This window comes from Microbacterium flavum (assembly GCF_018717645.1).
Lineage (GTDB): Bacteria > Actinomycetota > Actinomycetes > Actinomycetales > Microbacteriaceae > Microbacterium > Microbacterium flavum.
In genome coordinates this window covers 167,535-223,738 of sequence record NZ_JAFLHG010000006.1, presented here as the reverse complement: position 1 = coordinate 223,738, position 56,204 = coordinate 167,535, and the positions used below count along the sequence as shown (strand labels likewise).

The window sequence follows — 56,204 nt, the reverse complement described above, 5'->3', positions numbered from 1 at the left end:
CGCGGCCTCGACGAAGCTGACACCGCGCTTCCAGCGCTCGCGGTTGACCGGGACGCCGGTGAGCTCGGTGCCGTAGAACGCGAAGTTCGCGTCGACGAAGTCGCTCGAGAGGAAGGCCGCCGACGCCCGGATCACGTGCAGCCGCAGCCACGCCTTCCAGTCCTCGAGGCGGTCCTCCGTGAGGAGGGACCCGAGCCCCGTGAGCGCACTCGGCTCGTTGACGTTGATCTCGGCGAACCCGTCCTGGAAGCCCGGGGCCACGGCATCCAGCCACGGATCGAGGTCGGCGCCGACGAGCTCCCGCACGTCGGCCCAGGTCATCAGGTTGTACGTCGCGACGGCGTCCCGGGTGCGGACGTTGTCCCAGTGGTGGCCGGCGATCTCGGTCTCGATCGCGAGGACGCGGTCGGCCTGGGCAGCGGCGTCCGGCACGCCGGCGAGCCCGAGCATGGTCGCCACGTACTCCCGGAACGCCGTGCGCGTTGAGGTGAAGTTCTCGAGGCGGTAGTAGCTCTCGTCGGGGAGCGAGAGACCCGACTGCGTGAAGAAGACGACGTAGCGCTGCGGGTTGCCGGGGTCGGGCTCGATGTAGACGCCGATGAGGCCGCCGACGCCCTCGCGCTCGAGTTCGCCGACCGTCCGCAGCAGGGACGGGATGGAGTCGATCTCATCGACGCGGGCGAGCTGACCCACGAGCGGCGACGCGCCGAGGCTCTCGATGCGCTCGGTGTCCATGAAGCTCGTGAACAGGTCGCCGATCTTGCGCGTCTCGGTGCCGGGCTCGGCTGAGGTCGACTCCTCGATGATGGCGCGGACGTCCTTCTCCGCCTGCTCGGCGATGAGGTGGAAGGACCCCCAGCGCGCCTTGTCCTCGGGGATCTCGGTGCGCTCGAGCCAGGCCCCGTTGACGTGACGGAACAGGTCGTCCTGCGGTCGGATGTCGGCGCTCAGCTCGGACAGCTCGATACCCGAGCGGGGGGTGTTCTCGGTCATTCCTCTACAGTAATCCGCGCTCCCGACAGCGCGAATCCGCGGGCCGAGTGTGGGGGCTTTCTCATCGAATCCATGGGGTGCCGCCCGGCGCGCTCACTGCGGGACGTCGAGCGTCGTGCAGGTCGGCGCACCCGCCGTGTACGTCCCGTCGAAGCGGTCGTGGGTCCACGCGATCGCGTCCGCGACCATCGGGGAGTAGGTCTCCATGACCTGCGCGTGCTCGTACCCCGCATATCGGCGGTAATCGACCCGCTGGCCCGTGGCGCACATGCTCTCGACGAAGGCGTCCTGCATCGCCGGCAGCACGATCGAGTCGTTGCCGCCCTGTCCGATGAACACCGGCGGGCCGATCTGCAGGGGGGCGATGCTCTCCCGCAGCCGCTCACCGAGCGCGCCGGAGGAGGGGTCGGCCGCGAAGAGCTCGGGGTCCAGGCTCGTGCCGAGCACCGCGGCGACCGACAGCGCCATCGACGGATCGGTGAGGCACCGCTGCGACATCGCGCGGAGCACGGGCTGGAGGCCGGGGCGGATGTAGCGCTCGTAGGTGATCTCCGGATACGTCTCCGAGTACGCGGCGAACGCATAGGAGGCGAAGATCAGGCCGCCGGTGACCTCCGACACGTGGCCGACGAGCGCGGGCGGATCGTCGGCGGGCGCGAAGGCGGCGACGCCGCGGATCCACACGTCCGGTGCGTACTCGCGAGCGACTCCGCCGGCCCACAGCGCCGCGCCGCCGCCCTGCGAGTGCCCCCAGACGACGGTCGCAGGGCTCAGGTTCGCCTCGTCCAGCTGCCGAGCGGCGCGGACGGCGTCGAGGGATGCCGTGGCGCTCGCCTCGCCGAACAGGTAGGGATGCACGCCCGCGGTGCCGAGACCGATGTAGTCGGGCGCGACGATCGCCCACCCCTCCTTGATGACCTTCTTCACGACGTAGAGCCCACCCGCCCAGAACGGACGCTGCTGCAGGCTCGGGGCGCAGTGCTGCGCGAACCCGGTGGTCGAATGGTTCCAGTCGATGACGGGCCAGGGGCGGGCGCGCTCGATCATGCTCGCATCGGCATCCTCACCGGCCGCGTCCCCGCCCGCGGCGTTGCGGGGGGACTCCGGAGACGGGGCGAGGGGGACGACCACGAGCCCGCTCGCGACCCGGATCCGCCCGTCGACGCCGGTCGTCGTGTAGAGGATGCGCCACGCCTCGGCGCCCTTCGGCACCTCGCGCGTGAACGGCTCGTAGCGGATGAGCTGCCCCGGCTGTTCGGGGATCGAGCGGGGGGCCGCGTAGAACTCGTCGACGACGGTGGATCCCTCGCGCAGCGGCGCGGTCGCGACCGCGAACGCCGCGGCCGCCGCGACGGAGACGATCGCGACGACGGCCCGCCCCCAGCGTCGCTTCGGCGGCGGCGTGCGCCCGTCGTTCGCGGCGTCGATCCTCTCGTCCCGGCGGCGCCGCAGCGCGAGCCACAGGTCGGAGATGCCCCGCATGATGAGCATCGCGCCGAACACCACCGCGACCACGAGGAGCGTGATGTCGGGCCAGCCGAGCGCCAGGATGCCGAAGATGAGGCCGGTCACTCCGAACGCGGCATCCGCGATGCGCGCGTCCCAGCCGCGGCCCCTGGCGAAGGCTCCGATGATGCCCGCTGCGCCCGCCGACAGCAGCAGGATGCCGGTGACGATCGCCATCGCGCGCACCGTGAGCCCCGGCCAGGCGAGGACGAAGACGCCGACGAGGATCCACACCGCCGCCAGCGCACCGCGCCACCGGCGCTCACCCTCGTCGACGCGCCCGGTCGCCTCGAGGATGCCGGTGAGCACCATGCCGCCGCCGAGGAGGAAGGCGAGCAGGTCGAGCGCCGTGGTCGGGCGGAGGACGATGACCCCGCCGAGGATGATCGACACGATCGAGAGCACGATCCGCACCCAGGCGGGGAGGCGCTCCACGAGCCTCACCAGGGTGAGGCGTCTCGTCCAGCTCTCGCGCGCCATCCGTCAAGGCTACGAGAGGGATCGCGGCGCGCCGACCAGCCTCGGACCGGGGGTATCCTCCGGCGCGGCGCGTGCGCGCCCATCCGGTGGCCTCGTGGGGCGGCGTGTCCGCACCTCACCGTAGGCTCGTGATCATGGCGACCGCGACCCTCAACCGGGAGATCCTGCGCCTCGCCGTCCCCGCGCTCGGCGCGCTCGTCGCCGAGCCGCTCTTCCTCATCGTCGACGCCGCCCTCATCGGGCATCTGGGCGTCGTCCCGCTCGCGGGGCTCGGCATCGCCTCGGCGGTGCTGCAGACCATCGTCGGCCTCATGGTGTTCCTCGCCTACTCCACGACCCCGGCCGTCGCGCGGCGCTTCGGCGCGGGCGAGCACACCGGCGCGGTCCGCGCGGGGATCGACGGCCTGTGGCTCGCCCTCGGCCTCGGCGCCGTGCTCGCGGTGGTCGGCTCGGCGCTCACCCCCTGGCTCACCGGCCTGTTCGGGGCGGCGCCCGAGGTGACCGCGCAGGCGGTCACCTACCTCCAGCTGTCGATGTGGGGGCTGCCGGCCATGCTCATCGTCTTCGCGGCGACCGGCCTCCTGCGCGGGATGCAGGACACCGTCACACCGCTGTGGATCGCCGGGATCGGCTTCGCTCTCAACGCGCTCCTCAACGGGCTGTTCATCTACGGTCTCGGGTGGGGCATCGCGGGGTCCGCAGCCGGGACCGTCGTCGCGCAGTGGGCCATGGTCGGCGCGTACGCCATCGTCATCGGACGCCTCGCCCGCAAGCACTCGGCATCCCTCCGCCCGGAACGCGCCGGGCTGCGCGGCTCGGCGCGGTCGGGGGGATGGCTGTTCCTGCGCACGGTGTCGCTGCGTGCGGCCCTGCTGCTCACGGTCTTCGTCGCGACCGGGCTCGGCACGGACGAGCTCGCCGGCTGGCAGGTCGCGTTCACGATCTTCTCGACCGCGGCGTTCGCGCTGGATGCGCTCGCGATCGCGGCGCAGGCGCTCATCGGGCGGGGGCTCGGGGCGCAGGACGAGCCGTTCGTCCGCCGGGTCCTCGGTCGCACGGTGGCGTGGGGAGCGTGGTTCGGCGTCGTGGTGGGGGCGCTCATCGCGGCCCTGTCGGGCGTGATCGGGGTCGTCTTCACGGGCTCCCGCGATCTCGCGGACCTCATCCAGCCGGCGCTCCTCGTCCTCGCGGTCGCACAGCCGGTCTGCGGCATCGTGTTCGTGCTCGACGGAGTGCTGATGGGAGCGGGGGATGTCCGCTACCTCGCCGTCGCTGGCGCGCTGAACCTCGTGCCGTACGCGCCCGCGCTCCTCGTCGTCGCGGTGCTGCACCCGACCGGGTCCGCGGGACTCGCCTGGCTCGCGGCGTGCTTCTTCGGGGTGTTCATGCTCGCCCGGCTGGGAACGCTGGGCTGGCGGATCCGCCGCCCGGAGTGGATCACCGCCGGGGCGTGACGGGCGGATGCCACCGCCGCGAGCCCCTCGTCTCTCGGGGGCTCACGGCAGCGGCGCACGACTTACGCGTCGCGCGTGCGCAGCACCGTCCACGCGGCCAGCAGGCCGCCGACGCTCCATCCTGCGAGCGCGAGCGCGGCCGGGAGCGCCGCGGGGGCATCGGGGCCCGATGACGTCGAGGCGAAGATCAGCTGGTTCGCCGCGGTCATCGGCAGGTAGTCGCCGGCGGTGACGATCCACTGCCAGCCGGGACCGGCCATCACGAAGAAGCTCGCGACGATCGGCAGCACGAACAGCACGCCGACGGTCACCGCGATCGCTCCGGCGCCCGAACGCAGCAGGAAGCCGAAGGACAGCCCGATGAGGGCGAAGACCGCCATCGAGGCGGAGGCCGCGAGCAGAGGCAGCCAGGTGCCGCGGGGCGAGCCCCAGTCGAACGACTGCTCCGCCGTCAGCAGGGGCGTGATCGCCAGCGCGGCGGCGAGGAAGATCACGAACGAGGCGATGAACATCGCCCCGGCGACGACGACGGCCTTCGCGAGCAGCGCCATGCCCCGGACGGGCACGGCCGCGAGCGTCGAGCGGATCATGCCGGTGCCGTACTCGCCGGTGATCGCGATCGCGCCGAGGATGCCCGCGAGCAGCATCGTGAACTGCACGGGCGAGGTGACCGCGGTGATCGCGGAGAAGCCGGCAGGACCTCCCGATCCGGCGATGGCCCCGGTGATCAGGAGAGCGATGCCGATCGTGAGCACGGCCGTGATCGCGATCGACCACCACGTCGATCGGAGCGTCGTGAACTTGATCCACTCCGATCGCACGACGCGGGGGAAGGTCAGGCGGTACGCGTCTGCGGCGCTCGATCCAGCGGCGGGGGCGACGGCGCCGGGTGAGGCGAGGGTGGGGGTGCTCATGCGATCTCCTTCGTCTTGTACTCGACCGACTCGCCGGTGAGCGCGAGGTAGGCCTCCTCGAGCGAACCCGTCGTAGGGGTCAGTTCGTGCAGCGGGATGCCGTGTGCCGCCGCGACGTCGCCGATGCGGTCGGCGGGCAGGCCGGCGACGTCGAGCAGGCCCGCTCCCGCGCTCGTCACCGTGACGCCGTCCCCCGCGATGCGATCAGCGAGCTCGGCCGCGCGCGGACTGCGCACGCGCACCTGCGAGGTCGTCCACGAGCGGACGAGCTCCGACAGCGGCGCGTCGGCGAGCACCTTCCCGCGCCCCAGCACGATGACCTGGTCGGCGGTCTGCGACATCTCGCTCATGAGGTGGCTCGACAGCAGGACGGTGCGGCCCTCGGCCGCGAGGTAGCGAACGAACTGACGCACCCAGCGCACGCCCTCGGGGTCGAGGCCGTTCACCGGCTCATCGAGGATGAGGGTGTGCGGGTCGCCCAGCAGCGCGGACGCGATCCCGAGCCGCTGGCCCATTCCGAGGGAGAACTTGCCCGCGCGCTTGCCTGCGACCGACGTGAGGCCGGTGAGCTCGATCACCTCGTCGACGCGGCGCGCGGGGATGCCGTGCGTCGCTGCCATGGCGCGCAGGTGGCTGCGGGCGCTCCGCCCGGTGTGCACGGCCTTGGCATCCAGCAGCACCCCGACTTCGCGAAGGGGAGCTTTCAGGTGCCGGTAATCGGTGCCGCCGACGGTCGTGTGCCCCGACGTGGGGCGGTCGAGGCCGACGATCATCCGCATGGTCGTCGACTTGCCCGCGCCGTTCGGCCCCAGGAAGCCCGTGACCTGACCCGGTCGGACGGTGAAGGAGACGTCGTCGACGGCCGTCTTCGCGCCGTAGCGCTTGGTGAGGTTCTCGGCTGTGATCATGCTTCGACGTTACGCACCCGAGTGGCGGCGGCGCATCCGCCGCACGGGCGATCTCGACCGGCCGGCGTGGTACTTCGGGATGACATCCGGGCGCGCCGGTCAGGCCCAGCGGCGGCACCACTCGTACATGACCACGGCGGCGGCGGCGCTCGCGTTGATCGAGCGGGTCGAGCCGTACTGCGTGATCTCGACGACGGCGGATGCCGCGGCCACCGCGTCGGGCGACAGCCCCGGACCCTCCTGACCGAACAGCAGCACGCAGCGCTCCGGCAGGTCGGCGCGGTCGACGGGCACCGAGCCCGGGACGTTGTCGACCGCGATCACGGGGATGCCGGCATCGTGCGCCCACGCGGCGAAGTCGGCCACGTCCTCGTGATGGCGGACGTGCTGATACCGGTCGGTGACCATCGCGCCGCGACGATTCCAGCGACGGCGTCCGATGATGTGCACCTCGGCGGCGCCGAACGCGTTCGCGCTGCGGACGATCGAGCCGATGTTCATGTCGTGCTGCCAGTTCTCGATCGCCACATGGAACGGGTGCCGGTGCTCGTCGAGGTCGGCGACGATGGCGTCCATCGTCCAGTACCGGTAGCGGTCGATCACATTTCGCCGGTCGCCGTCCGCCAGCAGGTCCCGGTCGTACCGCGCATCGTCGGGCCAGGAATCCTGGCTGCCCGGCCACGGCCCGACCCCCACCGCCAGCTCGGGTTCGGCGGGCTCGGCGGGCTCGGCGGGCTCGGACGGGTGCATCGCACCAGGCTAGCCGCCGCCGAAACTCCTCCGATCCGCGCCTCGGCCCGCCACCGACCGCCGTATCCCCCGGAATCCCGCGGCGTCCCCGTCCTCCCCCACCGGATCACCGGAGCCCGGAACCCAGGAGATTTTTCGGTGCGCCGAAAAATGCGCTGGTACAGTTTTCGGCATGCCGAAAACTGTGATGTCGGACCCGGAGCGGGCGACCCCCGATGCCGGCGCCGGCGCCGGCGCCGGTCGTACCCGGGTCGGCGCCCGCGCCGCAGACGGCCGCCGGCCTCGGGCCGCGTGGCTGCTGGGGCCCGCCCTGGTCGCCGGGGTCGCGTACCTCGACCCGGGCAACGTCGCCAGCAACATGACCGCCGGCGCGCGGTTCGGCTATCTCCTGGTGTGGGTCGTCGTTCTCGGCAACGTCATGGCGTGGCTGATCCAGTACCTCTCGGCAAAGCTCGGCGTCGTCACGGGACGCAGCCTCGCCGAGACCCTCGGCGCCCGTTTCCGCACGACGACCGGGAGGCGCGCGTACTGGCTGCAGGCCGAACTGGTCGCCATGGCGACCGACATCGCGGAGGTGATCGGCGGCGCCGTCGCCCTGTGGCTCCTGTTCGGCATCCCGCTCCCGCTCGGCGGGCTCCTCACCGGCGCGGTGTCGATCGCGCTCCTCCTCGTGCAGCAGCGACGCGGAGCCCGCGCGTTCGAGTTCGTCGTGATCGCCCTTCTCGCGATCATCGCGCTCGGCTTCCTCGCGGGGGTCTTCATCGCCCCGCCGGATGCCGGGGCCATCGCCGGGGGCCTCCTCCCCCGGTTCGAGGGCGCCGACTCGGTGCTCCTGGCCGCGTCGATCCTCGGCGCGACGATCATGCCGCACGCGATCTACGCCCACTCCGCGCTCGCGCGCGACCGGTTCGCCTCCGACGCCGCCCACCTCTCTGCACGCCCCGCGGAGCGCGCCGCCGGCATCCACCGCCTCCTCCGCGCCACGCGCTGGGACGTCAGCATCGCGCTCATCATCGCCGGGACCGTCAACCTGGCGATCCTGCTGCTCGCGGCGGCGAACCTCGACCAGGTCGCCGGCACCGACACCCTCGAGGGGGCCTATGCCGCCCTGCGCGACGGTCTCGGCGCCACCGTCGCGACCCTCTTCGCGGTGGGGCTCCTCGCGAGCGGGCTCGCGAGCACCGCCGTGGGAGCCTACGCCGGCGCCGAGATCATGCACGGGCTCCTGCGCGTGCGCGTGCCGCTCCTCGCGCGGCGACTCGTGACGCTCGTCCCCGCGATCGCACTCCTGGCGGTGGGCGTCGACCCGACCGCGGCGCTGGTGCTGAGCCAGGTGGTGCTGAGCTTCGGCATCCCGTTCGCCCTGATCCCGCTCGTGTGGCTGACGGCGCGCACCGACGTCCTCGGCGCGCATCGCAACCGCTGGTGGACGACGGCGGCGGGCGTTCTCGCGGCGGTCTTCCTGGTGGCGCTGAACGGCCTGCTCCTGTGGCTCGTCCTCAGCGGCGGTTAGCCTGGGAACGTGCCCGCCGCCCCGCCGTCGACCGCGATCGACGACTACCTGAAGACGATCTACCACCACACCGAGTGGCAGTCCGACCCGGTGACCCCGTCGCAGCTGGCGGCGACGCTGGGCCTGGCCCCTTCCACGGTCACCGAGATGGTGCAGAAGCTCGCCGCGGCGGGGTTCGTCACTCACCGCCCGTACGGCCCCGTGTCGCTGACGGATGCGGGGCGTGTGCGTGCGGCATCCATCATCCGCCGCCACCGCCTCATCGAGACCTGGCTGGTGCGCGAGTTCGGCTACGCGTGGGACGAGGTGCACGACGAGGCAGAGGTGCTCGAGCACGCGATCAGCGACCGTCTGCTGGAGGGGATCTCCGCCCGGCTCGGCCACCCCACGCGCGATCCGCACGGCGACCCGATCCCGGATGCCGCGGGCGCGGTCGAGCGCGATCCGTTCGTGCTCCTCGTGGCCGCGCCTCTCGGACACACCGGGCGGGTGCTGCGGGTGAGCGACCGCGATCCCGGGCTTCTCCGCGCGCTCGAGGGCGTGGGCATCGATGTCGGACACACCGTGACGGTCCTGGAGGGCGGCGCCGTGCGCGTCGATGACGGCGCGTCGATCCCGCTGCCGGATGCCGCGGCCTCGGCCGTGTGGCTCACGATCTGAGGCATCCCCCGCCGACGGGATGACCTCGACGGCTCGGGCGGTCGATGCGCGGAACGTCGCAGCTCAGAAAAAGGCGAGACCCGCGAGGTAGCTGACGAGCATCGTGCCGATGCCCACGACGAGACTCCGGACGAGCACGCGCCGCATGTCGAGGTGAGCAGCGCGCGCGGCGATGAACGACGTCAGGATCAGTGAGACGACGACCGCGGCGAAGATGAGGGTGTTCTCGGTCTGGACGGGGACGAGCCACGTGATGAGGAGCGGGACGAACGCCCCCAGCATGTACGCGAGGGCGCTCGAGATCCCTGACCAGACCGGGGCGGCCGCGGCCATGAGCTCGTCGATGCCGTATTCCGCCTCGAGCTGAGCCGCGACGGGATCGTGCGCGGTGAGCTCCTCGGCCACTTTCCGCGCCGTCTCCGGCGTGAGACCCTTCGCGCGCCAGTGCGCCGCGAGGTCCTCGATCTCGCCCTGCAGGTCGGCGGCGAGCTCCGCGCTCTCCTCGCGCGCTGCGCGCTGCTCTGCCTCGCGTTCGGCGGCGACCTCCGCCCACTCGGCACCGCCCGCGGACAGGCCGCCGGCGATGGTCGCCGCGGTCGCCGCGAACAGCAGGAGGCGGTCGCTCGCGCCGGCGCCGGCGAAACCCTGGAGGAGACCCGCGGTCGCGATGATGCCGTCGTTGGCGTTCACGACCCAGCCGCGGAAGCTCGCGGCATCCGACACCGCCGCCCGCAGCCGCTGCCAGGGGGTGCGTCCGCCCGGCGCGATGTCGATCATCGCCGACGGCGCTTCCGGCTGGCCTTGAGGTAGGGCCACTCGATCCCCGTCGCGTGCTCGCAGTAGTTCCAGAGGCCGCCCGCGATGTCCTCGTCGCGCGTGATCTTGGCGGGCGACGCGCGTCGCGGCTCCCCGCCGACGACGCGCGACGGCCCCCAGAACGAGCCGCTCTCGGCATCCGGATCCACCAGCGCCCGGACGAGCGGCCACGCGCCGTGCTCCTTGGACTGGGTGATCGGCGCCTGGAGGTTGCCGAAGAAGCGCTGGCGACGCGAGGGCGCGTTGATCCCCGCGATGCCGCGCGTGCGCCCGCCCACGGAGTATCCGGGGTGGGCGACGAGGCTCGCGATCGGCACGTTCGCCGCGCGGAGGCGCCGGTCGGCCTCGAAGCCGAGGGCGGTCGTGGCGACCTTGGACTGCACATACGCGCGCCAGGGCGTGTAGCCGCTCTCGAGCTCGGGGTCGACCGGGTCGTACGGCCACAGCGAGGTCGACATCGACCCGACCCAGACCATGCGGCCGCGCCCCGCGGCGAGGGGCAGGAGGAGCTCGCCGGCGAGGGCGTAGTGGCCGAGGGCGTTGGTCGCGAAGACGAGCTCGTGTCCGTCGGCGGTGGTCGTCCGATGGCGGGGCGGATGGACGACGCCGGCGTTCAGAAGCAGGCCGTGCAGGCCCGCGCGCCCGCGGACGGTCGCGGCCGCCGCGCGCACCGAGCCCAGGTTGCTCGTGTCGAGGAGCAGCGTGTCCACCTCGGCATCCGGAACCTGGCGGATCACGGCGGCCCGCGCCGTGGCGAGGCGTTTCGGGTGGCGTCCGGTCATGAGGACGTGAGCGCCGGCGCCCGCCAACTGCAACGAGGAGAAGAACCCGAGTCCGGCGGTCGATCCCGTGACGAGGTACCGCTTCCCACTGAGGTCGGGGAGCTGCATCGGGTCCCACCGGTCGCGCGCCACGTGTCCGACCCTAGGCGCTTTCGCCCCGCTAGTCTGGTCCCATGCGGACGCGCGCCGATATCGAATGCTGGTTGACGGACATGGACGGCGTGCTCGTCCACGAGAGCAAGCCGATTCCGGGCGCCGCGGAGCTGCTCGCCCAGTGGCGCGACGCGGGGACGCCGTTCCTCGTCCTCACGAACAATCCGTTCTACACGCCGCGGGATCTCAGCGCACGCCTGCGCATCTCGGGGCTCGAGGTGCCCGAGGACCGCATCTGGACGTCGGCGCTCGCGACGGCGGACTTCCTGCGGTCGCAGCACCCCGGCGGCACGGCCTTCGTCATCGGTGAGGCGGGGCTGACGACCGCGCTCCATGAGGCCGGCTACGTCATGACCGAGACGCAGCCCGACTACGTGGTGATCGGCGAGACGCGCAACTACTCGTTCGACCGCATCACCCAGGCGATCCGCTTCATCAACGCCGGCGCGCGGTTCATCATCACCAATCCGGATGCCACGGGCCCCACCCCCGCCGGAATCGTCCCGGCCACCGGGTCGTTCGCGGCGCTCATCACCCACGCGACGGGCAAGGCGCCCTACGTCGTCGGCAAGCCGAACCCGATGATGTTCCGCTCGGCGATGAACCGGATCGGGGCGCACTCGGAGAACACCGGAATGATCGGCGACCGCATGGACACGGACGTCGTCGCCGGCATCGAGGCGGGGCTGCACACGATCCTCGTCCGCACCGGGATCTCGGATGATGCGGAGATCGAGCGCTACCCGTTCCGCCCCGACGAGATCCTCGACTCGGTGGCGGATCTGCTCGACCCGGAGGACGCCGAATCCGAGCTTCCCGACATCACCGTGGGGCTGTGACCGCTGTGGTGACCGCAGGAGAGCAGACCGCCCTGTACGTGACCTCGATCATCATCCTGCTCGGGACTCTGACGGCGTTCGTCGTCCAGTATGTGCGCTCACGGCGGCGCGGTGGCGGCGGACGGGGTCCGGACGCGGGAGCAGGAGACAGCTGATGGCCCTCGTCCTGATCCTCACCGCGCTCGCGCTGCTGATCATCGCGCTGATCCTGTTCATCCAGGGGCGAAAGGATGCCCCGCAGGGCACGCCCCTCCCCAACGGGCGCGGCATCATGCTGCTGACGCTGGCCGGGCTGGTTCTGGCACTGGCCTCCCAACTGCCGATCTTCCGCTGAGGAAGACTGATTTTGACGATCTGAACAGGACTTTCCGTCGCGATCGATGTCGGAACCCCCTGTCAGAATCAGGGTATGGACCTCCTCACGGATCGGCTCGACGACCTGCACATGCGGGCCATCGGGCTGGTGCGCGACGCGGCATCCCAGAGGGCCCTGGAGCGCGCGACGGAGGCGGAGCTCGCCGCGCAGGTGGCCGCGATCGCGGGCTTCGCCCGGCTCGCCGAGGCGCTCGTCGTCGATGCGGTCGGCGAGATGGCGCGGCGCTCCGCGCGGGCGGTGCGCGACGAGCGGATGACGTCGCACTTCGGATGCCGCGACACGGTCGAGCTCGTCCAGTCCCTCACCCGTGTGCGGCCGCAGACGGCCGCGCGGCTGGTGCGGGCATCGACGGCGGTGCGCCCGGCCGTGTCCGACACGTCGGGCGAGGCCCTCGACGCGCCGTTCCCGAGTGTGCGCGAAGCGATGCTCGACGGCACGGTCGGCGTCGACGGCATCCTCGCGATCACCGATTCCCTGCAGGCGACAGCCCCGCGCGTATCGGCGCAGGCACGACGCGCGGCGGCCGACGTCGTCGTGGCCGAGGCGCGGGGCGAGGGGCCGGATGCCGCGCCGCCCGCGTGCGCCGCCCTGCTGAGAATCCACGCGCAGACGTGGGCGCTCGCCCTCGATCAGGACGGTGCCGAGCCGCGGGAGCGCGTCGCCGAGCGCAAGCGCGCGGTGGTGATGGGCGTCGCCTCGCCCGTCGGCGTGCCGATCCGGGGTGTGCTGCTCCCCGAGGTGGCGGCGCAGCTGCAGACGATCTTCGATGCGCAGCTGTCGCCGAAGGTCGCCTTCGACGACCCCTCGGCGGATGCCGAGGGGCCATTGCCCGCGCGCGACGATCGCACCCGGGCGCAGCGGCAGCACGATGCACTCGCGGCGGCGCTGCGCGTCGCGGCATCCTCGGGCCTCCTGCCGACGATCGGCGGGGCCGCGCCGACGCTCGTCGTGTCGGTCGATGCTGACGACCTCGCGCGCGGCGCGGGGTACGCGCACGTACAGGGGTGCGATCAGCCCGTGAGTGTGACGGTCGCCCGTCACATTGCGTGCGGCGGCGTGGTGCAGCGGGTCACGTTGCGGGCAGGACGGATCGTCGGCATCGGTACCGAGGAGCGGGTGTTCAACCGTCATCAGCGGCGCGCGATCGCGCTGCGCGACGGCGGATGCGTGATCCCGGGGTGCGGGACGCCCGCCGGTTGGTGCGAGATCCACCATGTGACCGAGCACGCGGCGGGCGGGCCGACACACACCGACAACGGCGTATTGCTGTGCTGGTACCACCATCGGTTCCTCGAGCGGATCGGGTGGCGCATCCGGATGAACCGCGGCATCCCCGAAGTGCTGCCTCCGCCGTGGCACGACGCCCGCCGCGAGTGGCGCGCGGTGACCACGTCACCCACGCGACTGCGAAAGCGGGTCGAAAAGCGCATTTTGACGACGTGAGTCGGCCCGGGGAGGCTGACCCGCCTCGAGTGGGCGCAGCGGACTGGTCACCGTGACCATCGCCCGGGTCGCGTCATCAGCTTCCGCTGAGGCCGGGCGGGTCGTAGCCTCTCCCCATGGCCACCTCCCTCCTGCCCTACCTGCAGTTCGACGGCGATGCCCGCGCCGCGATGACCTTCTATCAGGCGGTGTTCGGCGGTGACCTGACGATCTCGACCTTCGCCGAGTTCGGGGTCCCGAACGATGATCCCGACGGGGTGATGCACTCCGAGCTGAAGGGCCCGGGATTCTCGGTCATGGGCAGCGACGCCTTCGCCGGAAACGCGGGGACCTGGGGTGAGAACCGCCTCTACGCCGCGGTGATGACCGACGACGTCGCATCGGCCCAGAAATGGTTCGACGCGTTCGCGGCGGTCGGCGCCGTGACGCAGCCGATGGAGGCGCAGGTGTGGGGCGATCAGTACGGCGAGGTGATCGATCAGTTCGGCATCCACTGGATGTTCAACGTCTCGGGCGCCGGCGCATCCTCGGCCTGACGGCCCGGCCCCGCGGTCTACTGCGCGGCGAGACCGAGGTCGTCGAGGTCGATGATCGAGCGCCATTCGAACCCGGCGGCCTCGACGGCGGCCTGGGCGCCGGTCTTGCGATCGACGACGGTGACGACGGCGACGACCTCGGCCCCGGCATCCCGGACCACCTCCGCCGCCTTCAGGGGCGAGCCGCCCGTCGTCGAGGTGTCCTCGACGATCACGACCCGCATGCCCGCGACCTCGGCACCCTCGATCTGCCGGCCGCGACCGTGGTCTTTCGGCTCCTTGCGCACCACGAAGGCGTTGACAGGAGTGCCCGCAGCGACCGACGCGTGCATCACGGCGTTCGCGATCGGGTCGGCTCCGAGGGTCAGCCCGCCGACGGCGTCCACGTCGAGGTCGCGTACCGCGTCGAGGACGAGCCGGCCGATGGCGGGCGCGGCGCGGTGATCGAGCGTGAGCTTGCGCATGTCGACGTAGTAGGTGGCCTTCTTGCCGCTGGACAGCGTGAAGTCGCCGTGGAACACGGCCTCGGCGGCGATGAGGTCGATGAGGGCGCGGCGCTCGGCCTCGAGCTCGGGAGAGGATGCGGCGGTCATGACCCCGAGTCTACGGAGCCAAGAACCGGGATTTTTTCCGCGACATCTCCTCCCGTGGCATCCGCAGCGCGCTCTAGAGTCGGGAACGTCACCCGGCGCGGTGCCCGGGTGCGCCCGGATGCTCCGCCCGACCGGATCAAAGGAGCACCATGGCCCGCATCGGCATCGTCCGCGAGCGCCCGGGGGAGAATCGCGTTGCGGCCTCCCCGACCACCGTCGCGAAGATCATCGCCCTCGGGTACGACGTCGCCGTCGAGACCGGCGCGGGCGGACTCTCCTCTTTCCCCGACGACGCGTATCACGCGGCCGGTGCCGAGATCGTCGACACCACGGAGGCGTGGTCCACCGATGTGGTCGTGAAGATCGCCGCGCCGACGGATGCCGAGCTCGCCCGCCTCCGCGACGGCCAGACCCTCATCGGCCTGCTCGCGCCGGCCCTTCGTCCCGAGCTCCTCGCGGCCCTCGCGGAGCGCGGGGTGACCGCGCTCGCGATGGATGCCGTCCCGCGCATCTCCCGCGCGCAGTCGATGGACGTGCTCAGCTCCATGGCCAACATCGCGGGATACCGCGCCGTCGTCGAAGCCGCGAACGAATTCGGCCGGTTCTTCACCGGACAGGTCACCGCAGCCGGCAAGGTCCCGCCTGCCAAGGTGCTCGTCGCGGGCGCGGGCGTCGCAGGGCTCGCCGCGATCGGCGCGGCATCCAGCCTCGGCGCGATCGTCCGCGCGACCGACCCCCGGCCCGAAGTGGCCGACCAGGTGAAGTCGATCGGCGGCACTTACCTCGAGGTGGTCGTCCCCGACGAGGAGAAGCAGGTCTCGGCCGACGGGTACGCGAAAGCGACGAGCGCCGCCTACGACGCGGCCGCCGCACGGCTGTACTCCGACCAGGCGGCCGACGTCGACATCGTCATCACGACAGCCCTCATCCCGGGCCGCCCCGCGCCGCGCCTGATCACCGGGGCCGATGTCGCCGGGATGAGACCGGGCAGCGTCATCGTCGACATGGCCGCCGCCAGCGGCGGCAACGTCGAGGGTTCGGTCGCCGGCGAGCGCGTCGTCACGTCGAACGGCGTCACGATCCTCGGCTACACCGATCTCGCCGGGCGGCTGCCTCAGCAGGCCTCTCAGCTGTACGGCACGAACGTCCTCAACCTCCTGGCGCTGCTCACCCCGGCCAAGGACGGGACCCTCACCCTCGATGAGAACGACGTCGTGCAGCGCGGTGTGACGGTGACGCGCGGCGGCGGCGTCACGTGGCCACCGCCGCCCGTGCAGGTGTCGGCAGCTTCGAAGCCGGTCGCCGGCGCGGATGCCGGGGCTCCCCCCGCCGCGAAGCGAGCCCTCACGCGCGGCGCGAAGAGCGCGCTCATCACGGTGGGGATCGCGGCGCTGTTCCTCCTGTGCGCCGTCGCACCCGCGCCGCTGCCCCAGCACTTCCTCGTGCTGACCCTCTCGGTCGTGATCGGGTTCTACGTCATCGGCAAGGTCGCCCACGCCCTGCACACCCCGCTCATGAGCATCACGAACGCGATCAGCGGCATCATCGTCGTCGGCGCGATGAGTCAGATCGTCGTGCCGGACCCGCTCGTGCAGGTGCTCGCGGCGATCGCGGTGCTCCTGGCGTCCATCAACATCGTCGGCGGCTTCGCGGTGACGCGCCGCATGCTCGCCATGTTCCAGAAGGGCGCCCAGAAGTGAACACCGACGCGTACTTCGGAGATCTCGGCGGGCTGGCCCTCGCGCAGTCCATCGCCACCGCGGCATACATCGTCGCGGCTCTGCTGTTCATCCTCGCTCTCGCGGGTCTCAGCAAGCAGGAGTCCGCGCGCCGCGGCATCGTCTACGGCATCGCGGGCATGATGATCGCCCTCATCGCGACCGTCATCCTGGTCGTCGCCGAGGGCTCACTCACGGGTGGCGCGACGCTCGGCATCGTTCTCCTCGTCGGCGCCGTGGTGATCGGCGGCGCCATCGGCCTCTGGCGCGCCCGCGTCGTCGAGATGACGGGCATGCCCGAGCTCATCGCACTGCTGCATTCGTTCGTCGGCCTCGCGGCCGTGCTCGTCGGGTGGAACGGCGCGCTCTACGCCGAGGGGATCGCCCCCGAGCTGGTGGGCATCCACCACGCCGAGGTGTTCATCGGGGTCTTCATCGGCGCGGTGACCTTCACCGGCTCGATCGTCGCGTTCCTCAAGCTCTCGGCGCGGATGTCGTCCACGCCGCTGATGCTCCCCGGCAAGAATGCGATCAACATCGGCGCGCTCGGCCTGTTCATCGTCCTCACCGTCTGGTACGTCCTCACCCCGTCGATCTGGCTGCTCGTGGCGGTGACCGCGCTCGCGCTCGCGCTCGGGTGGCACCTGGTGGCATCCATCGGCGGCGGCGACATGCCCGTCGTGGTCTCGATGCTCAACAGCTACTCGGGATGGGCGGCGGCGGCGGCCGGATTCCTCCTGAACAACGATCTGCTCATCGTGACGGGGGCCCTCGTCGGCTCGTCGGGCGCGTACCTCTCGTACATCATGTGCAAGGCGATGAACCGGTCGTTCCTGTCCGTCATCGCTGGAGGCTTCGGCATCGCCCCGCCGCGCGGCGATGCCGAGGAGGAGGGCGAGGCGCACGAGACGGATGCCGGCTCGGTCGCCGATCTTCTCCGGGATGCCTCCTCCGTGATCATCACCCCCGGGTACGGGATGGCGGTCGCGCAGGCGCAGTACCCCGTCGCGGACCTGACGAGCAGGCTGCGCGAGCGCGGCGTGGAGGTGCGCTTCGGCATCCACCCCGTCGCCGGGCGCCTGCCCGGACACATGAACGTGCTGCTCGCCGAGGCGAAGGTGCCGTACGACATCGTGCTCGAGCTCGACGAGATCAACGATGACTTCGCGGGCACCGACGTCGTCCTCGTCATCGGCGCGAACGACACCGTCAACCCCGCCGCCGCAGAGGATCCGGGATCGCCCATCGCCGGGATGCCCGTGCTGCATGTGTGGGACGCACGCAACGTCGTCGTGTTCAAGCGGTCGATGGCCTCCGGCTACGCGGGCGTGCAGAACCCGCTCTTCTTCCGCGACAACACGCAGATGCTCTTCGGCGATGCCAAGCAGCGCGTCGAGGACATCATCTCGGCGCTCTGATTCGCGCGCGCGGCGCCGCGCGGTCAGGACGGGTCGCGCGCGAGGAACGGCCGCGGCCACGCGCCGAGCGCGAGCACCGCGAGGGTGACCTGAGCGAGCCCCGTGGCGAAGTAGAGGCCCTGGAGCGGCGACCACACCAGGAGGACGGCGATCTCGACGAAGATCCAGGTCATCATGACGAGACCCGCCGCGGCGTGCACCCCTCGCGCCACGCGCAACCGCGCGGATGTGGCCGCGAGGGCGAGCGCCTGCGCGCCGCCGACGACGATGCCCAGGATCAGGCCCGGCACGACGAACGAGCCGAACGGCGTCCCCTCCAGCCACTCGTGCGGCACGCCCGCGCCGTCGAGGAACACACCCATGACGGCGCCGATCAGGCACGAGGCCAGCTGAAACCAGCCGAGGACGATCAGACCGACGCGGATGCCACGCGGAGCCTTGTCCATGCCGGCGAATCTACGCCGACGGCAGTGCCCGACCTCGGCGTCCGACCGGGACAAACCGCTCGCGCGAGGACGATCGTGTCCGCATCGGCGAATACGCTGGATGCCATGCGCATCGCCACGTGGAACGTCAACTCGATCCGTGCCCGGGTCGTCCGCACCGTCGAGTTCTGCGTGCGGGAAGACGTCGACGTCCTCCTCATGCAGGAGATCAAGTGCAAGCCGGAGCAGTTCCCCTACGCCGAGTTCGAGGCCGCCGGGTACACCGTCGAGGCCCACGGACTCAACCAGTGGAACGGCGTTGCGATCGCGAGCCGCGAGCCCATCGAGGACCTGCAGGTCGGGTTCCCCGGGATGCCGGGCTTCGCGAAAGGACACGAGGGCCCCGACGCGCCGCTCGAGGCCCGCGCGATCGGAGCCACGATCGGCGGGCTCGAGCTGTGGAGCCTGTACGTCCCGAACGGGCGCGGACTCGACGACCCGCACTACCGCTACAAGCTCGACTGGCTCGAGGCGCTGCGCGGCTACGCCGCGGACGCCCTCGCCGCCGACCCCGACCGTGCCCTCGCCTTCACGGGCGACTTCAACATCGCCCCGACCGACGCGGACAACGGCGACCCGACCGTCGTCGAGGGCGCGACGACCCACGTCTCGCCCCCCGAGCGCGAGGCGTTCCGGGCGCTGCTGGATGCCGGGCTCACCGACACCGTCCGCCCGCTCATCCCCACCGGCTACACCTACTGGGACTACAAGCAGCTGCGCTTCCCTCGCAATGAGGGCATGCGCATCGACTTCATCCTCGGGTCACACGCGTTCGCCGACGCCGTCGTCGCGGCATCCATCCACCGCGACGAGCGGAAGGGCGAGATCCCGAGCGACCACGTCCCGGTCGCCGTGGACCTCGACCTCGCCGCTCCGGACGATGACGACCGCCCGATGATCTGGTAGCCCCGAGTCTGGCGTCCTCAGCCTGGGGGCCTGCGGGCTGGGGGCCTTCGGCCCGGGACGCCGGGCGCCGGCATTCGGAAGGAGTTCGGCACTCGGGAGGACGCGGAAGCGCTGCGGCATCCTCCCGAATGCCGATCTCCTCCGGAACGCCGCTCGCGACGAAAGCACTCCGCCGCGCCGCGAGCAGCCGCGCGCCTCAGCCGCGAGCGACGGCGACGACCGGGGCGGCGACCAGGACGCTCCCCCGTTCGCGGACCGTCTCGCTGCCCGCCCGCCACAGAGCGACGACCGACCACACGAACAGTCCCACGACCATGGCGTTGCGCGCCAGGAGAACGAACGCGGCGATCGGGTTCCCGTCGATCAGCGGCATGTACAGGATCGGGAAGACGAGCGTGGTCAGGAAGCACGCGGCAGCCATCCACTGGGCGGCACGCTTCCAGGCGGCGGGGGCGACGATGAGGCCCACCGCGACGATCGGCGTCAGCCACAGCATGTACTGCGGCGAGCCGACCTTGTTGAAGACGATGAGCGCCGCGGTGAGGGCGAAGCTGCCCGAGAGGATGAGCTTCTGCTGCAGCTGGTCGGTGAGCCGGTTCTGCGCGGCGGCGAGGCGGCGCGCACGCCACAGCAGCACGACGATCACGGCGAACGAGATCGGCATGAGCAACCCGACGATCTCGCCCGCGAGGTGCGCACCGGGGCCGGCGACCTCGCGCGTGGCGAGCACGTAGTTCTGCTGGATCTCCGAACCGGGGATGCCCAGGACGGTCGCCCACACCCACGGCGTCGCGACCGGCGCCTCGAGCTGCAGCGCGCGGTCGCCCTGGATCGTCGCGAAGCTGATCAGGTTGGCCCCGCCCCCGTAGAGCACGACCGTCACCGCGATGATGGCGCTGACGACGACGCCTCCGAGGACGATCCGCAGGCGCGTGGATGCCACGGTCACCGCGGCGGCGGCGATCGCCGCGGGCCAGACCTTGATCCAGGTCGCGGCGGCGATGAGCGCTCCGGCGACGGCCGGTCGGCGCATCAGCACGACGAGACCGGCGATGGCGAGCGGCGCCGCGAAGCCCTCGAGGCGGAGCATCGAGACGGGCGCCAGGAGGACCACGGTGGCGAGCCAGTACCACGCGGCCGGGTAGCCGGAGCGGCGGCGGAGGTTGCCGGTGAGGGCCAACACGGCGAGGAGGTTCGCCGCGACCATGAGGACGAACCAGCCGAGCTGGTAGTTGTACGCGCCCGCGGCGATCGCGCCCATGATGGGGGCGAGCGCGCCGGCCGGGTACACCCACGGCATGTCGAGCACGGGCCAGTAGCCGAGCTTGGCCTGCTCCGCCCACAGGCGGTACAGAGGCAGGTCACCCTGGGTCTGACCGGCGATCATCGTGGGCAGGAGCGCCAGGAAGAAGAGGGCGTGCACGACGGCGAAGCCGATCATGAGGCCGCGCGGCGTGAGGGCCTGGCGGCGGAATGGGCCGCGAAGGGCGAAGAGCCGGGCGGCCGGGCCCTGCCAGCTCTCCGGCAGCCACCCCACGGATCGCGGAACGACAGGGAGGGGATGCTGGGGGGCGCTCGTCACTCGCTTGAGTGTAGAGATGCCACCCGAGCGGTTGGTGCACGGGACATGTCCATCACCTGTCAGTTTCCTGAGCGTGGATGCCGGATCCGACCGCTGACGGGCCCTTCTCCGTCCTGCGGGGGAGGTCGAGGCATCCGTTTCGCCGTAGTTTTGAGACATGAGCGAGCCTTCTCCGGTGCGCACCGTGACCGCCACTCAGCTCCGCCACGACGCCTGGTTGGCGGGCGGGCTGCTCGTGGGCGCCATCCTCAGCGCCTGGCTCGGGAGTACGGCCACCGTCTACGGCGATCAGACGGCGCCGTTCGCCTGGGCGCTGCCGTGGGCGGTCGCCCTGACGGCGCCGCTGGCGCTGCGGCGCCGCTTCCCGGTGACGGTCCTCGTCCTCGTGGCGCTCGCCCTGTTCGTCGGCGTCTCTCTGCATCTGCCGGATGTCTACGTCAGCAACGTGAGCTTGTTCATCGCGATGTACACGGTCGGCGCGTGGGTGGCGGACCGCCGTCGCGCGACGCTCGCGCGCGTGCTGGTCATCGTCGCGATGTTCGTCTGGCTCGTGATCACGACCTTCCAGGCGGCGACGGGGGATGACGGCACGCTGTCGCGCGCCGGACTGTTCTCCCCGTTCGCCGCGTTCATGGTCCTGCAGTTCCTCGTGAACGCCGCGTTCTTCGGCGGCGCCTACCTCTTCGGCGAGCGCGCGTGGGCGCAGGCGAAGGCGCTCGCCGCCCTGGAGTCTCGGACGCGCGAACTCGAGCGAGAGCGCGAGCTGACCGCCGCGCAGGCCGTGGCGCTGGATCGGGTGCGTATCGCGCGCGAACTGCACGACGTCGTGGCGCACCACGTCTCGGCGATGGGGGTGCAGGCCGGCGCGACCCGGGTGGTGCTCGACCGCGATCCTCAGGCCGCACGCGCGGGCCTGGAAGCGGTCGAGCAGTCGGCGCGCGACGCCCTGCTCGAGCTCCGCCAGCTGCTGGACACGCTGCGCACGCCCGGCGTGGAGACGCCGGAGGATTCGACCCTTCACCTGAGTGCGCTGCCCGGGCTCGTGGCGCATGCCGAGGCGAATGGACTGCCGACCACCTACACGCTGGTCGGAGAGCCGCGCGATCTTCCCGAGCTCGTGGAGGTGAACCTGTACCGCATCACGCAGGAGGCGCTCACCAATGCACGGCGGCACGGCGGGCCGGGCGCCTCGGCCGACGTGCGTCTGCGCTTCGACGCCGACGCGGTCGAGGTCGAGGTGACGAACACGGGGCGGACCGCCGTCGCAGGGCGGCCGGGCCTCGGGTTGGTCGGGATGCGCGAGCGCGCGGCCGCATCGGGCGGCGCGCTCGAGGCGGGGCCCCGTCCGCGCGGCGGCTTCCGGGTGCGGCTGCGCGTGCCGACGGATGACGCCCGCCTGCACGAGCGGGTCCGCGCATGAGCGCCCCGGTGCGGGTGCTCCTCGTCGACGACCACGCGGTGATGCGGGCCGGCTTCCGGATGATCCTCGAGTCGGCTCCCGACCTCGTCGTCGTGGGCGAGGCCGCCACCGGGACCCAGGCGCTGAGCGCGGCATCCGAACTCCGACCCGACGTCATCTGCATGGATGTCCAGATGCCGGACATGGACGGCCTCGAGGCGACCCGTCGGCTGATCGCCGACCCCGCGGTGCGCGCGGCGATCGTGATCGTGACGACCTTCGACCGCGATGACTACCTCTTCCAGTCCCTCGAGGCGGGCGCGAGCGGCTTTCTGCTGAAGAACGCGGGCCCGGAGCAGCTCGTCGAGGCGGTGCGGGTCGCCGCGGCCGGCGACGCGCTGCTCTCCCCGACGGTGACCCGCCGCGTGATCGAGCGGTTCGCGGCATCCGGTGGCGCCGATGCGGCGCCTGCGGACGCACCCCGCACCGGCACGGGCACGAGCACGCCTGCGCGCCTCGACCCGGCGCTCCTCACCACCCTGACCGAGCGCGAGCGCGACGTGCTGCGCCTGCTCGCCGACGCGCGCAGCAACGCGGAGATCGCCGCGGAGCTGTACATCGGCGAGGCGACCGTGAAGACCCACGTCTCCAACGTGCTGCAGAAGCTCGGTGCCCGCGACCGCGTCGCCGCGGTCGTCTACGCCCATCGCCACGGCCTCGCCTGACCCCGACCCCGCGCCCGCCCGCCGCCCCGCCCGTCGCCCCGTCGCCCCGCGCCCCGTCGCCCCGCCGAGTGTCCAGGACACGCGGACCCCGGGGCCTCGGACTCCGCGTGTCGTGGACACTCGGCGGCAGGGGTCCTCCCCCGGGGAGGGGAGGAGGGGACGCGCGCGGAGCGCGAAGTTCCGCCTCACGGGGGAGGTCCCCCGCGACGGCGGCCCGTAGCGTCGCTCGTATGTTGGAACTGAGCGGAATCACCAAGAGCTATGGCACCCACCGCGTGCTCGACGACGTGTCGTTCACCGTCCGCCCCGGGCGCATGACCGGCTTCGTCGGCGGCAACGGCGCGGGCAAGACGACGACGATGCGCATCATCCTCGGCCTCCTGTCGCGCGATGCCGGATCGGTCACCCTCGCCGGGACGCCCCTGAAAGCGGCCGACCGGCGCCTGTTCGGGTACATGCCCGAGGAGCGCGGCCTCTACCCGAAGATGAAGGTGCTGGAGCACATCGTCTACCTCGCGCGTCTGCACGGGTTCTCCTCGGCGGATGCCGGAACCCGCGCCCACGCGATCCTCGAGCGGCTGGGGCTCGGCGAACGCCTCGGCGACAACGTGGAGACGCTCTCGCTCGGCAACCAGCAGCGCGCCCAGATCGCGGCGGCCCTCGTGCACGACCCGGAGGTGCTCATCCTCGACGAGCCGTTCTCGGGCCTGGATCCCCTCGCTGTCGAGGTCGTCGCCGGCGTGCTGGCCGAACGCGCCGCCGCCGGGGGCGCCGTCCTGTTCTCCTCGCACCAGCTCGACGTCGTCGAGCGGCTCTGCGACGAGCTCGTCATCATCTCGGGCGGTCGGATCCGCGCCGCCGGCACGCGTGACGAGCTGCGCGCCCAGCACGCCCACCGCCGGTTCGAGCTCGTCTCGGACGCCGACCTCGGGTGGCTGCGCGACGAGCCCGGTGTCGAGATCGCCGACTTCGACGGCGGCTACGCGATGTTCGGGACCGACACCGACGAGACCGCGCAGCGCGTCCTCCAGCGGGCCCTCGCGGCCGGAGCCGTCCGCGGCTTCACCCCCCAGCATCCCTCGCTCGCCGAGATCTTCAAGGAGGTCATCCAGTGACCACGACAGCCCCCGCCTCTCCCACCCCGCGCACCGCGGCATCCGCGGCCCCCGCCGCGCCGAGCTTCGCGCAGAGCACCTGGCTCGTCGCCGAGCGCGAACTCGCCTCGAAGCTGCGGAGCAAGGCGTTCCTCATCTCCTTCGCGATCCTCTTCATCGGGGCGCTCGCCCTCGTCGTCTGGGCGGGCTTCCAGGCCAAGACGGTCTCGACGACGAGCATCGCGGTGACGGCGGATGCCCAGCAGTACGTGCAGGGCATCCCCAACCTCGACGTGACCGAGGCCGCCGACCGGACCGCCGCGGATGCGCTCGTGGCCTCGGGCGACGTGAAAGCCGCCGTCGTCGCCGACCCGTCCTCACCGACCGGCTTCGCGCTCGTCGGGAACGACAGCGTGTCGAGCTCGCTGCTCATGACCTTCGCCCAGACGCCGTCGGTCGAGCTGCTGAACCCCTCGTCCACCGACCCGGCTCTGCGCTACTTCGTCGCCATCGGACTCGGCATCATCTTCCTGCTGTCGGCGCAGCTGTTCGGCACGACGATCGCTCAGAGCGTCGTGGAGGAGAAGCAGACCCGCGTCGTGGAGCTGCTGATCTCCGCGATCCCGGTGCGCGCGCTCCTGGCCGGAAAGGTGCTCGGCAACACGATCCTCGCGATGGGCCAGATCCTCGTGCTGGCGGCGATCGCCGTGGTGGGACTCACCGTCACCGGTCAGGGCGAGGTGCTGCAGGTCATCGGCGCACCACTGGCGTGGTTCGCCGTCTTCTTCCTGTTCGGCTTCGTGCTCCTGGCATCCCTTTTCGCCGCGGCGGCCGCGATGGTCTCGCGTCAGGAGGACATCGGCGCCACCACCGCGCCGCTGATCTACCTGATCATGATCCCGTACTTCCTCGTCATCTTCTTCAACGACAACCCCCTGGTGCTCGGCATCATGTCCTACGTGCCGTTCTCCGCGCCGGTGGGGATGCCGATGCGGATGTTCATCGGGGAGGCTCAGTGGTGGGAGCCGCTGCTGTCCCTCGGCATCCTCGCCGTCACCTGCGTCGCTGCGATCTGGCTGGGCGCGAAGATCTACGAGAACTCGCTGCTGCGGATGGGAGCACGGGTGAAGCTGCGGGAGGCGCTGCGCGGCTGAGCGGCCCGCGCGCCAGCAGCTGCGGCGTGATCACGCCGTGGATCAGGATGCTTCCGACCACCGTGAACACCATGACCGCCAGCACGTCGAACGCCTCGGTGCCGGGGAGCTTGTTGAACGCGAGCAGCCCGAACACGATCGTCGCGGTGCCGCGGGGCCCGATGAGCCCGATGAGGGCCCGATCGCCCCACGGCACCGGCGATCCGAGCATCGAGAGGAGCACCGGAACGACGCGGAACACCGTCAGGGCGAGTGCCGCGAGCAGAAGCAGACGCGGGTCGAAGCCCTCCATCACCACGACGACGGTCATCGCCCCGAGGACGAACCACACGACGTTCGCGGCGAGGGTCCCCGCCTCCTCGACCAGCAGGACCTCGCTGTGCGGGATGGTGTGTTCGGCTTCGCCGCGGGTGCGCATGAGGCGGTAGAGGATGCCCGCGACGAACGCGGCGACGAATCCGTTGGCCGCGAGCGAGCTGATCGTGGCGACGCCGTAGGCGAGCAGCGGCACGATCAGCATGACGTAGCGGATGCCCTCCGGCGCGGCCCATCCCCGGCGGACGGCGATCCGGACGAGGAAGCCGAACGCTCCGCCGCAGACGACGCCCACGATGATCGCGACGAGGGTCGCGGGCACCGCGCCGAAGAACGCGGCGAGGAACTCGGTCGCGTTCTCCTCCAGCTGCGCCTCGGTCTCGGCGCTGATCGTGTCGGCGTCCGCCGCCGCGAGGAGGGCCGGCAGCGCGACGGCGGCGGCGAGAGCCATCCCGAAGATGGGCGAGACCAGGCCGTCGTTGTAGCCGCTCTCGATGTTGAGGATCTGCCGCAGCCGTGGCGGGATCCGCGGCGAGCGCAGCAGTGTGGCCGCCGGCGAGAAGTCGGTGGGCATGACCACGCACGCGACGACGAGGAGGATCACGACGTTCAGCTGCGGCAGGAGCCACACCCCGCCGAGGACGACCGCGATGAGGGAGAGCGGCAGCGCGATGAGCACGAGGCGGGCGATGGTGCGCCCCTCGCCGCCGAAGACGCCGCCTCGGACCTCGCACGCATCCACGAAGAGGAGGACGGCGAGGATGAGTTCGACGACGTGCTCGGAGCCGTCCGCGGCGAGAGCGTCCGAGAACCCCGTCACATCGATGAACACCAGGGCGGCGCCGGCGAGGGTCAGCGCCGCCGGCCCCGCGACGCCGTAGCGCGCGAACCGGTGCTCGACGAGCGACCACAGTGCGATCGCGACGAACCCGCAGAGGAAGATCAGCGGCATCCGCCCTCCCCCGTCAGCCCGCGTCGGCGACGATGACCGACAGCACGTTGCCGGCCGGGTCGCGGAACCACGCGATATCGGGCCCGCGGCCGCGGGAGACCCCCCGCGCGTCGGTGCCGAAGTCGGGATCGTCGTAGATCTTCGTGACGACCCCCGCCGCGTTCAGCTCGTCGACGGCGGCGTCGATGTCGGACACGGCGAGGTTCAGGATCGTGAACGACGCGGGGACGTGGTCGCGCTTCGGGTACGCGATCGCATGCCCGCCGCCCGGGAGCGTGATCTCCAGGATCCCCATGGCGTTCACCTGCACGTCGAGCCCGAGCGCGTCGCGGTAGAACTGCTCCGCCGCCGGGACGTCATCGACGGAGAAACCGGAGAAGGCGCTGTCGATCGTGATCATGGTGCGCTCCTTTCGTGGAAGTCGGCCGGTGCCAGATTCGCCCAGTGCGCGCCGGGGCGCAAGAGGCGGGGGCAGGCGCGGGTCACCGCTCGACGAGGATGCCGTCGCCATCCGCCCAGACGTGGGCACCCGGCCGGAAGGCGACGCCGGCGATCTCGAGGGTGACATCCTGTTCCCCCCGGCCCTCCTTCGCGCTCTTGCGCGGGTTCGAGCCGAGCGCCTTGACGCCGAGCGGCAGGGCGCCGATGGCCTCGCGGTCGCGGATCGCGCCGTGGACGATGATCCCCGCCCAGCCGTTCTCGACGGCCGACGCGGCGATGAGATCGCCGACGAGAGCCGACTCGAGCGATCCGCCGCCGTCCACGACGAGCACGGCGCCGCCCCCGGGGGTGGCGAGGGTCGCTTTGACGAGTGCGTTGTCGCGGTGGCAGCGGATCGTCCGGATCGGCCCGTGGAAGGCCACCCGGCCGCCGATGTCGTGCAGCTGCAGCGCGAGGGAGTCGAGCTCGTCGCCGCGCTCGTCGTAGAGGTCGGCGGTCGCGATCGCCTCCGAGGCCGGGATCGAGGTCGGATTCGAGGTCATGATGCCAACGTATTCCACGCCGGCATCCGCGCTGGGAACAAACGAGAACCGCATACCGTTGCATGGATCGGGCCGATGGCGTCCCGACCGATCCACGACCACCCTCAGAGGAGACGCCATGAGCCCCGCCATGACAGATGCCCCCATTCTCGATGTGCTCGCCGAGCGCTGGAGCACGCGCATCTTCGACCCGTCCACCCCCATCGACGAGGCGGCGCTCGCCAGTGCCCTCGAAGCGGCCCGTTGGGCGCCCTCGGCGAACAACACCCAGCCGTGGCGCTTCGCCGTGGCGCGACGCGGCACCGCCCAGCACGCGCAGATCGTCGACGCGCTCATGGGCTTCAACCAGTCCTGGGCCGCGGATGCCGGGGCGCTCATCGTCTTCGCCGCGTCTGCCAGCCTCGACGGCAAGCCGCTCCCCTGGGCCGCGTACGACACCGGCCAGGCCGCCGCGCACTTCACGGTGCAGGCGCACGCCTCGGGCCTGTACACCCATCAGATGGGCGGCTTCGACCGCTCCGCCATCGGCACCGCGTTCGGCTTCGGCGAGAACCTCGCCGCGGTGACGGTCATGGCCGTGGGCGCCCTCGGCGACACCGCCGCCGCCCCGGAGGCGCTGCGTGAGCGCGAGCTCGCTCCCCGCACCCGCCGCCCGATCGCGGAGTCGCTGGTCGTCGACGCCTGAGGCACCGTCGAGGGATGTGCAGCGGCGCCCCGTTCACGGCGCCACTGCATATCCCGGCGCCCCTGACAACCGGCTGACGCCGAGGCGGGGCGCCGGGTAGCCTGCGCAGATGAGCGGATTCTCCCCCTCGCCGGCATCCATCATCGGAATCGGCACGGCAGTGCCGACCACCCGCCTGCCGCAGGACGCGGTGCGCGACCTCTTCGCGGGCCAGCCGGGCGCGGACCGCCTGACGCGGCGCCTCGTCGCGGCCGCCTTCGACCAGTCTGCGATCGACGAACGCCACAGCGTCCTCCCGGAGCTCGCCGCCCCCGCGGGCGATGCTCCGGTCGCCGCAGCCGGTCAGGCATCCGCTTTCATCGACCCGGACGGACGCCGCATCCTCTCACCGGGAACCGGCGTCCGCAACAGTGTCTACGTTCGCGAGGCGCCGGCGCTGTTCGCCGCGGCGGCGCGGGATGCACTCTCCCGCGCGCAGGTGGATGCCGCGGAGATCACCCACGTCGTCACCGCCTCCTGCACGGGCTTCTTCGCACCGGGACCGGAGTTCCGCCTCGTCCGCGATCTCGGCCTCGCGACCACGGTGTCCCGCGAGCACCTCGGATTCCTCGGCTGCGCGGCGGCCGTCCCCGCGCTCCGGTCCGCCGCGCGCATCTGCGCCGCGGACCCGAGCGCCGTCGTGCTCGTCGTGTGCGGTGAGATCTGCACGATCCACCTGCGCGCCTCGAGCGATCCCGACCAGATCGTCTCGTCCGCGGTGTTCGCCGACGGTGCGGCCGCGGCCGTCGTGACGGCGTCGGCCGGCGGGCGCCGACGGCTCGACCTCGACCGGTTCGCGACCGCCATCACGGAGGACGGCGAGGCGGCGATGGGGTGGACGATCGGCGACGAGGGCTTCGAGATGACGCTCACCGCGGAGGTCCCGCGGGTGGTCGGTCGCGAGGTACGGGCAGCGCTGGGGCCGGTCGCGGGCGATCTGCTCGGCGGCGGGGGCGACGAGGGCGACGCGGCGGGAACCGTCGGCGACGCGGCGGCGGGCACGCTCCGCGCGCGGTGGGCCGTGCACCCGGGCGGCCGCAGCATCCTCGACCGCGTCGAGGCCGCGTGCGGCCTCGACGCGCAGGCGCTCGCGCCCTCGCGCGACGTGCTGCGCCGGTACGGCAACATGTCGTCGGCGACGATCCTCTTCATCCTCCAGCGACTGCTCGACGACGCGGACGCCGCCGAGGGCGCCCCGCTCGTCGCCGTGGCCTTCGCCCCCGGGCTCACCGTCGAGTCCGCGCGGATGACCATCCGTGCCGGGACGTCGGATGCCACGCTCGCGCGGGAGCCGGTCGGCGCCGTCGCCGCGCGATGAGCGGACTGGACGCGCGCGACGACGAGCTGCGCGAACTGATGGACGACCCTGAGTGCGATCCCGTGCGCCTCCGCCGCACGCTCGAGCGCTTCGGGCTCGTGAACCGACTCGTGTCCGGGTGGGGCGCGGTCTACCGACGTCGGATCCGCCCGCTGGCCATCGCCCGCGGCGAGATCTCCGTGCTCGATATCGGGTGCGGCGGTGGCGATGTGCTGCGGCGACTCGTGGCGCTCGCACGGCGCGACGGCATCGCGGTGCGTGCGGTCGGCATCGACCCCGACGAGCGGTCGCTCGCCGTCGCCCGGCGCGGCATCCGGCACGACGACCAGGGCGGTGGCCGCGGTGCGACGCCGGCGATCGAGCTGCGCCGAGCCCACAGCAGCGACCTCGTCGCCGAGCAGGGCGCGGGCGGCGGCGCGTTCGACCTCGTGATCTCCAGCCACGTGCTCCACCACCTGACCGCCGCCGAGCTCCCCGCCTTTCTCGCCGACTCGGCCGCCCTCTCGCGGGGCCTCGTGCTCCACTCCGACATCTCTCGCTCGCGGGCGGCCTACGCGGCCTACGCGATCGGCATCACCCCGCTCGCCCCGGGGAGCTTCCTGCGCACCGACGGGCTCCGCTCGATCCGGCGCAGCTGGCGTCCGGATGAGCTCGCCGCCCGCCTGCCCCCCGGCTGGCGCGTCGAGCGGCCCGCGCCCTTCCGCCTGCTCGCGACCTTCGAGGTGTCACCGTGAGCCCTGTGAGCCGCGCAGGGGGCCGGATCGCCGACGTCCTCATCGTCGGCGCGGGCCCCGTGGGCGTCCTCCTGGGGGCAGAGCTCGCCCGGCTCGGCGTCCCGACGGTCATGCTCGAGCGGCGGGCCGAACCCGGCGGCGGCTCGCGCGCGGTGGGCGTGCACGGGGCGGCGCTCGCGGCCATGGAGGCATCCGGCGCGACGGACCGGCTCCTCGCGGGTGCGCGGCGGGTCCGCGTCGGTGAGGCACGGCGCCGCGGGAGCTCGCTCGGGCTCGTCCGGTTCGACCGGCTGCGCACGCGGCATCCGTACGTCGCGACGCTCCCCCAGTCCGCGACGGAGGCGGCGCTCGCGGCGACCGCGGCGGCGTGGGGCGCCCCCGCGGTGCAGCGCGGGGCGGCGGTGGAGGCGCTCCTCCCGCGCGAGGACCGCGTGGAGGTGCGCGGTCACGTCCGCGATGGGATGGACGGAGCGGCGCAGGCGTGGGAGGCGCGGATCGTCGTGGTCGCGGGCGGCCTGCGCTCGCGCACGCTGCTGCCGGGCGACCGGTTCCGCATCCGCACCCGGCGCTACTCCGACCGCTACCTCATGACCGACGCCGCTGACCTCGGCGACGACGGCGACCGCGCCGTCGTCCACCTCGACCCGGACGGGGTCCTCGAGTCCTTCCCGCTCCCCGGCTCCCGACGCCGGTACGTCGCCTGGATGCCTCCCGCCGATGACGACGACGGCCGTACCGCGCGTCTGCGACGCGCCGTCGCCGTGCGGACCGGATCGGATGCCGCCGCCTCCGCCGTGACGGATGCCACCGCATTCGGGGTCGCGCGCTCGCGGCTCTCCGCGCTGCGTGCGGACCGCGTCATCGCGATCGGCGACACGGCGCACGAGGTCAGCCCGATCGGAGGACAGGGGATGAACCTCGGTCTCATCGACGCCGTGACCCTCGCGCCCCTCCTCGCCCGATGGATCCGCACCGACGGCGATGCCGACGCGGCCGGGGCAGCGCTCGCGGCGCTCACGGTCTGGGAGCGCGTGCGGCTGCGGGCGGCCGACCGTGCGGGAGCGATCGCCGCCGTGAACACGGCGCTGGGGCGGCCGGCGCGCTCGGCCGGCGCGCTCGGGGTGCGGGCCGCGCTCGCGACGCCCGCCGGGGCCCTGCTCGCGCACGCGTACTCGATGGGGTTCGACCCGTCGACGCGGATGTTCGCGACGCCGCGCCCCCGCGTTCCGCAGGGCCCGGTGACCTGGTGACCCCGCGGGCGCTTCGGACGCTGTCCACGCTGCCGGCGCTGTGGCGCTCGAGTCATCCCGGTCCGACCGTGGTGGTGACGGTCCTCGCGGTGGTCCTCGGCGTGTCGGCGGGGCTCGACGCCGCACGCCTGGCGCTCCTCGGGGGCGCCGTCTTCGCGGGACAGCTGTCGGTCGGCTGGTCCAACGATGCGATCGATGCGCGCAGGGATGCCGCGGTCGGACGCGCCGACAAGCCGATCGCGCGCGGGGAGATCAGCGCACGCGCCGTGGGGGTGGCCGCCTCCGTCGCGCTCGTCGTCGCGCTCGGGATGTCCGCGGTGCTCGGTCCGGCGTTCCTCGGCGTCCACGTCGTGGCGCTCGCCTCCGCGTGGAGCTACAACGCGTGGCTCAAGCGGACCGCGGCATCCGCCCTGCCCTTCGCGATCAGCTTCGGCCTGTTCCCGTCGCTGGCGACGCTGGCGCGCGCCGATCCGCTGCCCGCCACCCTGTGGGCGTCCGCCGCCGGGGCGATGCTCGGCGTGGCCGTCCACTTCTCCAACGTGCTCCCCGACCTCGACGACGATGCCGCGACGGGGATCCGCGGACTGCCGCACCGCCTCGGACCGCGGACGAGCGCCGTCGTCGCCTTCGTCGCCGTCGCGGCCGGAGCGATCGCGGTGGCCGTCGGTTCCGTCGTGCCCGGATCTGCGGGCGCGGGACCGGCGGGGATCGCGCCGGTCGTCACGGCCGGGCTCGTCATCGTGCTGGCGATCGCGACCGCGGGTCTCGTGCGCGCCGTCCGGCGACCCGACCGCACGGTCTTCCGCCTCGTGATGCTCGCGGCGCTGGTCCTCGCCGTCCAGCTCGCCGTCGCCGGCGTCAGCGTCGCCGCGTGAGGGCGCGCCCCGTTCGGGCCTCACGCGCGGCCCCGTCGCGCCCGACTCGGGTCAGTCGTCGAGCAGCTCCGCCTCGATGACGTCGTCGTCGGAGGCCGCCGCGTTCTCCGCGGCGACCGTCTCGGGTGAGGCGCCCGCGCTCGTGAGCACGAGACTCGAGCCGTCGGCGGCGACGTCGACCCGCACGAGGTCCCCGTCGCGGACTCCGCCCGAGAGGAGCGCCATCGCGAGGCGATCCTGAATCTCGGACTGGATGAGGCGGCGGAGCGGCCGCGCCCCGAAGATCGGATCGTAGCCGCGTTCGGCGAGCCACGCCCGGGCATCCGGGGTCACGGCGAGGGTCAGCCGGCGCTCGCGCAGGCGCCGCTGCAGGGCGTCGACGGTCAGCTCGACGATCTGCGCGAGGTCGTCCTCGCTGAGGGCCTGGAACATCACGACGTCATCGAGCCGGTTCAGGAACTCGGGCCGGAACGCCTGACGCACCAGCGCCATGACCTGCTCGCGCTTCTGGTCGAGCGTCAGCGTCGGATCGATCAGGATCGGCGAGCCGAGGTTCGAGGTGAGGATCAGGATGGTGTTCGTGAAGTCGACCGTCCTGCCCTGGCCGTCGGTGAGCCGGCCGTCATCGAGCACCTGCAGGAGGATGTCGAAGACCTCGGGGTGGGCCTTCTCCACCTCGTCGAGGAGTACGACCGAATACGGGCGTCGCCGCACGGCTTCAGTGAGCTGGCCGCCCTGCTCGTAGCCGACGTACCCCGGAGGGGCCCCGACGAGCCGCGCGACGGAGTGCTTCTCGCCGTACTCGCTCATGTCGATGCGGACCATGGCGCGCTCGTCGTCGAAGAGGAAGTCCGCGAGCGCCTTGGCCAGCTCGGTCTTGCCGACGCCGGTCGGGCCCAGGAAGAGGAACGAACCGGTGGGCCGATTCGGGTCGCTGATGCCCGCGCGCGAGCGGCGCACCGCGTCGGAGACCGCCTTCACGGCATCCTTCTGCCCGATCAGGCGCCCCCCGAGCACGGACTCGAGGTGGACGAGCTTCTCGCTCTCGCCCTGCAGGAGCCTGCCGACGGGGATGCCGGTCCACGCCGCGATCACCGAGGCGATGTCCTCGTCGGTGACCTGGTCGTTCACCATCCGCTCGCCTTCGGCCGCCTCGGCGGACTCCGCCTGCGCGACCTGGCGCTCGAGTGCGGGGATCTCGGCGTAGTACAGCCGGGAGGCCTTCTCGAGGTTGCCCTCGCGCTGCGCGCGCTCGGCTTCGATGCGGGCCTGGTCGAGCCGGGTCTTGAGGTCGCCGACCGCGTTGAGGGAGGCGCGCTCGCGCTCCCAGCGCGCCTGCAGCTCGTCGAGGCGCGCCTGCTCGGCCTTCAGCGTCTCGCGGAGGGTCGCCAGGCGCTCCTTCGACGCGGCATCCTTCTCGCGCTTCAGCGCGAGCTCCTCGAGGCGCAGCCGGTCGACGTGGCGGCGCAGCTCGTCGATCTCGAGCGGCGCCGAGTCGATCTCCATGCGCAGGCGCGACGCGGCTTCGTCGATGAGGTCGATGGCCTTGTCGGGCAGCTGGCGCGACGGGATGTACCGGTTCGAGAGGGCCGCCGCGGCGACGAGCGCGCCGTCGGCGATCGCGACCTTGTGGTGCGCCTCGTAGCGCTCTTTGAGCCCGCGGAGGATCGCCACGGTGTCCTCGACCGAGGGCTCCCCGACGTACACCTGCTGGAAGCGACGCTCGAGCGCGGCATCCTTCTCGATGAACTCGCGGTACTCGTCGAGCGTCGTCGCGCCGATCAGGCGCAGCTCGCCGCGCGCGAGCATGGGCTTGAGCATGTTGGACGCCGCGACCGACCCCTCGCCCCCGCCCGCCCCCATGAGCACGTGCAGCTCGTCGATGAAGGTGATGATCTGACCGTCGGACTCGGTGATCTCCTTGAGGACGCTCTTGAGGCGCTCCTCGAACTGGCCGCGGTACATCGCACCCGCGACGAGGGCGGAGATGTCGAGGCTGACGAGCTCCTTGTTCTTGAGGCTCTCGGCGACGTCGCCCGCGACGATGCGCTGCGCGAGCCCCTCGACGACGGCGGTCTTGCCGACGCCCGGCTCGCCGATGAGAACGGGGTTGTTCTTCGTGCGACGGGTGAGGACCTGACTGACCCGGCGGATCTCGCTGTCGCGACCGATGACCGGGTCGAGCTTGCCCTGCCGGGCACGGTCGGTGAGGTTGATCCCGAACTGTTCGAGGGGGCTCTGCTGCTCCTCCTGCCCGGGCTGAGGCTGTGCGTTCATGGTTTCTCCTGAAATCGATCGACTCTAAGTTGAGTCGTTATGGCTCAAGTTTAGCAATGTCCGAGGCAGGGTATCAAGGGGGAGCACCGGCGACAGCGTCATGCGGCGGCGTCGCGCGAGGTCGCCTCCTCCGTCGTGCAGGAGAATCTCGCGCGATACGCCGTGGGGCTGAGCCCGAGCATCCGGGTGAAGTTCTGGCGCAGCACCGCCGCAGATCCGAAGCCGGCCTCGAAGGCGACGGCGTCGAGGCCGAGGTCGGTGCGCTCGAGAAGGCGCTGGGCGTGGATGATCCGCTGGCGCGCGAGCCATGCGGCGGGCGTCGTGCCGTAGTCGGCCTTGAAGCGGCGCGCGAAGGTGCGCGGCGACATGTGCGCACGTGCGGCGAGCTGATCGACCGACAGGTCGAGGGTGAGGTTCTGGAGCACCCAGTCGGTGACCGGCGCGAGGGACATCGAGGCACTCACCGGCAGAGGCGCGGCGATGAACTGGGCCTGGCCGCCGTCGCGCTGTGGCGGCACGACCATGCGGCGCGCGATCGTGTTGGTCATCTCGGCGCCGAGTTCGAGGCGGAGCAGGTGCAGGCAGGCATCCAGCCCGGCCGCCGTCCCGGCGCTCGTGATGATGCGTCCGTCCTGCACGTAGAGCACGTTCGGGTCGACGTCGATGTCGGGGTACATCCGCGACATCGTCTCGGCGTACCGCCAGTGGGTCGTCGCGCGCCTGCCGGAGAGGACCCCGGATGCCGCGACGACGAACGACCCGCTGCACACCGTGAGCACCCACGCGCCGCGCGCGACGGCGCGGCGGACCACCTCGCACACGCGCTCGTCGACCGCGTCCCACGCGTCCCGCGGGATCGGCGTGATCACGACGAGGTCGGCCTCGTCCGCGAAGGCGAGGTCGTTCTCGACATTGATCGAGAAGCCGATGTTGCTCGCCACGACGCCTGGATCGGGCGTGACGATGCGGAAGTCGAACATCGGGATGCCGTCATCGGTGCGATCGAGGCCGAACGCCTCGCAGGCGAGGCCGAACTCGAACGGCGCGAACCCGGGTTGGACGACGCAGGCGATCGTGTGCATGGCAGAAATCATACACACACCGTCCCTTCTGCCACTCGTGACTGTTTCGCATCGAGCGTAGCTTTTTCGCCATGACCCTCGTTCTCATCCTCACCGCACTCCTGTCCACTCTCGGGATCGTCACGACGATCCGCGCGCTGCGCGCAGACGGCTACCGCCGCATCCCCACCGACCCGTCCCGGCTCCCCTGACCGCGATCTCCAGGGCGGCCGGCCCCCGGGGCTGTCGGGGGCCGACCTCCGCCCTAGAGTGGAACCCGTTCAGAGGAGGCGTCCATGTCGACACCGGATCCGTCGCAGACCCCGCCCGGTCAGCCCTCACCGGCCGTGCCGCCGCACGGGTATTCCGGCGCCCCGGGCTACGGGGCGCCGGAATACGGCCAGCCGCCGCAGCCTCCGCAGGCTCCCGGCTCCTATGCCCAGCCGGCGTGGGGCGCCGCCCCGGCACCGATGCCGGCGGCCGGATCCCGGCGCGGGCTCGCGCTCCTCGCGGTGATCCTCGGGGCGTTCCCGCTGGCCATGTCCCTGTTCCAGCCGTTCGCGCTGCGCGCGGTGGTCGGGAGCGGGAACTACGCGGTGTGGTCGCTCGTGAGCCTGGTCATCGGCATCCTGTCCCTTCTCACCGGCGTCGGCGCGATCGTCTTCGGTCTGCTCGCGCGTCGGGACGCGCCGCTGCCGGCCGGGATCGGCATCGGACTCGGAGCGGCGGCGGCAGCCGGCGCGCTCATCGGATTCCTCTACACGCTCGTCGCCACGTACTGAGGCGCCACGGAGAGGTCATGGGACGAACGACGCTTTTCCTCGGGCGACTGGCACGCCGGATCTGGTTCCGCGCGGCGCTGCTGACGCTGGGGGCCGTGGCCCTCGCTCTCGTCGCCGGGGCGTTCGGCACCGTGCTCCCGTGGAACCTCACGATCGATCTCGGTCAGGGCTCGGTCGGGTCGATCCTGCAGATCCTGGCCAGCTCGATGCTCGCGGTGACGACGTTCTCGCTCACCGCCATGGTCACCGCCTACTCCTCGGCCACGACTCACGCCACACCCCGCGCGACGCAGCTGCTCATGGATGACACGACGTCGCAGAACGTCCTGTCCACCTTCGTCGGATCGTTCGTGTTCTCGCTCGTCGGCATCATCGCCCTCTCCACGGGCTATTACACCGACGAGGGACGCACCGTCCTCTTCCTCGGCACCCTCGTCGTCATCGCGGTCGTCGTCGTGACCCTGCTGCGATGGATCTCGCACCTCACGCGCTTCGGTCGCATGTCGGATGTCATCGACCGCACCGAACGGGCGGCGACGGAGTCCCTCCGGCAGTGGGCGAGCGCTCCCACCGCCTACGCGACGCCGCGCCGGGCGGATGCCGAGGACGGCCGGCCGATCTTCGGCGAGACGACGGGCTACGTCGCGTTCGTCGACATCGCCGCGCTCGAGCGCATCGCGGAGCGCTCCCGCACGCGGCTGGCTGTGGCGACTCTTCCGGGTGGGATGGCCGACGCCGCAGGCCCCCTCGTGCATGTGGCGGAAGGCGCCCTCTCCGAGGAGGACACCGCCGCCGTTCGCCGGGCGTTCCAGATCGAGAGCCACCGCACCTACGACCAGGACCCCCGGCTGGGGGTCATCGCCCTCGCCGAGATCGCGAGTCGCGCCCTCTCCCCCTCGACGAACGACCCCGGAACCGCGATCGACGTGCTGGGAGCGCTGCAACGCGTGTTCACGGCGGCGCTCGGCGAGACGCCGTCCGACGAGATCCGCTACCCGCACGTCGAGGTCGAGGCGGTGCGCCTCAAGGACCTCGTCGAGGACGGGTTCCGCCCCGTCTCGCGCGATGGCGCGGGGATGGTCGAAGTCGCCATCCGGCTGCAGAAGACCCTCTCCGCGCTGGCGATCGCGGCCGAGGACCGCGGAGCGGTCTTCTCGGAGGCGGCATCCGACGCGCTCCGTCGTGCGCTGGCCGAGCTCCCGGAGCAGGACGGGCGGTCGCTGCGCGCGGCGACCGGACGGCCGGCCGCCTGAGCGCGGAGACGTGCGCCGTCAGCCCCGCGTGGGCAACGTCGCGACGGCGTCGAGCAGCACGCTCGCGGACCTGCCCCAGTCGAAGCGTGCGATGTGCGCGGTCCCTGCGGCGATGACCTCGGCGCGACGAGCGGGGTCGTCGAGGGCGCGGATGCCGGCGGCGAAGGCCGCGGCATCCTCGCCCGGCGCGTACAGCGCCCCGGCCCCGGCCACCTCGCGGAAGATCGGCATGTCGGTGACCACGGCAGGGACGCCGAGAGCGAGCGCCTCGGCGACGGGCAGTCCGTAGCCCTCGTCGAGGGACGCCGAGACGAGCACGGCCTCGCGCGCGAGGAGGCGCGCGTACTCGGCATCCGTCACGCCGCCGTGGAAGACGACGTCGCCGCCGGAGGGCCGGATGAGAGCCTCGAGCTCGGCGCGGCGGTGCGGGGAGATCCGCGACAGCAGGTGGAGCGTCCGACCGGGGAGCTCCCCGACCGCGCGGATCAGCGTCTCGACGTTCTTGTATGGCATGAACGAGCCCATGTAGACGAGGTTCCGGGTGCCGGGGGTCACCGACGCCCCCTCCGCGACACCATCCGGCAGCAGCTCCGCGAGACGCTGCGGCGCATTCGGGACGACGACGACCGGCCGCTTCGTGAGGCGGACTCGCGCGAACTCCGCGGCGCTCGTCTCACTGACCGTGGCGACGACGTCGGCGGCGTCGAGCGTCAGCCGCTGCGGGACGTACGACAGGTGGAAGAGCCGCCACCCGAGCCGCACGTACCACGGCAGGTCGCGCGGAGGGGTGCGATGACGGTAGTAGATCGTGTCGTGCAACGTCAGGATGAGCCCGAACCTGCGGCCGGCGGATCCGATCGTCTGCATCGGCGAGAACACGGCATCCGGCCGGTGACGGTTCAGCAGGAGCGCCGTGAACGGCTCGCGCACCGCGGTCGGCGGGTGGATGCGGAGGGTGCGCGCCCCGGTCGGAAGGAACGCGAGCTGCGCCTCGTCGTGGATGAGGAACACGACCTGCACGCCGCGTTCGGGGGCTTGGGTCGCGACGGCGGCGGCGAGCTCGGCCGAATACCGGCTGATGCCGTCGTGGAAGTCGGTGCGGATGTACCGCGCGTCGAAGAGCAGGCGCATCGCTCGCCTCTCAGCCCGCGAGCGGTTCGCCGCGGTACAGCTTCTCGAACGTGTCGAGGGTCCGCTCGATGTCGTGGATCTCGACGCCCTTCAGCGATGCCTCCTGCATCCGCAGGTACTCCTCGGGGCTCGCCGTCAGGACGCGGCGGAGCTTGTCGGCGAGGTCGCTGACATCACCGGGCTCGAACAGGTAGCCGTTCTCGCCGTCCTGCACGAGGTGCGGCAGGGCGACGGCGTTGGCGGCGACGATCGGCAGTCCGGATGCCATGGCCTCCATCGTCGCGATGGACTGCAGCTCGGCGATCGAGGCGATCGCGAAGACATCCGCCGTGCCGTACGAGGCGCGCAGCTCCTCCTCGCCGACGCGGCCGTGGAAGACGACCCGGTCCTCGATGCCGAGGCGCTGGACGGTCTGCTCGAGGTTGCGGCGCTGGTCGCCGCCGCCGACGATGTCGAAGGTGATGTCGGGCAGTTCGGGGGCGAGCCGCGCGACGGCCTGCAGCGTCACCTCGACATGCTTCTCGGTCGTGAGGCGGCCGACGAACAGCACGCGGTGGTGCTGTCGAGGGGTGAGATCCGGCGTGTAGTTGCGCTTGTCGATCCCGCAGCTGATCGGGATGACGCCCTGGATGTCGATCGTCTGCTCGAGGAACTCCGCCGCCTTGCGCGTCGGCGTCGTCACGGCGCGCGACATGTCGAAGGTCCGCTTGGCGTCGTCCCACGCGAGCTTGACGACCACCTTGTCGAGCACAGGCGGCAGGGTCGTGAAGTCGATGATGTTCTCGGCCATGACGTGGTTGGTGGCCACGACCGGGATGCCGCGCTGGCGTGCGATGCGCGTGAGTCCGCGGCCGATGACGATGTGCGACTGGCTGTGCACGACATCGGGCTTCACGTCGGTGAGGATCTTCCGCGCGTAGTGCTTCGCCCGCCACGGCCACACGAAGCGCAGCCAGTCGTGCGGGGGCCAGCGGACGCCGGGGAGGCGGTGCACGGTGAGGTCCTGGCCCTCGATGTTCTCGGTGAACACGCCGTGGTTGCGGTAGCCGACGCTCGGAGTCACGATGTGCACGTGGTGGCCGCGGCCGGCGAGACCCGCCGCGAGACGCTCCGCGAAGCGCGCGGCGCCGTTGATATCGGGCGCGAAGGTGTCGGCGGCGATGACGACCGTCAGCGGCTCGCGCGAGGACGCGTCGGATCGGGCGGACTCGCTCCCGGGGCTGGCGGGGGGTGTCGCGGGGGAAGTCACGGGTGGGTGGCTGCCTAACTCTGCGGCGGGGCGACGGATGTGTCGACGACCCGCCCAGTCTACCCGAGCGCCCTTTTCGGGCCTGTCGCGCGCGCCGCCTACCCTGGACGCATGATGCGATTGCAGGCGGATGCCGACCCCGCGATCTGGGTGCCCGTCACCGGATCGTTCGGACTGCGCGGACGACGCCACCGGAAGCGCGCCATCGCGATGCTGCTGACGCACGCGGGCGCCATGATGGGCGGTCCCGGTGCCGCCGCCGGCCCCCGAGCCGGTGCCGGCCCCCGAGCCGGTCGAGGGGTCGCGGCGTGGGCGATGAGCCAAGCCGTTCCGGCGCTCCTTCGGCGGGCGGACGGGCGGGTGCTCGTCTGGGTGTGGAAGAACGATCCCGAGCGTGTCGTGGCGCTCGCGCAGGTCCAGCAGGCGACCGCGCAGCTGCGGACGGCGCGCGCGATGATGCCGATCGAGTACGACGACACAGAGGAGTTCCGCACGCCCTCCCTCGGCGCGGGCGAGAAGCTCGCGGCGCCGCTGCCGGCGACGCAGGGCGCGGGATCGGATAACCCTCCCCCGCCGCCCACCGTGACCTACACGTGGGACACCGGCTCGGCTTTCGTGACGCTGACCGCGATCGGCGGCGATCGCACGAGCTTCGGCACCGCCGAGCGCGCCCTCGACGATCTGGCCCGCTCCCTGCGTCTCGTGGACGATGTCCCGCTCGTCGGCGGGGGCGATGTGCTGCGCCTGGATCCGAGCTGACCGCACGCGGGCGGCGCGCGCAGTCCATCCGGCATCATCCCGATGATCACGGTGCCGCGCGTCAGTCGCTGCCGCCCGGCCGTCCGCGCCGCGCGTCGATCTCGTCCTGGGCGTCGGCGACGGCGACGCGCAGGCTCTTCCCGATCCACTCGGTGCCCTCGTACACGCGGTCGGGCCCGAGGTCGCCGGACAGCCCGCTGCGCCGCAGCTGCGTCAGCACGCGTTGCTCACTCGCGACGATACGGAGGCTCGCATCCACGGCGACCAGCTCCGCCGCGTAGCGGCGCAGCACGTCGATCAACGCCAATCCGATCTGATCCGTGCCCCGCAGTCTGACCACGACGGCCGCGTGGCGCGAGTCGCCGGTCGCGGCCGGGAGCTGCTTCTGCACCGTCGGGGCGCTCGCGAAGAACAGACTCCCGTACGGCTGCAGCACGAGGACCGCGCCACCGGGAACCACCCTCGGCGGGTCGGACTCGCGCATCCGGCCGTCGGCCAGCAGATCGACACGACGCACGCGCACCCGATTGGACTGCTGCACCACGAACAGGATGATCCCGAGACCCACCCCCACGAGAACAGCGAACTGCAGGGGGATCAGGAGAGTCAGCACGAACGTCACACCCATGATCGTGCTCTGCAGCGGTCCGGTCTTGAGCACCGAGTACACCCGGCTCGGTTTGATGGTCTGCACGCCGACGACGATCAGCAGTGCGGCGAGGGCCGGCATGGCGACATACGCGACCAGATCCGAGGCGACGAACAGCACGATCGCCATGACGATGCCGGAGACGACGAGCGCCAGACGCGTGCGCGCACCGGCCGCCACGATGAGCGCGGATGCCGACATCGACCCCCCGACGGGCATGCCGCGGAAGAGCCCGGCGGCGACGTTGCCGATCCCCTGGCCGAGGAAGTCCTTCGAGGGGTCGGAGGGCTTGCCGTCGACGGTCGGGATCCCGGCGGAGACCCCCGCCCCCTGGACGATGCCGACGAACGCCAGCGAGAACGCCGGGACTATGAGGAAGACCACGTCATCCAGCGATGGGAGGACAGGCAGCGGCAGGCCTCGTGGCACCTCCACGAGGTCATCCAGCACGACGACGGACGTCGACATCCAGATGTCGAGGAGCGCGGCGGCCGCGGACCCGACGACCACGGCGACGACCAGTCCCATCCCCGCGACCCTCGTGGGAGCCAGCAGCACGATGATGAGCACGGTGATCGCTCCGACGATCACCGCGCCCAGGCTCCACCGCGGAAGATGGAGGAGGACGTCGATCGTCTTGGCGATGCGGTTCGCCCCCTGCGCGCCGTACCCGGTGAAGTTGGACAGCTGCCCGAGGACGATGTTCACGCCGACGGCGGTGACGAAGCCCGTCATGACGGCGGTGGGCACGAAGCTCACCAGCCGACCCGCGCCGATCAGGGCGGCGACGATCATGATGATGCCCGTGAGGATGGCGAGGGTGTACAGGGCGCGATCGGGATCGGGCCGCGTCTCCAGCCCGGCATCGGCCACGACGAGGGACATCGCCCCCGTCGCCTGCACGGCCATGAAGGCGCTGCTCGTGAAGAAGGCCGCCCCGACCATGCCGAACAGGTAGCCGTAGAGTCCGGCGAGGGGGTTCACGCCCGCGAGCAACCCCGAAGCCAGGCCGTCGGGGACGCTCTCGACTCCGAGGACCACCCCCGCGCGCAGGTCCGCGCCGAGCGTCCGCCGTGAGAAGACCGCCCTCAGCTTCTGCCGCACGCTCACACGCTAGCGAACTGCGACCCGCGCCGGTCTCGGCATCCGCTCGGGTCACCCGGTGGGGGTGTGCTGTGTGGCCGCCCGGGCCGGAGAGGCAGACACGGAGGCGGATGGCCATTAGCCTCGAGTCCGTCCCCGCCGGGGCGTACCGCACGAGAGGAGCGTCCGGAATGTGGCCCTTCTCCCGCACCAGATCGTCCGCCGCGCCCGCACCGACGTCGCCCACGGCGCAAGCCGGAACGGGAGCGGCGTCGCATCGGACCGCCTTCCACCTCCCGAGTCCCGCGCGCCGCGGCGCCGGGGGCGCCCGCGTGGCGGGGCGAGCGACGCGCGGGAGCGCATCCTCGCGGCGGCCGCGACGGAGTTCGGCGCCCGCGGATACGATGGCGCGACGATGCGGGCCATCGCGGACGCCGCGGGCGTGGATGCGGCGCTCGTGCACCACTACTTCGGCACCAAATCGGCGCTGTTCACCGCGACGGTCGACGTGCCCGTCGACCCGTCGCAGCTGGTCGGCGCGGCCCTCGAGGGTGACCTCGATACGGCCGGCGAGCGGCTCGTGCGGCTCGTCGTGGGCCTGTGGGACTCCCCCGCGTTCCGCACCCGTGGGGTGGCGCTGCTGCGCGCGGTGATCGGCACCCGTCGCACGTCGTCGCTGCTCGTGGGCTTCGTCTCGCGCGAGATCCTGCACCGGATCGGGGAGCGCGTCGGCGGTGGACAGGATGCGCGTCACCGCTCCGCCCTGGTCGCCAGTCAGATCGTCGGACTCATCCTCACCCGGTACGTGATCGAACTCGAGCCGATCGCCTCGGCATCCGCCGACGAACTGGCCGCCGACATCGGGCCGACGATCCAGCGCTATCTCACCGGTCCCCTCGCCCGCAGTGCGGCGACGCCCTCGAGCTGACGCGCGGCACGCGCGCACGCGACTCAGCGTGCCGGATCGCCCGGGGGGCGCGCAGTCCGGTCGCCGGAGAGCCACAGCAGCCACCAGTTCTGCGGATCGCGCTCGAGGATCAGGGCGCGCGCCAGGAGAGTGAGCGGGATGGACAGGATCGCACCGAGCGGTCCGATGACGAAGGTCCAGAAGATCACCGAGAAGAAGCTCAGCGTGAGGCTGAGATCCACGGCATCCGACACGAACTTCGGCTGGACCATGACCTGCAGCGTGACGTTCACGACGCAGTAGACGGCGATGACGATGAGCATCAGCGGCCAGCCGCCGACGACGAGGGCGAGCAGCGCCGGCGGGATCAGGCCGACGACGAACCCGATGTTCGGAATGAAATTCGTGACGAAGGCGAGGATCGCCCAGACGATGGGGATCGGGATGCCGAGGGCCCACAGCGCCAGCCCGTCGATCACCGCGACGACGAGACCGAAGGTCGCGTTGACCACGTAGTAGCGACGCACACTGCGGTTGAAGGTCTGGAAGCGTTCCACCGTCGGCCGGATCCGCGGTCCGAACGTCTCGCCGGCGCGCGAGTAGCGTGCGCCGTCGGCCGCCATGAAGATCACGTAGGCGAGCACGAAGAAGAACGCGGTGAGCACGCCCAGCGCGCTGCCGCCGAGAGAGGTCGCGAAGCTCACCAGTGTCGACGGATCGAGGACCGAGTTCGCGGCATCCGTCGCCTGCTCCTGCAGCCCGAGGCTCCGCAGCCAGGCGACGAGGCTCTGAGCCGTTGCGGCCAGGTCGTCGGCGGAGTCGCGGACCAGTCCGACGAACGCGGTGCCTGCGTAGACGAGCATGGCGGCCATCGCGGCGAGCACCGCGTAGGCGACGGCGACCACCGCCGTCGTCGCGAGCCAGCTCGGCCACCCCCGCCGCTCGAGCGGGTGGCGCACGGGGTGGCAGATGATCGCGATCACCGCGGCAAGGGCGAGCGGCCCGACGAGCTCGCGGGCGAAGAAGAGCCCCGCGAGGGCGATGACGGCGGCAGCGAGGGTGAGCAGCGTCGTCAGCGCCGGGGCGAGGGCCGGCGCCGCGGGAGTGGCGGGGGTCGGGGGCGGTGTGGGGGGACGCTTCACGCGGCCAGGCTACGGGAGTCGGCGTCGAAACGGGGGCGGGTCAGAGGGCGCGACCAGGCGACCTCGCGGTGCAGCTGCCCGGTCTGTCGGAACAGCCGGACCTGGTGCGTGTCAGCGAGCGCATCGGCGAGCTCCTCCCGGTCCGCGGGCTGGAAGCCGAGGCCCTGCCAGAACGGACCCGAGCGACGACTGAACAGCCATGCCATCGTCGCTCCCTCGACGGCGGCACGCTCGAGCGCGAAGCGCGCCAGCATGCTGCCGTGCCCGCGCCGACGCTCCGCCGGGCTGACGGCGACACTCCGGATCAGCGCGTGGCGACCGTCCCCGCTGATCTCGTACCCCGTGCTCGCGACGACCCCACCCGCCCCGTCGCGCTCGACCCACAGCCGCACGCTCGGCGCATCGAGGCCGCTCAGCGTCAGATCGACTCCGGCGAGGAACGCCGTCAGCGCCTCGACATCTGCCGGGTCGCACGCCACGAGATCCACCGGTCCAGTCAACCACCCGCGCCTGTCCCCGCGGGAGACAACAGCGGGCCCGCCGCGATGCGAAGATGACGACGTGACCACGCCGCCCGCCGCCGCACCGCCGATGACCGACCCGCTCGCGACCGGGCGGGAGCGGCGGCGCACCGCGCCACGGCGCAGCCTCGGCGACCTGGTCACAGGTGGCCGAGACCCACTCGGCATCCTCGACGCGCAGAATGCGGGGCGGGTCCCCGAGCTCGTTCCGCTGCGGACCCAGCGGATGTCGGCGAGCCCGTTCGCGTTCTACCGCGGCACGGCGGCGCTCATGGCCGCCGACCTCGCGGCGAGCCCCTCCAGCGGCATCCTCGTCGCCTCCTGCGGCGACGCGCATGTCGCGAACTTCGGGTTCTACGCCTCCCCGCAGCGGACGCTCGTGTTCGACCTGAACGACTTCGACGAGGCGGCATGGGCACCGTGGGAGTGGGACCTCAAGCGCCTCGTCGCGAGCGTGATCATCGCCGGGCGGGCCACCAACCGCGACCCGGACGTCGTGCGCACGACGGCGCTCGCGACGGTGCGGACCTACGCCCGATCGATGGCGGCAGGCGTGCGGCTCAGCCCACTCGAGCGCTATTACCAGCACTTCGACGTCAGCCGGAGCCTCGGCGACCTCGACCGGCGCAGCCGCGCCGTCGTGAAGGCCGTGATGCGCGAAGCGCAGAGACGCACGGGCGAGCGCGCCGCGCGCAAGCTCACCGAGGTGGGCGAGGACGGCCGGCTCCGCTTCATCGAGACGCCGCCGACGATGACCCACGCCGCGCCGGAGATCACCGAGCGGGTCGAGGAGTACGTCGACGCCTACCGCCGGTCGACCAACGTCGACATCGCGGTGCTGCTGCAGCAGTACACGGCCTCCGACACCGCGCGCCGCGTCGTAGGCGTCGGCAGCGTGGGCACGCGGTGCTATGTCACCGTGCTGCAGGATGCCGCGGGGCATCCCCTCATCCTGCAGACGAAGGAGGCGGGTCGCAGCGTGCTCGAGGAGTACGGGCGCCAGCCTCAGCCCGACCACCTCAGCGCGGTCATCCGGGAGGGCGGCCAGGGCGCTCGCGTGGTCGCTCTGCAGCGGATCCTGCAGGGGGTCTCGGATCCCTTCCTCGGCCACATGATCACCGGCCGCGACTTCTACTTCCGCCAGTTCCGCGACATGAAGGTGAGCATCGAGGTCGAAACGCTCGAGGACCTGCCGTTCCGGCGCTACGCGCAGACGTGCGCCGCCATGCTCGCTCGCGCCCACTGCCAGTCGCCGGGCGCCGCCGCGGTCACCGCCTACATCGGCAGCGGCCGCATCATCGGCGAGGCGATCCTGGCCTGGGGCGAGGCATACGCCGACCTCTCGCGCGCCGACTATGACGCGTTCGTCGCCCGCGGCGACGGGGCGCGAGCGTAACGTCCCGGCGACCCCTCGACGAGCTCGGGGGTCGGACAGCCGGCGATCACTCGCCTTCGGGCTCCCGCGGCCGCCACACCACCAGCTCGGTCGCCCGCCGTACGCGGGTTCCGTGGCGGAGCGTCACGACGGAGCCGGTGGAGCCCGCCGCGAAGACGCGGGAGCGGCGGTCGTCCTCGGCCCGCAGCCGCGCTTCGAGCTCGGACACCTGACGGCGCAGCGCGCGCACGGTGTTCTCGAGCTCGATGAGCCGCGAGATGGCCGGCAGGCTCATCCCCTCTGCCGACAGCGCGGCCACCTCGCGCAGCTGCTTGACGTGACGGAGCGCATAGCGCCGCGACCCGCCCTGCGTTCGCGCGGGGACGACGAGGCCGAGGCGGTCGTACTGGCGGAGCGTCTGCGGGTGCATGCCCGCCAGCTCCGCCGCGACCGCGATCGCGAAGATCGGGGCCTCCTCGTCCACCTCGACGTCCGTCATGGCTACTCCCGCGCCTTGCTCATGAGATCGGCCCGCGGGTTCTCCCGAGGCTCGAGCTCGTGGAAGCGCTCGAGCGCCTCCTTCGCCTTCTCATCCAGGTGCGTGGGAACCGCGACCTGGACTTCGGCGAGCAGGTCGCCCGTGCCCTTGGACGAGGCCACGCCGCGCCCCTTGACGCGCAGCACGCGACCCGACGGGGTGCCGGGCGCCACGCGCAGCTTCACGGGGTCACCACCCAGCGTGGGAACCTCGATGGTCGCGCCCAGCGCGGCCTCGGTGAAGGTCACCGGAACAGTCACCCGCAGATTCAGCCCATCGCGCGTGAAGACCGGGTGCGGACGCACCGTCACCTGCACGACGATGTCGCCGGCCTCGCCGCCGTCGGGCGAGGGACGACCCCGCCCGCGCAGCCGGATCTTCTGCCCGTCGGCGACCCCCGCGGGGATCTTCACCTTGAACGGCTTGCCGTCCTCCCCCGCGAGGGAGATCGTCTCCCCACGCACCGCGGTCTGGAAGTCCAGCGTGGTCCGCGCCGTGACATCCGCCCCGCGCTGCGGGCCGCCGTACCCGCGGAATCCGCCGGTCGACTGACCGAAGCGGCCCGACCCGAACCCTCCGGGCGCCTGCTGCTGACCGAACATCGCGAACAGGTCGTCGAAGTCGGCGCTCTGATACGACCCGCCGCCGCGGCCGCCGCCGAAGCGGCTGAAGACATCCTCGAACCCGCCCGCGCCGCCGGACCCGGGCGCCTGGAACCGGGCGCTGCCCGATCCCATCGCACGGATCTGGTCGTACTCCTCACGGTGATCCTTGTCGGAGAGCACCGAGTAGGCCTCGCTGATCTCCTTGAACTTCGCCTCCTTGGCGGCGTCCCCCTGAGTCGAATCCGGGTGGTACTGACGCGCCAGCTTGCGATACGCCTTCTTCAGATCGGCCGCAGAGATGTCCTTGGACACCCCGAGCACCTTGTAGAAGTCCTTGTCGAACCAGTCCTGACTGGCCATCGGCACCCCCTCCCGTTACTCGGCGGAACCGGCGACGACGACCTTCGCCGGGCGCAGCTCGATGTCGCCCAGACGGTAGCCGACCTCGACCACGTCGAGGATCGTTCCATCCTCGACGCCTCCGGGGTTCGGGGCGTAGAAGATCGCCTCGTGCTGCTTCGGGTCGAAGACGTCACCGGCGACACCGTACGTCTCGACGCCCAAGCGGGCGACGACGCCGCGGAGCTTCTCCGCGATGACGGCGATCGCCGATCCCTCAGCGAGGTCGCCGTGCTTCTCGGCGCGGTCGAGGTCGTCCAGGACCGGCAGCAGCCCCTTCGCCACCGAGCCCTTGGCCCGGGAGATCTCGACCTCGCGCTGCTCCTCGGTGCGCCGACGGTAGTTGGCGTACTCCGCCTGCACGCGCTTGAGGTCCAGCAGCAGGTCGCGGTCCTCCGGCGACGCGTCGGCCGCGGCGGCGTCGTCGGTCTGCGGCGCGTCGATGATGTCGTCGACGGTGAGCTCGTCCCCGTCGGTCGGGTTGTCCCCCTGCGACTCGGGGTCGGATGCCGTGGCATCCGACCCCTCGTCACCGGGGACTTCGGTGTTCTCGAAGTCCTTGTCGCTCATGATCCGATTCTTACTTCTTCTCGTCCTCGTCGTCGACGACCTCGGCGTCGATCACGTCCTCCTCGGGGTTCGGCACGGAGCCGTTCCCCGGGTCGGCGACGGTCGGGTCGGCCGGCTCGCCCTCCGCCTGCGCGGAGGCGTAGATCGCCTCACCGAGCTGCTGCTGCGAGGCGTTGAGCTTGTCGAACGCGTTCTTCACGGCATCCTCATCCTCGCCCGCGAGCGCGGTCTTCAGCGCGTCGACGTCGGCCTGGACGGAGGTCTTCACCTCGGCGGGGAGCTTGTCCTCGTTGTCCTTGATGAGCTTCTCGATGGAGTACGACAGCGTCTCGGCCTGGTTGCGGACCTCGGCCTGCTCGCGGCGGGTCTTGTCCTCCGCGGCGTGCTCCTCGGCCTCGCGCACCATGCGCTCGATGTCGTCCTTCGGCAGCGACGAGCCGCCGGTGATCGTCATCGACTGCTCCTTGCCCGTGCCCTTGTCCTTCGCGGACACGTGCACGATGCCGTTCGCGTCGATGTCGAAGGTGACCTCGACCTGCGGGATGCCGCGCGGCGCCGGCGCGATGCCGGTCAGCTCGAACGTGCCCAGCGGCTTGTTGTCGCGGGTGAACTCGCGCTCGCCCTGGAAGACCTGGATGGCGACCGACGGCTGGTTGTCGTCGGCGGTCGTGAAGGTCTCGCTGCGCTTGGTCGGGATGGCCGTGTTGCGCTCGATCAGCTTCGTCATGATGCCGCCCTTGGTCTCGATGCCGAGGCTCAGGGGGGTCACGTCGATGAGGAGGACGTCCTTGCGCTCGCCCTTCAGGACGCCGGCCTGCAGGGCGGCGCCGACGGCGACGACCTCGTCCGGGTTCACGCCCTTGTTGGGCTCCTGTCCGCCGGTGAGCTGCTTCACGAGCTCGGTGACCTGCGGCATGCGCGTCGAGCCGCCGACGAGCACGACGTGGTCGATGTCACCGACCTTGATGCCCGCCTCGGCGATGACGTCGTTGAAGGGCTTCTTCGTGCGGTCGAGGAGATCCTTGGTGAGATCCTCGAACTTCGCGCGGGTCAGCGTCTCGGACAGCGACACGGGGCCCGAGTCGGTCAGCGACAGGTAGGGCAGGTTGATGGAGGTCGACGTCGAGGACGAGAGCTCCTTCTTCGCCTGCTCGGCAGCCTCCTTGAGGCGCTGCAGAGCGATCTTGTCACCCGAGACGTCGACGCCGGTCGTGTCCTTGAACTGCTTGATCAGGTAGTCCACGACGCGCTGGTCCCAGTCGTCGCCGCCGAGCCGGTTGTCACCGGCGGTGGCGCGCACCTGGATGGTCGAGAAGTCGTCGTCCTTGCCCACCTCGAGCAGCGACACGTCGAACGTTCCGCCACCGAGGTCGAAGACGAGGATGAGCTCGTCCTCCTTGCCCTTGTCGAGGCCGTACGCGAGGGCCGCGGCGGTGGGCTCGTTGATGATGCGCAGGACGTTGAGGCCGGCGATCTCACCGGCATCCTTCGTCGCCTGGCGCTCGGCGTCGTTGAAGTAGGCGGGGACGGTGATGACGGCGTCGGTCACCGAGTCGCCGAGGTACGTCTCCGCGTCGCGCTTGAGCTTCTGCAGGATGCGCGCCGAGATCTCCTGCGGCGTGTACTGCTTGCCGTCGATCGACTGCGTCTTCCAGTCGGTGCCCATGTGGCGCTTGACCGACGAGAGCGTGCGGTCGACGTTGGTGACGGCCTGGCGCTTGGCGGTCTCGCCGACGAGCACCTCGCCGTCCTTCGTGAACGCGACGACCGAGGGGGTCGTGCGGAAGCCTTCGGCGTTGGCGATGACCTTCGGCTCGCCGCCCTCGAGGACGGAGACGACGGAGTTCGTCGTACCGAGGTCGATACCCACTGCACGTGCCATGTGTGTTTCTCCTTGTTCGGTGATCATGGAAGTCTGCGAGTTGAGTCGTAAAGGCTCAACTTGTGATGGATGCCACGTTACCGACCTCGAAGCGGAGTGTCAAGTGAACTTGATATGAATCGGCTCAACTCTCGCGTGAGCCCGCCTGCCCGTCTCCCGGCAGCACCGGTTCGCAGGCGTCGAAAGGCGACGCCTGCGAAGGGCGGACGGGTCAGTCGCGAGGGCGGCGATCCGGGCGGTCGCCCCGGTCGGGGCGCTTCGCGGAGCGCTGGAACCTGTCGGGCTTGATCTCGATGAGGCGGCCGCTGATGCGCGTGTTCGCGAGCCGTTCCAGCGCCCCGCGCGGCAGGTCGGCGGGGAGCTCGACCAGCGAGAAGTCCGGCCGGATCTGGATCGCACCGAAGTCCTCGCGGCGGAAGCCGCCCTCGTTCGCGAGCGCGCCGACGATCTGACGCGGCTCGACCTTGTGACGCCGGCCGACCTCGATGCGGTACGTCGCCGTCGCGCCGCCGCTGCGCTCGCGGCGGGGCCGGTCGCCGCGGTCGCCGCGGTCGCCCCGATCTCCCTGATCGCGGTCCCGGGTGCGGTCGCGGTCGAAACGGTCGCGGTCGCGGCGCGCGGGCTCGTCGTCGGCGGCATCCAGCAGCAGCGGCGTCTCACCCTGAGACACGACCGCGAGCGCCGCGGCGACATCGGCCTCGGGCACGTCGTGGTGCGTCACGTAGTGGTTGATGATGTCGCGGAAGCGGTCGATGCGGGCGGTGTCGGCGAGCGCGGCGGTGATCGCGTCGTCGAAGCGGGTGAGGCGAGTCGCATTGACGTCGTCGGCGGTCGGAAGCGCCATCTCCGTCAGCGGCTGGCGCGTCGCCTTCTCGATGGAGGTCAGCATGCGTCGCTCACGCGGGGTCACGAAGCTGATCGCGTCCCCCGAGCGTCCCGCGCGGCCGGTGCGCCCGATCCGGTGCACATACGACTCGGTGTCGATCGGCAGGTCGAAGTTCACGACGTGGCTGATGCGCTCGACGTCGAGGCCGCGCGCGGCGACATCCGTCGCGACGAGGATGTCGAGCTTGCCGTCCTTGAGCTGGTTCACCGTGCGCTCGCGCTGCGCCTGCACGACGTCGCCGTTGATGGCCGCCGCGGTGTAGCCGCGGGCCCGGAGCTTCTCGGCGAGCGTCTCCGTCTCGTTCTTCGTGCGGGTGAAGACGATCATGCCCTCGAAGTTCTCGACCTCGAGGATGCGCGTGAGGGCGTCGACCTTCTGCGGGTACGAGACGACGAGGTAGCGCTGGGTGATGTTGGTCGCGGTCGAGGTCTTCGCCTTGACGTTGATCTCCTCGGCATCCTTCAGGTACGTGCCCGCGAGGCGGCGGATCTGCGCCGGCATGGTCGCCGAGAAGAGGGCCACCTGCTTGCCGGCGGGGGTGTCGGCGAGGATCGTCTCGACATCCTCCGCGAAGCCCATCTTGAGCATCTCGTCGGCCTCGTCGAGCACGAGGAAGCGGAGCTCCGACAGGTCGAGCGTGCCCTTGTCGAGATGGTCCATGATGCGGCCGGGCGTCCCCACGACCACGTGCACGCCGCGGCGGAGCGCCGACAGCTGCTGGCCGTAGCCCTGCCCGCCGTAGACGGGGAGGACGTGCACGCCCTTCAGATGGGCGGCGTACGACTCGAACGCCTCGCAGACCTGCAGCGCCAGCTCGCGGGTGGGCGCGAGGACGAGCGCCTGCGGGGTCTTCTGCGAGAGGTCGAGCTGCGAGAGGATCGGCAGCGCGAACGCCGCGGTCTTTCCCGTGCCGGTCTGAGCCGTACCGAGCACGTCACGGCCGGCCAGCAGCGGCGGGATCGTCGCCGCCTGGATCGCCGAGGGGGTCTCGTACCCGACATCCTTCAGCGCTTTGAGGACGGGCGCGTCGAGCCCCAGGTCGGCGAAGGTGGGGGTCGTCGGAGCGCTGTCGGTCTCGGCCTGATCGGGCGCGGTGTCGGATGCCATGTGACCACGGTATCCGCCCGCACGGCCATAGTCTGGGCAGGCACCGTGACGGCGTCGTCACCACCTGTTCATCGAAGGGCTTCAGCATGACCGACATGGACCCCTCCCGCACCCCTCCGATGCCCGCCGACACCCGCGCACTGGGCGCCATCGGCGAGGTCTTCCAGGACTCGAGCGCGGACCGCGAGGTGCCCCGGCGGCAGGTGCGGTCGTGGGCGATGTGGGACTGGGCGACCCAGCCGTTCAACTCCGTCATCCTCACCTTCGTCTTCGTCTCGCTCTACCTCGTGTCCGACACCTTCCTGCCGGCGGACATCGCCGCGCTCGCGAAGGATGACCCGGTCAAGGAGCGCGCCCTCGCCGACCTGTCGAGCGGATACGGGCTCATCTCCACCCTCGCGGGCATCCTGATCCTGCTGGTCGCACCCGTCCTCGGACAGCTCGCCGACCGCGCCGGCCGCAAGAAGCGCTGGCTGCTGGTCACAACGGTGCTCCTCGCACTCGTCCAGTTCAGCCTCTTCTTCGTCTTCGCCGACCCCGTGTACTTCTGGTACGGGGCGATCATGGTCTCGATCGGCGCCGTCATCTCCGAGATCGCGGGCGTCAACTACAACGCCCTCCTCGTGAGCGTGTCGACGCCGCGAACGGTGGGGCGCGTGAGCGGCCTGGGCTGGGGACTCGGCTACATCGGCGGCATCCTGGCGCTCGGCATCGTCATCTCACTGACCTTCGCCGACTGGTTCGGCATGGACACCTCGGGCGGACTCGCCTACCGGCTCATCGCGGTCGGCTGCGCCGTCTGGACCGTCGTCTTCTCGATCCCCCTGTTCCTCAACGTCCCCGAACCTCCGGCGCGCGGGGGCACCCCGCAGCGGATCAACATCCTCGCCGCCTACCGTGAGCTCATCCGCGACATCGTGCGGCTGTTCCACGAGCACCGCCCGACCTTCTGGTTCCTCGTCGCCAGCGCGGTCTACCGCGACGGCCTCGCGGGCGTGTTCGCGTTCGGCGGCGTCCTCGCCGCCGTGGGCTTCGGGTTCTCCCCGAACGAGGTCATGATCTTCGGCATCGCCGCGAACCTCGTCGCCGGGGTCTCGACCATCATCGCCGGGCGCCTCGACGACCGGTTCGGCGCCCGCGCGGTGATCGTCACCTCCCTCACCGGCCTCGTCGTGATCGCATTCGCCGTGTTCGCGCTGCACGACGGCGGCAAAGCCCCGTTCTGGGCGGGCGGCCTTCTGCTGTGCGCGTTCGTGGGACCGGCGCAGGCGGCATCGCGCTCCCTGCTCGCCCGGGTCACGCCCGCCGGGATGCAGGGCGAGATCTTCGGCCTCTACGCCACGACCGGCCGCGTCGCGAGCTTCATCTCCCCGGCGATGTGGACCCTGTTCATCGCCCTGTTCGGCGCCACCTACTGGGGCATCCTCGGCATTGCGCTGGTGCTTCTCGCCGGACTCGTGCTGCTGCTGTTCGTGCGCCTGCCGCGCCACGTCCGCCCGAGCTGACCCGCGCCCGGGATGCCCCGGGTCGAGGGTTCAGGACGGCGGGCGCCGTCGGGAACGCAGCCAGCCGGGCATCCGGACGCCCTGCTCGTTGCCCGACTCGACGTCCAGCCCGTACCGCTCGCCGACGTAGTCGACGAGCTGGGCGCGCTCTGCGCGTTCGTACACACGACGCTCGCGGCGGAAGGCGATCACGGTCGCCCAGCAGATCAGGAGCATGACGACGCTGAAGGGCAGCGCGATCGTGATCGCCGCGGTCTGCAGCGCCGACAGTCCTCCGGCGAGGAGGAGCGCCACGGCGAGCACCGCGGTCGCGAGGGTGAAGAACACGCGGATCCAGCGCTTCGGCTCGGCATCTCCGCCCGTCGCGATCATGCCCATCACGAGCGCACCGGAGTCGGCGGAGGTGACGAAGAAGACGCCGATCAGGATGATCGCGCCGATGGTGAGCACCTGCGTCGCCGGCAGATGCTGGAAGAGCTGGAACAGCGCGCCCTGGAGGTCCACCGAACCGTCGGCGGCGAGCATCGACCCGGGCTCCCGCATCTCCTGCGCGAGCGCGGAGCCGCCGAGCACGGCGAACCACAGCACGCCGACGAGCGTGGGCACGACCAGCACGCCGAGGACGAACTCTCGGACGGTGCGTCCCTTGCTGACACGGGCGATGAAGATCCCCACGAAGGGGGCCCAGGAGATCCACCAGCCCCAGTAGAAGGAGGTCCAGGCCGCCTGCCACTGCTCGCCCGCCTCCCCCTGGAACGCGCTCACGGTGAAGCTCAGCCCCACGAAGTTCTGCAGGTAGGCGCCGATCGACTGGACCCACTCCCGCAGCAGGTACTCCGTCTGCCCCACGAAGAGGACGAAGACGAGAAGCACCCCCGCGAGGATCAGGTTGCCCGTCGAGAGCCACTTCATGCCGCGACCGACGCCGGAGAGGACCGAAAGCAGGACGAAGACCGTGATGACCCCGATGATGAGGATCTGCATGAACGTGTCGGGGCTGCCGAACCCGGCGGCATCCAATCCCGCGCCGATCTGCAGCACGCCGAGTCCGAGCGAGGTGGCGACGCCGAAGACCGTTCCGACGAGGGCGAGCGCGTCGATCACGTTGCCCCACGTGCCCCGCACGCGCTTGCCCAGGAGCGGCTCGAGGGCCCAGCGGATCGAAACCGGACGCCGCCGCCGGTGAATCGCATAGGCGAGGGCCACCCCGATGACGACGTAGATCGCCCACGCCTGCACGCCCCAGTGGAGATACGTCTGCACGAGCGCGCTCTGGGCGAGTTGCGCGTCGGTCCCCGAGACGCCGGGGCGCGGGGAGATGAAGTGGCTGAGCGGCTCGCTGACGCCGTAGAAGACGAGGCCGATGCCCATGCCCGCGGCGAACAGCAGCGAGAACCACGCCCCGGTCGAGAACTCCGGCTCGTCGTCGTCCTTGCCCAGTTTGATGTCGCCGAACCGACTGAACCCGAGGACGAGGACGAACGCGACGAAGAACGCCGCGATGAGGACGTAGTACCAGCTGAAGGTGCGGACGATCGTGGCCTGCATCGCGGCGAAGGTCTCCTCGGCCACCTCGGGCACCGTGATCGCGAACGCCGCGACGCCGACGATCACGATCGCCGCAGGCCAGAACACCCAGCGGGCGAGAGGACGGGAGGCCAGCGGATCTGCGGCCGGGAGTGACTCGGTCATCCTTCAACGGTAGCGAGTCATCGTGCGCCGCCGGGGACGGATGCCGGGGCTTGCGCGGATCGCGGCGCGTGTGCTCGGCGTCGGGACGGGGTCTGCTGTGATCGCGTGCGGCGGTGACGCGCCCGGCGGCGGCGGGTCAGCGGTGATCGGGCCAGGCGTCGGCCAGCTTGCCGAGGAGCCGGGCGAACTCGGCCCGCTCCTCGGGAGTGAAGTCCGACAGCGCCTGCGACAGGTGCTCGCGGCGCTGCCCCCGGAACCCCCGCGCGACCCGCATCCCGTCATCCGTCAACGCGATCCGCGTGCGGCGCGCATCGTCGGGGTCGGCCTCGCGGCGCAGCAGCCCCATGTCGACGCCCTGCTGCACGAGGCGCGAAGCGCGCGGCTGGTCGACGCCGATCGCCGCGCCCACCTCGCTGACGCTGAGCGGTCCGGATGCCGCGGCCAGCGTCTCGAGGAGCCGCATCCGCGCCGGGCCGCCGATCC

At 71.5% G+C, this 56,204-nt stretch carries 53 protein-coding genes (2 of these 53 cut by a window edge); 26 read left to right on the top strand and 27 right to left on the bottom strand.

From position 1 onward, the window contains the following. Positions 1-993 carry the 5' portion of a M13 family metallopeptidase gene (locus J0P97_RS08595; protein ID WP_215487350.1) on the bottom strand. Its footprint begins 1,032 nt before the window's first position, so the window shows 993 of its 2,025 coding nt (coding positions 1-993); the start codon lies at positions 991-993; its stop codon lies off the left edge, out of view. Positions 994-1,086: 93 nt separating this feature from the next. Next, entirely contained in the window at positions 1,087-2,979 is a 1,893-nt protein-coding gene (locus J0P97_RS08590) for a lipase family protein (protein WP_215487349.1), read from the bottom strand. A gap of 134 nt (positions 2,980-3,113) precedes the next feature. Here J0P97_RS08590 and J0P97_RS08585 point away from each other — a divergent pair, with 134 nt between their 5' ends. Further along, positions 3,114-4,433 carry an MATE family efflux transporter gene (locus J0P97_RS08585; RefSeq protein ID WP_215487348.1) on the top strand — a complete coding sequence of 440 codons (1,320 nt, stop codon included), beginning with the start codon at positions 3,114-3,116 and terminating at the stop codon, positions 4,431-4,433. A 62-nt stretch (positions 4,434-4,495) separates the two neighbouring features. Here J0P97_RS08585 and J0P97_RS08580 read toward each other — a convergent pair whose 3' ends face one another. The 3 genes from J0P97_RS08580 to J0P97_RS08570 form a co-directional block, all read right to left on the bottom strand. After that, positions 4,496-5,347, bottom strand: coding sequence for an ABC-2 transporter permease (locus tag J0P97_RS08580; protein WP_246540048.1), 852 nt, complete (start codon positions 5,345-5,347; stop codon positions 4,496-4,498). Further along, positions 5,344-6,255, bottom strand: coding sequence for an ATP-binding cassette domain-containing protein (locus J0P97_RS08575; protein WP_215487347.1), 912 nt, complete (start codon positions 6,253-6,255; stop codon positions 5,344-5,346). Before J0P97_RS08575 ends, J0P97_RS08580 begins: the two co-directional genes overlap by 4 nt. Before the next feature lie 99 nt (positions 6,256-6,354). Further along, positions 6,355-7,005 (bottom strand): TrmH family RNA methyltransferase, encoded by a 651-nt coding sequence (locus J0P97_RS08570; protein WP_215487346.1) that lies wholly within the window; start codon positions 7,003-7,005, stop codon positions 6,355-6,357. Positions 7,006-7,177: 172 nt separating this feature from the next. Between J0P97_RS08570 and J0P97_RS08565 the strand changes: the two genes are divergently transcribed. Together J0P97_RS08565 and J0P97_RS08560 are read left to right on the top strand one after the other, a co-directional pair. Beyond that, the gene (locus J0P97_RS08565; protein WP_246540046.1) at positions 7,178-8,518 is read left to right on the top strand and encodes an Nramp family divalent metal transporter; all 1,341 of its coding nucleotides are present in this window, start codon (positions 7,178-7,180) and stop codon (positions 8,516-8,518) included. Between the two features lie 9 nt (positions 8,519-8,527). Beyond that, a complete protein-coding gene (locus tag J0P97_RS08560) occupies positions 8,528-9,178 on the top strand; it encodes a metal-dependent transcriptional regulator (protein ID WP_215487345.1) in 651 nt (216 codons plus the stop codon). Between the two features lie 63 nt (positions 9,179-9,241). Here the strand turns inward: J0P97_RS08560 and J0P97_RS08555 are convergent, their stop codons facing one another. Further along, positions 9,242-9,955, bottom strand: a complete 714-nt coding sequence (locus tag J0P97_RS08555; RefSeq protein ID WP_215487344.1) for a VIT1/CCC1 transporter family protein — start codon at positions 9,953-9,955, stop codon at positions 9,242-9,244. Continuing rightward, positions 9,952-10,908, bottom strand: coding sequence for an SDR family NAD(P)-dependent oxidoreductase (locus tag J0P97_RS08550; protein WP_308163527.1), 957 nt, complete (start codon positions 10,906-10,908; stop codon positions 9,952-9,954). The genes J0P97_RS08555 and J0P97_RS08550 overlap by 4 nt, the downstream gene beginning before the upstream one ends. A gap of 41 nt (positions 10,909-10,949) precedes the next feature. Here J0P97_RS08550 and J0P97_RS08545 point away from each other — a divergent pair, with 41 nt between their 5' ends. The 5 genes from J0P97_RS08545 (at position 10,950) to J0P97_RS08525 (ending at position 14,123) form a co-directional block, all read left to right on the top strand. Beyond that, a complete protein-coding gene (locus J0P97_RS08545; RefSeq protein ID WP_215487343.1) occupies positions 10,950-11,768 on the top strand; it encodes an HAD-IIA family hydrolase in 819 nt (272 codons plus the stop codon). After that, complete coding sequence (locus J0P97_RS08540) at positions 11,765-11,923, top strand: hypothetical protein (protein ID WP_215487376.1); 159 nt, start codon at positions 11,765-11,767, stop codon at positions 11,921-11,923. The genes J0P97_RS08545 and J0P97_RS08540 overlap by 4 nt, the downstream gene beginning before the upstream one ends. Continuing rightward, positions 11,923-12,102, top strand: a complete 180-nt coding sequence (locus J0P97_RS08535; protein WP_246540044.1) for a hypothetical protein — start codon at positions 11,923-11,925, stop codon at positions 12,100-12,102. The genes J0P97_RS08540 and J0P97_RS08535 overlap by 1 nt, the downstream gene beginning before the upstream one ends. A gap of 75 nt (positions 12,103-12,177) precedes the next feature. Continuing rightward, the gene (locus J0P97_RS08530) at positions 12,178-13,587 is read left to right on the top strand and encodes an HNH endonuclease signature motif containing protein (protein WP_215487342.1); all 1,410 of its coding nucleotides are present in this window, start codon (positions 12,178-12,180) and stop codon (positions 13,585-13,587) included. 116 nt (positions 13,588-13,703) lie between these two features. Continuing rightward, complete coding sequence (locus J0P97_RS08525) at positions 13,704-14,123, top strand: VOC family protein (RefSeq protein WP_215487341.1); 420 nt, start codon at positions 13,704-13,706, stop codon at positions 14,121-14,123. Between the two features lie 17 nt (positions 14,124-14,140). Here the strand turns inward: J0P97_RS08525 and pyrE are convergent, their stop codons facing one another. Further along, a complete protein-coding gene (pyrE, locus tag J0P97_RS08520) occupies positions 14,141-14,716 on the bottom strand; it encodes an orotate phosphoribosyltransferase (protein ID WP_215487340.1) in 576 nt (191 codons plus the stop codon). A gap of 149 nt (positions 14,717-14,865) precedes the next feature. Between pyrE and J0P97_RS08515 the strand changes: the two genes are divergently transcribed. Together J0P97_RS08515 and pntB are read left to right on the top strand one after the other, a co-directional pair. Continuing rightward, entirely contained in the window at positions 14,866-16,416 is a 1,551-nt protein-coding gene (locus J0P97_RS08515; protein ID WP_215487339.1) for a Re/Si-specific NAD(P)(+) transhydrogenase subunit alpha, read from the top strand. Beyond that, on the top strand, positions 16,413-17,852 hold the full coding sequence (gene pntB / locus J0P97_RS08510; RefSeq protein ID WP_308163526.1) for a Re/Si-specific NAD(P)(+) transhydrogenase subunit beta: 1,440 nt from the start codon (positions 16,413-16,415) through the stop codon (positions 17,850-17,852). Before J0P97_RS08515 ends, pntB begins: the two co-directional genes overlap by 4 nt. Before the next feature lie 23 nt (positions 17,853-17,875). On the opposite strand, the gene J0P97_RS08505 is transcribed toward pntB, so the two are convergent. Then, positions 17,876-18,298 (bottom strand): hypothetical protein, encoded by a 423-nt coding sequence (locus J0P97_RS08505; RefSeq protein ID WP_215487338.1) that lies wholly within the window; start codon positions 18,296-18,298, stop codon positions 17,876-17,878. A gap of 105 nt (positions 18,299-18,403) precedes the next feature. Here J0P97_RS08505 and J0P97_RS08500 point away from each other — a divergent pair, with 105 nt between their 5' ends. After that, positions 18,404-19,243 carry an exodeoxyribonuclease III gene (locus J0P97_RS08500; protein WP_215487337.1) on the top strand — a complete coding sequence of 280 codons (840 nt, stop codon included), beginning with the start codon at positions 18,404-18,406 and terminating at the stop codon, positions 19,241-19,243. Between the two features lie 196 nt (positions 19,244-19,439). Here J0P97_RS08500 and J0P97_RS08495 read toward each other — a convergent pair whose 3' ends face one another. Beyond that, a complete protein-coding gene (locus J0P97_RS08495; RefSeq protein ID WP_282838068.1) occupies positions 19,440-20,825 on the bottom strand; it encodes a glycosyltransferase family protein in 1,386 nt (461 codons plus the stop codon). A 157-nt stretch (positions 20,826-20,982) separates the two neighbouring features. On the opposite strand from J0P97_RS08495, the gene J0P97_RS08490 reads away from it, so the two are divergent. From J0P97_RS08490 to J0P97_RS08475, 4 genes are all read left to right on the top strand, one after another. Next, positions 20,983-22,245, top strand: coding sequence for a sensor histidine kinase (locus J0P97_RS08490; RefSeq protein WP_215487336.1), 1,263 nt, complete (start codon positions 20,983-20,985; stop codon positions 22,243-22,245). Then, on the top strand, positions 22,242-22,949 hold the full coding sequence (locus tag J0P97_RS08485; protein WP_215487335.1) for a response regulator: 708 nt from the start codon (positions 22,242-22,244) through the stop codon (positions 22,947-22,949). The genes J0P97_RS08490 and J0P97_RS08485 overlap by 4 nt, the downstream gene beginning before the upstream one ends. Positions 22,950-23,179: 230 nt before the next feature. Next, complete coding sequence (locus tag J0P97_RS08480) at positions 23,180-24,064, top strand: ABC transporter ATP-binding protein (protein ID WP_215487334.1); 885 nt, start codon at positions 23,180-23,182, stop codon at positions 24,062-24,064. Further along, entirely contained in the window at positions 24,061-25,197 is a 1,137-nt protein-coding gene (locus J0P97_RS08475; protein WP_215487333.1) for an ABC transporter permease, read from the top strand. The genes J0P97_RS08480 and J0P97_RS08475 overlap by 4 nt, the downstream gene beginning before the upstream one ends. On the opposite strand, the gene J0P97_RS08470 is transcribed toward J0P97_RS08475, so the two are convergent. The 3 genes from J0P97_RS08470 to rraA all read right to left on the bottom strand — a co-directional run bounded on the left by J0P97_RS08470 (position 25,097) and on the right by rraA (position 27,447). After that, complete coding sequence (locus J0P97_RS08470; RefSeq protein ID WP_215487332.1) at positions 25,097-26,464, bottom strand: cation:proton antiporter domain-containing protein; 1,368 nt, start codon at positions 26,462-26,464, stop codon at positions 25,097-25,099. The genes J0P97_RS08475 and J0P97_RS08470 overlap by 101 nt on opposite strands. 13 nt (positions 26,465-26,477) lie before the next feature. After that, complete coding sequence (locus tag J0P97_RS08465; RefSeq protein ID WP_215487331.1) at positions 26,478-26,864, bottom strand: VOC family protein; 387 nt, start codon at positions 26,862-26,864, stop codon at positions 26,478-26,480. Between the two features lie 82 nt (positions 26,865-26,946). After that, positions 26,947-27,447, bottom strand: coding sequence for a ribonuclease E activity regulator RraA (gene rraA, locus J0P97_RS08460; RefSeq protein WP_215487330.1), 501 nt, complete (start codon positions 27,445-27,447; stop codon positions 26,947-26,949). 118 nt (positions 27,448-27,565) lie between these two features. Between rraA and J0P97_RS08455 the strand changes: the two genes are divergently transcribed. From J0P97_RS08455 to J0P97_RS08435, 5 genes are all read left to right on the top strand, one after another. Then, complete coding sequence (locus J0P97_RS08455; RefSeq protein WP_215487329.1) at positions 27,566-28,132, top strand: nitroreductase family protein; 567 nt, start codon at positions 27,566-27,568, stop codon at positions 28,130-28,132. Between the two features lie 109 nt (positions 28,133-28,241). After that, positions 28,242-29,489 carry a type III polyketide synthase gene (locus J0P97_RS08450; protein ID WP_215487328.1) on the top strand — a complete coding sequence of 416 codons (1,248 nt, stop codon included), beginning with the start codon at positions 28,242-28,244 and terminating at the stop codon, positions 29,487-29,489. After that, positions 29,486-30,223, top strand: a complete 738-nt coding sequence (locus J0P97_RS08445; protein WP_215487327.1) for a methyltransferase domain-containing protein — start codon at positions 29,486-29,488, stop codon at positions 30,221-30,223. The genes J0P97_RS08450 and J0P97_RS08445 overlap by 4 nt, the downstream gene beginning before the upstream one ends. Positions 30,224-30,228: 5 nt before the next feature. After that, positions 30,229-31,473 carry an FAD-dependent oxidoreductase gene (locus J0P97_RS08440; RefSeq protein ID WP_308163525.1) on the top strand — a complete coding sequence of 415 codons (1,245 nt, stop codon included), beginning with the start codon at positions 30,229-30,231 and terminating at the stop codon, positions 31,471-31,473. Further along, on the top strand, positions 31,470-32,348 hold the full coding sequence (locus J0P97_RS08435) for a UbiA family prenyltransferase (RefSeq protein ID WP_308163524.1): 879 nt from the start codon (positions 31,470-31,472) through the stop codon (positions 32,346-32,348). Before J0P97_RS08440 ends, J0P97_RS08435 begins: the two co-directional genes overlap by 4 nt. A 51-nt stretch (positions 32,349-32,399) precedes the next feature. Here the strand turns inward: J0P97_RS08435 and J0P97_RS08430 are convergent, their stop codons facing one another. Both J0P97_RS08430 and J0P97_RS08425 read right to left on the bottom strand, forming a co-directional pair. Continuing rightward, entirely contained in the window at positions 32,400-34,625 is a 2,226-nt protein-coding gene (locus tag J0P97_RS08430) for an ATP-dependent Clp protease ATP-binding subunit (RefSeq protein ID WP_215487326.1), read from the bottom strand. 98 nt (positions 34,626-34,723) lie between these two features. After that, on the bottom strand, positions 34,724-35,707 hold the full coding sequence (locus J0P97_RS08425; protein WP_215487325.1) for a GlxA family transcriptional regulator: 984 nt from the start codon (positions 35,705-35,707) through the stop codon (positions 34,724-34,726). Between the two features lie 275 nt (positions 35,708-35,982). Here J0P97_RS08425 and J0P97_RS08420 point away from each other — a divergent pair, with 275 nt between their 5' ends. Continuing rightward, entirely contained in the window at positions 35,983-36,468 is a 486-nt protein-coding gene (locus J0P97_RS08420; RefSeq protein ID WP_215487324.1) for a hypothetical protein, read from the top strand. Between the two features lie 17 nt (positions 36,469-36,485). Then, complete coding sequence (locus J0P97_RS08415; RefSeq protein ID WP_215487323.1) at positions 36,486-37,721, top strand: DUF2254 domain-containing protein; 1,236 nt, start codon at positions 36,486-36,488, stop codon at positions 37,719-37,721. 18 nt (positions 37,722-37,739) lie between these two features. Here the strand turns inward: J0P97_RS08415 and J0P97_RS08410 are convergent, their stop codons facing one another. Continuing rightward, the gene (locus J0P97_RS08410; protein ID WP_215487322.1) at positions 37,740-38,852 is read right to left on the bottom strand and encodes a glycosyltransferase family 4 protein; all 1,113 of its coding nucleotides are present in this window, start codon (positions 38,850-38,852) and stop codon (positions 37,740-37,742) included. Between the two features lie 10 nt (positions 38,853-38,862). Then, complete coding sequence (locus J0P97_RS08405) at positions 38,863-40,101, bottom strand: glycosyltransferase (RefSeq protein WP_215487321.1); 1,239 nt, start codon at positions 40,099-40,101, stop codon at positions 38,863-38,865. Between the two features lie 111 nt (positions 40,102-40,212). On the opposite strand from J0P97_RS08405, the gene J0P97_RS08400 reads away from it, so the two are divergent. Continuing rightward, positions 40,213-40,860 carry a hypothetical protein gene (locus tag J0P97_RS08400; RefSeq protein ID WP_215487320.1) on the top strand — a complete coding sequence of 216 codons (648 nt, stop codon included), beginning with the start codon at positions 40,213-40,215 and terminating at the stop codon, positions 40,858-40,860. Between the two features lie 61 nt (positions 40,861-40,921). Here J0P97_RS08400 and J0P97_RS08395 read toward each other — a convergent pair whose 3' ends face one another. After that, positions 40,922-42,613, bottom strand: a complete 1,692-nt coding sequence (locus J0P97_RS08395) for a SulP family inorganic anion transporter (protein WP_215487319.1) — start codon at positions 42,611-42,613, stop codon at positions 40,922-40,924. 172 nt (positions 42,614-42,785) lie between these two features. Here J0P97_RS08395 and J0P97_RS15915 point away from each other — a divergent pair, with 172 nt between their 5' ends. Beyond that, positions 42,786-43,520 carry a TetR/AcrR family transcriptional regulator gene (locus J0P97_RS15915; RefSeq protein WP_308163522.1) on the top strand — a complete coding sequence of 245 codons (735 nt, stop codon included), beginning with the start codon at positions 42,786-42,788 and terminating at the stop codon, positions 43,518-43,520. A gap of 23 nt (positions 43,521-43,543) precedes the next feature. On the opposite strand, the gene J0P97_RS08385 is transcribed toward J0P97_RS15915, so the two are convergent. Together J0P97_RS08385 and J0P97_RS08380 are read right to left on the bottom strand one after the other, a co-directional pair. Further along, on the bottom strand, positions 43,544-44,641 hold the full coding sequence (locus J0P97_RS08385) for an AI-2E family transporter (protein WP_215487318.1): 1,098 nt from the start codon (positions 44,639-44,641) through the stop codon (positions 43,544-43,546). Then, positions 44,638-45,129: a GNAT family N-acetyltransferase gene (locus J0P97_RS08380; RefSeq protein WP_215487317.1), complete on the bottom strand. Its 492-nt coding sequence runs from the start codon at positions 45,127-45,129 to the stop codon at positions 44,638-44,640. The genes J0P97_RS08385 and J0P97_RS08380 overlap by 4 nt, the downstream gene beginning before the upstream one ends. A 73-nt stretch (positions 45,130-45,202) precedes the next feature. Between J0P97_RS08380 and J0P97_RS08375 the strand changes: the two genes are divergently transcribed. Then, the gene (locus J0P97_RS08375; protein WP_308163520.1) at positions 45,203-46,558 is read left to right on the top strand and encodes a DUF2252 domain-containing protein; all 1,356 of its coding nucleotides are present in this window, start codon (positions 45,203-45,205) and stop codon (positions 46,556-46,558) included. Between the two features lie 46 nt (positions 46,559-46,604). Here J0P97_RS08375 and J0P97_RS08370 read toward each other — a convergent pair whose 3' ends face one another. The 5 genes from J0P97_RS08370 to J0P97_RS08350 all read right to left on the bottom strand — a co-directional run bounded on the left by J0P97_RS08370 (position 46,605) and on the right by J0P97_RS08350 (position 52,524). Further along, positions 46,605-47,036, bottom strand: a complete 432-nt coding sequence (locus tag J0P97_RS08370; RefSeq protein WP_215487316.1) for a heat shock protein transcriptional repressor HspR — start codon at positions 47,034-47,036, stop codon at positions 46,605-46,607. Between the two features lie 2 nt (positions 47,037-47,038). Then, positions 47,039-48,040 (bottom strand): DnaJ C-terminal domain-containing protein, encoded by a 1,002-nt coding sequence (locus J0P97_RS08365; protein WP_215487315.1) that lies wholly within the window; start codon positions 48,038-48,040, stop codon positions 47,039-47,041. 15 nt (positions 48,041-48,055) lie between these two features. Beyond that, positions 48,056-48,649 carry a nucleotide exchange factor GrpE gene (locus tag J0P97_RS08360; protein WP_215487314.1) on the bottom strand — a complete coding sequence of 198 codons (594 nt, stop codon included), beginning with the start codon at positions 48,647-48,649 and terminating at the stop codon, positions 48,056-48,058. A gap of 10 nt (positions 48,650-48,659) precedes the next feature. Further along, positions 48,660-50,531, bottom strand: coding sequence for a molecular chaperone DnaK (dnaK, locus tag J0P97_RS08355; RefSeq protein ID WP_215487313.1), 1,872 nt, complete (start codon positions 50,529-50,531; stop codon positions 48,660-48,662). Between the two features lie 211 nt (positions 50,532-50,742). Then, on the bottom strand, positions 50,743-52,524 hold the full coding sequence (locus tag J0P97_RS08350) for a DEAD/DEAH box helicase (protein ID WP_215487312.1): 1,782 nt from the start codon (positions 52,522-52,524) through the stop codon (positions 50,743-50,745). 86 nt (positions 52,525-52,610) lie between these two features. Here J0P97_RS08350 and J0P97_RS08345 point away from each other — a divergent pair, with 86 nt between their 5' ends. Continuing rightward, positions 52,611-54,029 carry an MFS transporter gene (locus J0P97_RS08345; protein ID WP_215487311.1) on the top strand — a complete coding sequence of 473 codons (1,419 nt, stop codon included), beginning with the start codon at positions 52,611-52,613 and terminating at the stop codon, positions 54,027-54,029. Positions 54,030-54,059: 30 nt separating this feature from the next. Here the strand turns inward: J0P97_RS08345 and J0P97_RS08340 are convergent, their stop codons facing one another. After that, positions 54,060-55,721 carry a BCCT family transporter gene (locus J0P97_RS08340; RefSeq protein ID WP_215487310.1) on the bottom strand — a complete coding sequence of 554 codons (1,662 nt, stop codon included), beginning with the start codon at positions 55,719-55,721 and terminating at the stop codon, positions 54,060-54,062. Positions 55,722-55,857: 136 nt separating this feature from the next. Next, a protein-coding gene (locus J0P97_RS08335) for a MarR family winged helix-turn-helix transcriptional regulator (RefSeq protein ID WP_215487309.1) crosses the window boundary here: on the bottom strand, positions 55,858-56,204 show its 3' portion. 244 nt of this gene lie beyond the right edge of the window; only the last 347 of its 591 coding nucleotides appear in the window; the start codon falls outside the window, past its right edge; the stop codon is at positions 55,858-55,860.

Coding starts and splice junctions, on each gene's coding strand:
- J0P97_RS08590 (WP_215487349.1), bottom strand. CDS start 2,979: ATGGCGCGCGAGAGCTGGACGAGACGCCTCACCCTGGTGAGGCTCGTG.
- J0P97_RS08585 (WP_215487348.1), top strand. CDS start 3,114: ATGGCGACCGCGACCCTCAACCGGGAGATCCTGCGCCTCGCCGTCCCC.
- J0P97_RS08580 (WP_246540048.1), bottom strand. CDS start 5,347: ATGAGCACCCCCACCCTCGCCTCACCCGGCGCCGTCGCCCCCGCCGCT.
- J0P97_RS08575 (WP_215487347.1), bottom strand. CDS start 6,255: ATGATCACAGCCGAGAACCTCACCAAGCGCTACGGCGCGAAGACGGCC.
- J0P97_RS08570 (WP_215487346.1), bottom strand. CDS start 7,005: ATGCACCCGTCCGAGCCCGCCGAGCCCGCCGAGCCCGCCGAACCCGAG.
- J0P97_RS08565 (WP_246540046.1), top strand. CDS start 7,178: ATGCCGAAAACTGTGATGTCGGACCCGGAGCGGGCGACCCCCGATGCC.
- J0P97_RS08555 (WP_215487344.1), bottom strand. CDS start 9,955: ATGATCGACATCGCGCCGGGCGGACGCACCCCCTGGCAGCGGCTGCGG.
- J0P97_RS08545 (WP_215487343.1), top strand. CDS start 10,950: ATGCGGACGCGCGCCGATATCGAATGCTGGTTGACGGACATGGACGGC.
- J0P97_RS08535 (WP_246540044.1), top strand. CDS start 11,923: ATGGCCCTCGTCCTGATCCTCACCGCGCTCGCGCTGCTGATCATCGCG.
- J0P97_RS08530 (WP_215487342.1), top strand. CDS start 12,178: ATGGACCTCCTCACGGATCGGCTCGACGACCTGCACATGCGGGCCATC.
- J0P97_RS08525 (WP_215487341.1), top strand. CDS start 13,704: ATGGCCACCTCCCTCCTGCCCTACCTGCAGTTCGACGGCGATGCCCGC.
- pyrE (WP_215487340.1), bottom strand. CDS start 14,716: ATGACCGCCGCATCCTCTCCCGAGCTCGAGGCCGAGCGCCGCGCCCTC.
- J0P97_RS08515 (WP_215487339.1), top strand. CDS start 14,866: ATGGCCCGCATCGGCATCGTCCGCGAGCGCCCGGGGGAGAATCGCGTT.
- J0P97_RS08505 (WP_215487338.1), bottom strand. CDS start 18,298: ATGGACAAGGCTCCGCGTGGCATCCGCGTCGGTCTGATCGTCCTCGGC.
- J0P97_RS08500 (WP_215487337.1), top strand. CDS start 18,404: ATGCGCATCGCCACGTGGAACGTCAACTCGATCCGTGCCCGGGTCGTC.
- J0P97_RS08490 (WP_215487336.1), top strand. CDS start 20,983: ATGAGCGAGCCTTCTCCGGTGCGCACCGTGACCGCCACTCAGCTCCGC.
- J0P97_RS08485 (WP_215487335.1), top strand. CDS start 22,242: ATGAGCGCCCCGGTGCGGGTGCTCCTCGTCGACGACCACGCGGTGATG.
- J0P97_RS08480 (WP_215487334.1), top strand. CDS start 23,180: ATGTTGGAACTGAGCGGAATCACCAAGAGCTATGGCACCCACCGCGTG.
- J0P97_RS08470 (WP_215487332.1), bottom strand. CDS start 26,464: ATGCCGCTGATCTTCCTCTGCGGGTTCGTCGCGATCGCACTGTGGTCG.
- J0P97_RS08465 (WP_215487331.1), bottom strand. CDS start 26,864: ATGATCACGATCGACAGCGCCTTCTCCGGTTTCTCCGTCGATGACGTC.
- rraA (WP_215487330.1), bottom strand. CDS start 27,447: ATGACCTCGAATCCGACCTCGATCCCGGCCTCGGAGGCGATCGCGACC.
- J0P97_RS08455 (WP_215487329.1), top strand. CDS start 27,566: ATGAGCCCCGCCATGACAGATGCCCCCATTCTCGATGTGCTCGCCGAG.
- J0P97_RS08450 (WP_215487328.1), top strand. CDS start 28,242: ATGAGCGGATTCTCCCCCTCGCCGGCATCCATCATCGGAATCGGCACG.
- J0P97_RS08445 (WP_215487327.1), top strand. CDS start 29,486: ATGAGCGGACTGGACGCGCGCGACGACGAGCTGCGCGAACTGATGGAC.
- J0P97_RS08430 (WP_215487326.1), bottom strand. CDS start 34,625: ATGAACGCACAGCCTCAGCCCGGGCAGGAGGAGCAGCAGAGCCCCCTC.
- J0P97_RS08425 (WP_215487325.1), bottom strand. CDS start 35,707: ATGCACACGATCGCCTGCGTCGTCCAACCCGGGTTCGCGCCGTTCGAG.
- J0P97_RS08420 (WP_215487324.1), top strand. CDS start 35,983: ATGTCGACACCGGATCCGTCGCAGACCCCGCCCGGTCAGCCCTCACCG.
- J0P97_RS08415 (WP_215487323.1), top strand. CDS start 36,486: ATGGGACGAACGACGCTTTTCCTCGGGCGACTGGCACGCCGGATCTGG.
- J0P97_RS08410 (WP_215487322.1), bottom strand. CDS start 38,852: ATGCGCCTGCTCTTCGACGCGCGGTACATCCGCACCGACTTCCACGAC.
- J0P97_RS08400 (WP_215487320.1), top strand. CDS start 40,213: ATGATGCGATTGCAGGCGGATGCCGACCCCGCGATCTGGGTGCCCGTC.
- J0P97_RS08370 (WP_215487316.1), bottom strand. CDS start 47,036: ATGACGGACGTCGAGGTGGACGAGGAGGCCCCGATCTTCGCGATCGCG.
- J0P97_RS08365 (WP_215487315.1), bottom strand. CDS start 48,040: ATGGCCAGTCAGGACTGGTTCGACAAGGACTTCTACAAGGTGCTCGGG.
- J0P97_RS08360 (WP_215487314.1), bottom strand. CDS start 48,649: ATGAGCGACAAGGACTTCGAGAACACCGAAGTCCCCGGTGACGAGGGG.
- dnaK (WP_215487313.1), bottom strand. CDS start 50,531: ATGGCACGTGCAGTGGGTATCGACCTCGGTACGACGAACTCCGTCGTC.
- J0P97_RS08350 (WP_215487312.1), bottom strand. CDS start 52,524: ATGGCATCCGACACCGCGCCCGATCAGGCCGAGACCGACAGCGCTCCG.
- J0P97_RS08345 (WP_215487311.1), top strand. CDS start 52,611: ATGACCGACATGGACCCCTCCCGCACCCCTCCGATGCCCGCCGACACC.
- J0P97_RS08340 (WP_215487310.1), bottom strand. CDS start 55,721: ATGACCGAGTCACTCCCGGCCGCAGATCCGCTGGCCTCCCGTCCTCTC.